The organism is Pararhizobium sp. DWP1-1-3, assembly GCF_049896125.1.
GTDB lineage: Bacteria > Pseudomonadota > Alphaproteobacteria > Rhizobiales > Rhizobiaceae > Pararhizobium.
The window spans coordinates 54,997-112,055 of the sequence record NZ_JAFCTR010000014.1; the positions used below are offsets into that span (position 1 = coordinate 54,997).

The following is a 57,059-nucleotide window of genomic DNA, read 5'->3' on the forward strand; positions in this document are numbered from 1 at the left end:
GCAGCGCGGCGATGGCACCATCCTGCGCCGAGGCGATTGCCTGGCCGATCAACTGGTTGATCTGGGTGATACCACCGGTGATGGCAGCTGGGACCGCCAGGATCAGCAGGCGCTTGACGTTGGGCGTGATGCGGGGAAACCTGAGGCCGATGCTCATGCCGGCATGAAGGACGCCGAGATAGACGACGCCAAGCTGCAGCACGCCTGCCACCATGACGCCCCAGGACAGATACCAGGCGGTCGCCAACGGATCGGCACCGGTGTAGAGCGCGTAAAACAGGGCGCCGATCATCACGACGTTGAGGAAAATCGGAGCGACGGCGGCGGCGAAGAAGTGGTGCAGCGAATTGAGCATGCCGCTCATCATCGCGGTCAGCGACATGCACATGAGATAGGGGAACATCACCATCGCCATGCGCACGGTGAGAGCTGATTTCTCGGCATCATCGGCAAAACCGGGCGCGATGACGAAGCGCACCAGAAGGGGCATCGACAGTTCCATCGCGATGGTGATCAGCAGCAGCACCGTGAACAGAACGCCGAACACTTCCTCGGAGAAACGCTTGGCGCCGTCCGTGCCGTTGGCTTCGATCTCCTTGGAAAACAGCGGCACGAAGGCGGCGTTGAAGGCGCCTTCGGCAAAGAGGCGGCGGAACAGGTTGGGGAACCGGAACGCCGCATAAAAGACATCGGCCATCGGGCCGGTCCCAAGTGCCGCCGCCATCAGCATTTCACGGGCGAAACCGAAGATGCGGCTGCCGAGCGTGGCGCCGCCGACGGTCATGAATTTCTTGACGAGGCTCATGATTCTGCCTTGGATTTTTTAGCACCGGTGACGGAGCGCGTGTGCTGCGGCGCGATCATGCCGGAGGGCATGCGGTCGCGCATCTCGTCCGCCTCGTCCGACATCACGGCCTTCAGCCGCGCGACGATATTACTCTGCCGGCTCTCATTGGTGATCTTCTGGCCGACAAGGTCGGTGACATAGAACGTGTCGATGACCTTCTCCCCAAAAGTGGTGATATGCGCCGAGGCGATATCGAGCGACAGGTCGGAGAGCACGGCGGTGACCTCCGACAACAGGCCGGTGCGATCGAGGCACTCGACCTCGATGACGGTGAACTTGTTCGACAGGCTGTTGCTGATGGTGACGGCCGGCGGCACCGTGAACGCCCTGTTGCGCTTGCGGTGTTTCGTGCGGCTGGCGATCACTTCCGGCAGGCGCTTCTTGCCCGACAGCACGTCCTCGATCATCTTGCCGATATTCCCCGCCCGGCGCATCTCGTCGTCATCGACCGGAAACTCGCGGGTGATCAGGATCGTATCCAGCGCCCGGCCGTCGGAGGTGGTGAAAATCTGCGCATCGACGATATTGGCCCCGGCGGCGGCACAGGCGCCCGCGATGACGGCAAGCAAACGCGGATGGTCCGGCGACAGGATGGTGATCTCGGTGATGGCGTGGAACTGGTGCGTGCGCACCATCGTTGCCAAAGCACGGCCGGTCTTGTCGGCCTCGCGAATGAAGCGGGCATGGCGCAGCTGGTCTTCGAGCGGCACCGACAGCAGATAAGGCTGGTAGTGCAGCTTGGTATAGGTCTCACGATCCTTCTGGCTCCAGTCGGACAGAGCCTCAAACAGCACATCGGCCGCATGCGCCGCACGCTCCTTGCGCGGCAGATCGGAAAAACCGCCGGACAAAAGCAGTTCAGTCTCGTAGTACAGCGTGCGCAGCAGCTGGCCCTTCCAGCCGTTCCACACACCGGGCCCGACGGCACGGATATCGGCGATGGTCAGGATCAAAAGCATCTTCAGGCGGTCGAGCGATTGAACCTTTTCGGTAAAATCGATGATCGTCTTGCGGTCGTTGAGGTCCCGCGTCTGTGCGACCATCGACATGGTCAAATGCTCTTCGATCAGCCACGCCACCGTTTCGGTCTGCTTGGGCGTCATGCCAAAGCGCGGGCAGAGTTTTCGGGCAACCTTGGCACCGGCAGTCGAATGATCTTCCGGACGGCCCTTGGCGACGTCGTGCAGAAGAACCGCAACGAACAAGGCGGTGCGATCCTCGACGCCCGGCATCAGCTTGACGGCCAGTGGATGCAGTTCCTCGTCACGGCCCTGATCGATCCGTGACAACACATCGACGGCGCGCAGCAGATGCTCGTCAACGGTATAGTGGTGATACATGTTGAACTGCATCAGCGAGACGATCTTGCCGAATTCAGGGATGAAGCGGCCGAGCACACCGGCTTCGTTCATCCGTCGCAGGATCAGCTCCGGATCGCGGCGCGAGGTCAGCATCGACATGAACAGCCGGTTGGCTTCTTCATTGTCGCGCACCGCGGGGGTGATCAGGCCGAGCGACCGGGTGACCTGCTTCAAGGCGGCGGGATGGAACTCCAAGCCGTTGATATCGGCCACGTGGAAGATGCGGATCAGGTTTATCGGGTCGCGCTTGAAAATATCCGGGCTTGCCAGCGCGATACGGCCGCCGTCATCGACGAATTCCAGGGTGCCGGCGATCTTGCGGATGCGGTGGGTGAAGCGGCTGAGCGCGGCGGTGAAGCCCGGAAGCTGCTTGGCCTGCTGGTCTTCCAGTGCCGCACAGAAGATACGGGTGAGATCGCCGACACTCTTGGCGACCAGGAAATAGTGCTTCATGAAGCGCTCCACGGCGGTCATGCCGGGGTGGTCGTGATAGCCGAGGCTTTCGGCAATCTCGCGCTGAATATCGAAGGACAGCCGCTCTTCCGCCTTGCCGGTCAGGAAGTGCATATGGCAGCGCACCGCCCAGAGGAAATCGTCGGCCTTCTGGAAAAGCTGATATTCCTGACGCGACAGCACGCCGAGCTTGATCAGATCGGCAGAATCCTTCACCCGGTAGAAATATTTGGCGATCCAGAACAGCGTGTGGATATCACGCAGGCCGCCCTTGCCTTCCTTGACGTTCGGCTCGACCAGATAGCGCGTGTCGCCAGCCTTGCGGTGGCGCTCGTCACGCTCGGCAAGCTTGGCGGCGATGAAGTCGGGGCCGGTATTCTTGACGATCTCGGTATCGAAGCGGGTCTCAAGCTCGTCGGCCAGCTCCTTCGAGCCGCAGATATAGCGGGTTTCGAGGATGGCGGTGCGGATGGTCATGTCGCCGCGCGACAGCCGGATGCACTCTTCGATCGTCCGCGTTGCATGCCCAACCTTGAATCCGAGATCCCACAGGATATAGAGCATGAATTCGATGGCGGGCTCGGCCCAGACGGCCTTCTTCACCGGCAGCAGGAAAAGAAGGTCTATATCCGACCCCGGCGCCAGCGTGCCGCGGCCATAACCGCCGACTGCGGTGACGGAGATGCGTGTCCACGGCTGCGCGTTGGCGGCGTTGAAAACCTCGTTGAGGACGAAATCATGCAGGACGGTGATCAGCTGGTCCTGCAGCCAGGAAATCCGCTCGGAGCATTTCAGCCCGCTGCCATCCTTGAGCAACAGTTCATGGGCCTTTTCACGGCCGGCCAGATTGGCTTGCTTGAACGCTGCCAGCAGCGCCTGACGCATCATGTCGCGGTGTTCCGCATGCGCCGAAGCGATGAAACTGCACTTGGCCCTGAGTGCCGCGACATTCAGGATATCGGGAAATGACGTCTCATGTATGGTCATCAAAGGCCGACCGTCTTCCTGTCCGGCAGGCTCGGCGAGCCGCTGCTTTTGCATGCGCTATAGACCTTTTGTCCGAGAATGGACAGGACTGTAGCGGTCAAGAATTGCCAAGTTGTTTCTTCAACGCGTAGAGCGCATCCATGGCCTCCCGTGGCGTCATATCATCGGGATTGAGGCTTTTCAAAGCTTCTTCCACCTTGGATGGACCGGCCTTGACGCGCTCCTCGCGGCGGATGGCCACCTGGAACAGCGGCAGGTCGTCGATCAGCTGGCTGGCCGGGTTCTTGCGGTCGGCATCTTCGAGTTTTGCCAGCACATCCTTGGCACGCGCAACGACGGAGGCGGGCAGGCCGGCAAGGCGCGCGACCTGGATGCCGTAGGAACGATCGGCAGCACCGGGTCCGACTTCATGCAGGAAGATGACGTCGCCATCCCATTCCTTGACGCGCATGGTGGCATTCGACAGGCGCTCGAGCTTTTCGGACAGGACCGTCAATTCGTGGAAATGCGTGGCGAACAATCCGCGGCAACGGTTGCCCTCATGCAGATGCTCGACCGAGGCCCAGGCAATCGACAGGCCGTCGAAGGTGGCGGTACCGCGGCCGATTTCGTCGAGGATGACGAGCGAACGATCGGTCGCCTGATTGAGGATCGCCGCCGTCTCGACCATTTCGACCATGAAAGTCGAGCGGCCACGGGCGAGATCATCGGACGCGCCGACGCGCGAGAACAGCCGGTCAACGATGCCTATATGAGCCGATGTGGCGGGCACGAACGCACCCATCTGCGCCATGATGGCGATCAGGGCGTTCTGGCGCAGGAACGTCGATTTACCGCCCATATTGGGACCGGTCAAAAGCCAGATAGCGCCATCGCCCTCGCCGTCATGCGGCGACAGATCGCAGGCATTGGCGACAAAGGCTGCACCCGACTGGCGGCGCAGCGCCTGTTCGACGACCGGGTGGCGGCCACCATCGATGGCAAACATTTTCGACATATCGACCAGCGGACGGCAATAGGCCTGTTCCTCGGCAAGCGTTGCCAGACCTGCCGACACGTCCACGACGGCCAGCGCAAGCGCTGCCGCCTTGATCGCTTCGGCTTGCGCCACGACCATGGCCGACAGCCTGTCGAAGGCTTCGAGCTCGATGGTCAGCGCCCGGTCGGCTGCATTGGCAATCTTGGTTTCGAGATCGGAGAGTGCCGTCGTGGTGAAGCGCATGGCATTGGCCATGGTCTGGCGATGGATGAAGCGGGCCTTGGCCTCCGGGGTATCGGTCATCGGCCCGGCATTGCCCTGGGTCACCTCGATGAAATAGCCGAGCACATTGTTGTACTTGATCTTCAGCGACTTGATGCCGGTTTCTTCTGCATAGTCGAGCTGCAGCCCGGCGATTACCCGGCGCGACTGGTCGCGCAGCGCCCGCATCTCGTCGAGTTCGGCGCTGGCGCCATCGCGCAGGAAACCGCCGTCACGTTTCAACAGCGGCAGCTCATCGCCGAGAATGGCCGCCAGTTCTACGACCATATCCTGCGGCAGCGCGCTGACCGCTTGACGGGCGGCACCCAGCTCTTGCGAAAGATCGCCGCGGCCGAGCAGGCCGGCAACTTCGATTGCAGACTGACATCCCGCAAGGATGCTGCCGAGATCACGTGGACCGCCACGGCCGAGCGACAGGCGCGACAAAGCGCGCGGCATGTCTGGCACGTGTTTCAGCGCGGCCCGCAGGTCGCTGCAGAACGACGGCTGTTCGGCAAGTGCGGAGATGGAATCGAGCCGGGCGTTGATCCGCTCGGGATCCGTCAGCGGCGACATCAGCCGTTCGGCAAGCAGGCGAGCGCCGCCGCCGGTGACGGTACGATCCAGCGCCTTCAACAGCGTACCGTTTCGATCGCCGGACTGGGTTTTCACCAGTTCGAGATTGGTGCGGGTGGCGGGATCGATGAACAGTGTCGAGGCCGCACTTTCGCGTTCCGGCGCACCCAAAGGCGGACGTTCGGCAAACTGGGTCTTTTCGACATAGGAGATTGCGGCAGACGCAGCGGCGAGTTCGGCGCGCGAAAAGCTGCCGAAGCCGTCGAGTGTCTTGACGCCATAATAGCGGGTGACGCGGTTTTCCGCCGTGGCGCTATCGAACAGCACGGCCGGTTGCGGAACCGCGATGCGGCCGAGAACATCGATGACCGGACGCATCTCCGGGTCATGAAAGACCGTATCGGCCAGGATCAGCTCGCGCGGCTCGATGCGCAGGATATCGGCGAGCAGCCGCGTCTCGGTGGTCTCGGCCAGCCGGAAGACGCCGGTGGAAATATCGATCCAGGCAAGCGCGATCGCCGGCTCCGTGCCGCGAACGCGGGCGAGCGCCATCAAGTAGTTGGATTCGAATGGCGACAGCAATTTGTCTTCGGTGATCGTGCCCGGCGTGACGAGGCGCACGACATCGCGTTTGACCACCGATTTTCCGCCGCGCTTCTTGGCTTCCGCCGGGTCTTCGACCTGTTCGCAGACGGCGACGCGAAAGCCGAGACCGATCAGCTTCTGTAGATAATCGTCGGCCGCGTGGACCGGCACGCCGCACATCGGGATATCCTGACCGAGATGCTGGCCACGCCGGGTCAACGTGATCCCGAGCGCCCGCGATGCTTCGACCGCATCCTGGAAGAACAGCTCGTAGAAATCGCCCATCCGGTAAAACAGGATCGAATCCGGATTGTTCGCCTTGATCTCGATGAACTGTTCCATCATCGGCGTGGCCGTGGCGCGGCTTTCCTCCGTCGCCAGTTGAGCGGCGGTCAGAACCTCGGGAGGGCGGGTGATTGGCTCGGCTACAAAAGTCATGCTGGTTCCAAAAAAGTGGTGCCACACTATCCATGCGCGTTTATAGAAGACAACACCAAAGCGGCTGAGGAGAGCCGTCGCCCACAAAAGGTTGGAGGACTTATGCCCGCAAACGACAAGCCCGGTCGCAGCACGACCAGCGTTACGGATCAGGAAGCGCTGGATTTCCATTCCCAGGGGCGGCCTGGGAAACTGGAGATTTCGCCGACCAAACCGATGGCGACGCAGCGCGATCTATCGCTTGCCTATTCGCCAGGGGTCGCCGTTCCGGTCAAGGCGATCGCCGCCGATCCCTCCAAGGCCTATGACTACACGACCCGCGGCAACATGGTGGCCGTCATTTCCAACGGTACGGCCATTCTGGGCCTCGGCAATCTCGGCGCACTCGCTTCCAAACCGGTGATGGAGGGCAAATCCGTGCTCTTCAAGCGGTTTGCCGATGTCGATTCGATCGACCTTGAAGTCGATACCGAAAATGTCGACGAGTTCATCAATTGCGTGCGGTTCCTCGGCCCATCCTTCGGCGGCATCAATCTGGAGGATATCAAGGCACCGGAATGTTTCATCATCGAGCAGAGGCTGCGCGAAGTGATGGATATCCCGGTCTTTCATGACGACCAGCACGGCACTGCGATCATCGCAGCCGCCGGCCTGATCAACGCGCTGACGCTGACCGGGCGCGACTTCAAGACGACCAAGCTGGTCTGCAATGGCGCCGGTGCAGCGGCAATCGCCTGTATCGAGCTGATCAAGTCGATGGGCTTCAACCCCGCCAACATCATTCTTTGCGACACCAAGGGCGTGATCTATCAGGGCCGCACCGAGGGCATGAACCAGTGGAAATCGGCGCACGCGGTGAAAACAGATCGCCGCACCCTGACGGAAGCCATGGATGGCGCCGACGTTGTTTTCGGTCTTTCACAAAAGGGCGCGCTGTCGGAGGAAATGATCCGCTCGATGGCGGACCGGCCGATCATCTTCGCGATGGCCAATCCCGATCCGGAGATCACCCCGGAAGAAGTCGCCCGCATCCGTGACGACGCGATCATGGCGACCGGACGCTCCGACTATCCCAACCAGGTCAACAATGTTCTCGGCTTTCCCTACATCTTCCGCGGCGCGCTAGACGTGCATGCCTCGACGATCAACGAGGAAATGAAGATTGCCGCGGCCCAGGCGCTGGCAAGTCTCGCCAAGGAAGACGTGCCGGACGACGTCGCCGCCGCCTACCAGGGCAACCGGCCGCGTTTCGGGCCGCAATATATCATCCCCGTGCCTTTCGATCCGCGCCTGATCTCGGCCATCCCTGTGGCCGTCGCCAAGGCTGCGATGGAGAGCGGCGTTGCCCGCAAGCAGATCCCCGATCTCGCCGCCTATGGACGGCAGCTGTCGGCCCGCCGCGACCCGATCGCCTCGACGCTGCAGCGTATCTACGAGCGCGTTCGCCGCCAGCCGAAGCGGATCGTCTTTGCCGAAGGCGAAGAGGTGCAGATGATGCGTTCGGCGCTTGCATACGCCAACCAGGAACTCGGCACCGCCATGCTGCTTGGCCGGGAAGACCGGATGCGCGAAACGGCGGAGCGCGAAGGCATCGATCTCGACCGGCCCGGCATCCAGCTCGTCAATGCCCGCATTTCCAAGCGCACCGGTGCCTATACCGATTATCTTTATGCTCGCCTGCAGCGGCAGGGTTACCTGTTTCGCGATGCACAGCGGCTGATCAACAACGACCGCAACCACTTCGCCGCCTGCATGGTGGCACTGGGCGACGCCGATGGCATGGTGACGGGCATTACCCGCAACTATTCCACGGCACTGGACGACGTTCGCCGCTGTATCGATCCAAAACCCGGCCACCGGGTGATCGGCGTGTCGCTGGCGCTCTGCCGCGGCCGGACGGTGCTGGTTGCGGATACCGCAGTTCACGACATGCCGTCTGCGGATGAACTGGCCGACATCGCAGAAGAGGCCGCAGGCCTTGCACGCCGCCTCGGCTATGTGCCGCGCGTCGCATTGCTCGCCTATTCGACCTTTGGCCATCCCTCCGGAGAGCGTTCGGAGCGGGTGCGCGAAGCGGTCAAGCTCCTCGACAAACGCCGCGTCGATTTCGAGTATGACGGCGAGATGGCGGCGGATGTGGCGCTGAACGCCAAGGTGATGGAACAGTATCCGTTCTGCCGCCTGTCCGGACCGGCCAATGTGCTGGTCATGCCGGCATTCCATTCGGCATCGATCTCGACAAAGATGCTTCAGGAACTCGGTGGAGCGACCGTTATAGGCCCGCTGCTCGTCGGCCTCGACAAATCGGTCCAGATTGTCTCGATGTCCGCCAAGGATTCCGACATCGTCAACATGGCAGCACTTGCGGCACATAACGCCAACAGTTGAGCCAAATGAAAACCCGCCTTGGAAAATACCGAGGCGGGTTTCATTTCGCGCAATATCAGACTTGATTTAAAACAGCCAAGATCAATACTCGATACACAGCATCGGAACACTTATCAAAAGCCTCCATCAACATGCGATTTGTATTAGCATTAGCTAAACTGTGTCAAGTTAACTCTCGGTAACCTTTGCGCCCGAGCATTCAGCTTGCGAAACGGCCAGCGTCGGCGCCGTAATAGTTCAGGTAGCGGCCGGAAATATTGGTGATCGGCAAAACGATCAGCACGTCGGTGGTGCGGAAAGCGTGATCGACCACGGCACCGTCGCCGACCATGGCGCCCAGACGCATGTAACCCTTGATCAGCGGCGGCAAAGCGGCAAGCGCCTTGCGCATGTTGATGGCTTCGACCGGCATCAGGTCCATGGTGCGGTAGAGTTCCGGGCGGGCAGACACGTCCCACTCACCGCGCACGACCATGTTGTGGTGCAGGAAGGACAGAGCCAATGCGTGCTCTTCAGGAATGACGCCTGGAAACGAGCCGCAGCCGAACATGGCATCGACGCCGTATTTCAGCGCATAGGCCCAGTTGCCCTGCCACAGAAGTTCGACGGTGCGCTTGGTGCGGTATTCCGGCAGGACGCAGGAACGCCCGAGTTCCATGAACTTCTTGTCCGGATGGCGCTCCAGCAGCGATCCAACCGAAAACTCCGAAGCCGAATAAAAACCACCGGTACGGGCAGCGATGTCCTGGCGAAGCAGGCGATAGGTTCCGACGATCTGGTCTTCGGGATCGCCTTCGATGGACGTATCGAGAACCAAGAGGTGATCGCAGACCAGATCCCAGGCATCTGCGTCGCGTTTGCGGCGATCGGCGTCCTGGGGAATCTGCGCCTTCATCTCCTCGACGAAGACCCGGTATCGGACAGCCTGCGCGGCATCGATCTCGGACGCGTTGCGGGCCAGCCGTGTCTCAAGGTTGCCGATACGGCCGAGTATGTCATGCGCCGGGGCATTGACGCCCCGGACACGGGTCTGCGGCTGTTCAACCGCCACAACCATATCCAGAGTTTCGATTGTCATCGTACGTCATCCTAGTCGCTTTGAACCTGTCCGGCTTAAACCATGTTTCTGCGACAGGATAGTGACATCGGCGAGCCAAGAAAACAGTGGAAATCACGGAGCGAGCAGGCGATTGATCTCTGCGGTCAGCGCCTTCGGATCGGCGGGTTTCGACAGCACGGCGTTTGCTCCGGCAGCCATGAGTTTCTGCCGCGTCTCGAGTTGCGTATCGGACGTCAGGATGATGACCGGGACGGGTCTGCTGCCGGACTGGCGCTCATGCTGGCGCAGGCGCTCCAGCATCGACAGCCCATCACCGCCCGGCATGTTCAGATCGCTGATGATCAACTCCGGCGCGATACGCACGGCAGCCGGCGCATCGAACAAGGTGACGGCAAGCGCAGCGAAATCATCGACGACCCGAACGGTGTGGCCCGCCCGCTCCAGCACGGAACGCACCATCAGGGCATTGATCGGATCATCCTCGGCGAGAAGCACGCCGCCTTGGCCCGGCATCTGGCGCAGTGCGGGGACCTCACGCAGCATCGGGCGGTTGTCGTTAATCGCATCGCGCACTTCCATTCCTTTCATGCGGCCGCGCAGCACCTCGACCAGCGACTTTTCCCGCAGCGGCCTGATCAGCCAGGCATGGTAACCGTCCATCTGGTTGATCTGCCGGCCGTTGCGCTCTTCCGGATTGATCAGATAGGTCTTGCGAAGCTTCTGGTGTTCGAGGCCGGGCATCTGCGCCAGCAGGCGGCGGAACTGCGCAGCGTGGCGATGATCGACGATGATGTCGGTCAGGGGCATCCCCGTTGACATCGCCCGCACAGCGGCGGCTTGCGCATCCTCTATCGTTCCGGCGCGTTCGCAGAAGCCGCCGAGCGTCAGGATCGTCGCAGACAGCGCTGCGGATGCCGGACCGGCCGGTGCCATGACCAGAACACGGGACATGCCCAGCACGTCTTTTCTGGCGAGGGAGGCGTTGGCGAGATCGCACCCAAGGGCGGGGAAGCGGATTTCAAACGTGCTGCCTTGGGCGGGAACGCTGGAAAGCGTCAGGGAGCCGCCAAATTCCTCCATGATCCGGCGCGAGATGGCGAGGCCGAGGCCGGCGCCGCCGGCGCGCTGGGCGCTGGCGCCCGCTTGCTCGAACTCGTCGAATATCCGCGCCTGTTCCTGGGCGGTCATGCCTGGACCGCTGTCATCGATGCTGATGACGATCATTTCGCGTTCCAGCGCGGCACTGACGAGCACACCGCCAGCATGAGTGAATTTGACAGCATTGCCGATGACGTTGAACAAAACCTGTCGCAGACGGGCCGCGTCGAAATCCATCAGGCCCGGCACATCCGCGGCAATGGTGGCGCCGATCTCGATACCCTTTTCATGGGCCCGGTGCGACAGCATCTCGACAACGCTCTCGATTGTTTCCCGCAAGGGTTCCGGCGTTGGGCGCAATTGGAACCTGCCAGCCTCAATCGACGAAAAATCGAGCAGATCGTCAACCAGTTGCACCAGCGCATGGCCCGATTCACGCATCCCGGCGAGATAGTTCTTCTGCTCGCTCGTCAGCCGCGTCTGGCTGATGAGATGGCTCATGCCGAGAATGCCCGACAGCGGCGTGCGGATTTCGTGGCTGACGGTCGCCAGCAATCTCGACTTCGCCTGGCTTGCGCGTTCGGCGCGGCGGCGCGCCTCCTCGCTTTCGCGGGCGATCCGGCTTTCCTCGGTGACGTCGCGGGCGATACTGTGCAGCATGAAGACACCGCTTGCCGGCTCGCGGGCGATCACATCATGCCAGTCGAATATTTTTGACCCCGCATCGGTCAAGATGCGGACTCGGTAGCGATCGGGGGCCGATGCCGGTTCGAATTCGATCCCGAGCGCCTCGCAGGTCCGGCCTTCCGGCTTCAGCCATCCGGTCAGCCGGCAAAACACCGAATTGGCCTGGACGATCTTGCCGCCCGGTTCGCGAATGATGGCGATATCGCCGAGCGCGTCGTGGATGGTGGACAGAAGCTGCGACGTCTCGCTGCGCTCCCAGCGGCTATCGCTGGCTTTTTCTTCCCGGACACGTCCCTTGGCGGCGGCGGGCCTGACGCTGGATCCGTACCAATCCTTGAGCAACAGGGCGGCGCCGGTGACGCCGGCAACGGCAAGACCGGCCGAAAGCAGATAGAACCCGGCGTCGATGCCGGTGCCGAGAATGGCGGCAGAACCCAGAAGACCGGTGCCGGCCAAGGCCGGTTTCAGCGCCGGATAACGCTCCTTGGAAGCATTGAAGCCATCCTCCGGATCCAGCGAATGCGGATCATCGGCAAGGGGCGCCTTGGATACACGCCTGTTGTTCAGCGTACGCTTCGGCGCGCTGAATTCGGTGGCAATCCGTTTTCTCAGGTTTGGCAGGTCGCTCATGACGCTTGCCCTAGCACGGCAAGCGTTTTGATTGGCTTCAGCCGGTCTCTAAGATTTTAGCGATCCTGCTTTTTCATGTGCAGGAGTTCGTCGAGAATGATCAAACCGGCACCGATCGTGATGAAGCTGTCGGCAAGGTTGAAGACGGCAAAGGACCATGTCGGCAGGTGAAACAGCACGTAGTCGATGACATAGCCAAAGACCAGGCCATCGATCACATTGCCGATGGCGCCGGCGATGATCAAAGCGTAGCCGAGATGCGTCAGGAAACGATCCGCCGGCGTCTTGCGCCAGAGCCAGATGACGAATGCCACGACGACAATCCTCAAGCCGATGATGGCCCAGCGCTCGACGCCCGAAAAAAGCGAAAAGGCGACGCCGTAATTGTAGACACGGTGCAGAGCGAGGAACGGCAGGACAGCAACGCTTTCGCCGTAGGGCAACCAAAACTCGACGGCTGCCTTGATCGCCTGGTCGAGCAGGACGGCAACAACGATGAGAATGGCGATGGGGATGGGGCGCGAAAAAAGGGCAGTCTTTTGCATCAGGTTCTATCGTCCAGCGTCAGCAGATGGCGGCGAGCCTCAAACAGCATGATGCCGGTGGCGATGGCCAAATTAAGGGAATCGGCCCGGCCCTGCTGGGGAATGCGGGCAAGCGCCGTCGCTTCCCTGGCAAGTTCTTCGGGTAGACCGGCTTGTTCATTGCCCATCAGCAGAACCACCGGCTTCTTGCGATAGTCGATGGTGCGATAGTCGACGGCACCGGCCAGGTGGGTGGCGGCAAGCTGCACACCGGCGGCCTTCTGCCATTTGACGAACTCGGCGACAGTGGCGCGCATGAGCGGCATGGCGAAGACCGAGCCCATGGTAGCGCGCACCGTTTCCAGCGAAAACGGATCGGTGGTCTCGCCGATAAGGATGACGCCGGATGCACCAGCCGCATCGGCCGTGCGGATGATGGTGCCTAAATTGCCGGGATCGCGGACACGGTCGAGCGCAACATAGGTTTCACCCAGCGCCGGCTTCACGTCGCGCAGATGGGCATAGCGCTGTTCGAAGACGCCGACGACCATCTGCGGATTGTCGCGGCGGGTGATCGCGGACAGCACCTTCTCGCTGACTTCAAGCACGAGCCCGCCGGTGGCGACCGTCTTCAGCGCCACCTGTTCGACCTGTGTCTTGCCCTTGGCAGCCTTGGCATAGACCAGCGTCTTGATGGTCCAGCCGAGGTCCAGCGCATCGATGACCAGCTTCAGGCCTTCGGCGATGAAGGAACGGGTTTCGTCGCGCTCCTTCTTGTTGGCCAGTGCCTTGATATCCTTGATGATCGGGTTGGCAAGACTGGTGACTTCCTTGACCTGGCCAACGCGCCGGGGTCCCTGATTGTAGTCGTTCATTTCGGCACCCAACGGGAAAAGAGAGAGGTGGACAGCGCGCGGCCCGGCTCGTTGCCGTCAAGGCCGCCTTCGCGCAGGATCAGTTCGCCCGATTCCACCGCGCCGCCGCGTCCCCGCATCGTCTCGCGCATCAGCTCGTGGATGGAATAGAAGCTCGCGCGGATCGAATAGGCCGTAAGCACCAGACCCCTGGCATCCGGCGACAGGATTTCGCGGCAGATGTCCAGCATCAAGGCGAGGTGATCGAAGAGCTGCCAGACCTCCCCATTGGGTCCACGGCCGAATTTCGGCGGATCGGTGAGGATGATGTCGTAGCGGCTGCCACGGCGTTCCTCGCGTTGGATGAATTTCATCGCGTCTTCGCAGATCCAGCGGATCGGCAGATGGTCGGCGCGTCCCAGCGCCTGGTTTTCGCGTGCCCAACCGATCGCCTTCTTGGAGGCATCGACATGGGTGACCTCAGCGCCCGCCTTTGCCGCGATCAGCGAGGCGACACCGGTATAACCGAACAGGTTGAGCACTTTCAGCGGCCGGCCGGCGGTTTCGATCTGATCCTTCATCCAGCTCCAGTGCGCCAGCTGTTCCGGAAAGACGCCGACATGGCGAAACGCAGTGAAGCGGCCGTAGAATTCGGCATCGAGAATCTGCATCGGCCAGGTCTCGCCAAGCGCCTGCCTCGGGAAGCGCCAGCGCCCCATGCCGTCTTCATCGGTATCGCCGGTGAAAATCGAATCGGCGTTCTCCCAGACATGCGCGGGCAGCGTCTTCGGCCAGAGCGCCTGCGCTTCGGGGCGGACGATCCGGTAAGGGCCATATTGTTCAAGCTTGAGGCCGTCACCGCTGTCGATCAGGTGATAGTCGCGCGCACCCTTGGTCTCCAGAATGATCGGAATGCGTTCGTCCGGCCTGTCGCCGGTGCGGATGCGCACCTCGGCGCGCGGCGCGGGCTCGGATGCAGCCGGCTTCGGCGCCATCTTTTCCGGTGCAGCCTTGGCCGCTGGCCGGCCGTCGGCGCTTCGCGGAGCATGGGGCTTGGAGTGGTGCGGCCGGCTAACCGGTGCCTGCACGGCACGGCCCTGCACGCCGCGCGACGACGTTGCCGGTGCGGCTTTGCCCTTTGGCCGTTTATCTTTATCTTTCACGCCGTTTCGTCCGTCAGCTGCTGGGGTTCAAAAGCTGCAAATAGCACCGCTCTTTCTCTTGGCAAAGCTGTTTCCTATCTGAGATACAATCGTGCCGCAGCGGTAAGGAGAGAATGCCAATGGAAATGAAGGGCGAAGAACGCATCGCGGCACCCCGCGACCTCGTCTGGGCGGCGCTCAACGATCCTGATGTCCTTAAAGGTTGCATCCCCGGCTGCACGGCCATCGACCGCCAATCGGCGACAGACTTCACCGCGACGCTCAAGGTCAGGATCGGACCGATCCCGATGACCTTTTCCGGCAATATGACGCTGTCGAATATCGATGCGCCGCACAGTTACACGCTGAGCGGAGAAAGTGCCGGCGGCATCGCCGGGCTGGCAAAAGGCCGCGCCGATGTGACGCTCACGGCTGATGGCGAAGAGACTATTCTTGCGTACGATGCCACAGCCGAGATCGGCGGCAAGCTGGCGCATCTGGGATCGCGGCTTGTCGGCTCGAGCGCCAGCAAGCATGCGGCGAGGTTTTTTTCGGATTTCAGCGATGCGGCGCGTGCAAAGGCGATGCGGGAAGCCTGAACGGCGACCGCATGCCAGCCATTATTTCGACGAAGCCGGAAGCAGCGTCTGCGAGGCGATGGTTTCGGCGCGGGTGCGGTGCTTTTCGGCTTCCGCGTGCCATTTGACCGCTTCATGCGCCTCGTTGCGGGCCCGCTTGCGGTATTTTCCCTGCGTGAACCAGGTGGTCAGCGATCCGACGACCATGCCGAAGATCACCGCGAGAAACAGGAAGACGAAGAAGGGGGCCGAGGCCGACAGGACGCTGTCGGTGGGATTGAACGGGTTGAGCGCCAACGTCACCGTCTGCCGGTTGGCGACCGAAAGCACGATCAGGATGATCGCGACCGGAACCAGCACCACGATATTCAACAGCTTCTTCATCATCATTCCGTGTCTCCGTCATGCCGCCTGCCCGGCGCTATCAGTACCGGGCGGACGTCTCATTCATCATCTTCGTCATCGGCGCCAGGATTAAGGCGCTCGCGCAATTCCTTGCCGGTCTTGAAGAAGGGAACCCATTTTTCCTCGACGAATACACTGTCGCCGGTCCGCGGGTTGCGGCCGGACCGCGAGGGCCGGTTTTTCACCGAAAACGCGCCAAAACCGCGCAATTCGACCCGGTTTCCGCCCGCCAGGGCATCTGTGATCTCATCGAGAACCGCATTGACGATATTTTCGACGTCACGGTGATAGAGATGCGGGTTGCGCGCCGCAACAATCTGCACCAGTTCTGACTTGATCACTGTCGCCCCCCTGTTGTGAATTTCCGTGTGATCTTAAAGCGTTAAGCCCATCCGACGGCCTTGTCCACCTCTTGTGCAGGCTTGCATGCAATTTTCAATCTTTCTAAAACAGCATACAAAAGACCGTCGCGTCTTTTCAGTCGCCGCCAACCTGCCAAACGGAAACCAGACCGTCAAGAAACAACTTGTCCCGGCCCAAACTTTCGAGCGCGCCAAAACCCGGAAAAGCGTCATATCCCAAGGATTTGACCAGAGCGACGGCAGCAGATCCCAGCCCGAACGGCAAGGACGAACTCGGCGCCTTCCAATCGATAACCTCCAGTCCCATGCCAACCTTGCGGCTATCGAGGTAGGCGCGGATCTCGTCATCGCCGCCAAGTTCGTCGATCAGTTTGAGCTTCAGCGCCTGGCGGCCGGTAAAGATGCGTCCATCAGCAAGCTTGAGCGCCTCGTCGCGCGGCAATTTCCGCCGGTCGGCGACCAGATCGACGAACCAGTTGAAGCTGTCATCGATCATCGCCTGGATCACCGCCTTGGCGTCGTCGCTCGGTGGATGGAACGGCGACGGCTCTGCCTTGAGAGGCGCGGATTTGATTTCCTCAAGCGAGACGCCGATCTTGTCCATCAAGGTCTTGAACTGCGGATACTGGAAGATCACGCCGATGGAGCCGGTGATCGAGCTGTCCCCCGCCACGATACGGTCGCCGGCAAGCGCAATCATATAGCCCGCAGAGGCGGCCAGGGTCCGCACGTCGGAAACAACCGGTTTCTTCGCCGCGACCTTGCGGATGGCCTTGAACAGCACTTCGCCGCCATAGGTGGTGCCGCCCGGCGAGGAAATGGTGACGACAAGCGCCTTGATCGCGTCGGTCTCGGCGATCGTGTCCAGCCGCTCCAGCAGTTCGCGGTCGTCCTGGATGATGCCGGAAATATCGACACGGGCGATATGCGGCTGGCCGAGGCCGCTTATCGGGCCCGCGCCGGAATAGAAATAGGCAGCCATGCCAGCGCAGAGCACAAGAGCAATGGATACAAGCCGCCAGAAACCGAGCTTTCGCCGAAGTTGGCGCCGGTCGGCGATGGCAAGCTGATCCATGATCTTTCCTCCTGTTCAGGGGTATTGGGGGAACGTCGCCCCTTCAACGAAACGCATAATTCAATAGCGTCAGCGCGGCCGCGTTGTAACCCGGTTTGAACAAAATTCGCGCCTCCATTGTCGTGGAACAAAAAAATCTCCATATTCGCGCTCACTCACATCACCTGGAACGCACGGCGCACGCGCCTTTGCGCCGGGATGTATTTTAAATAACGGATTTATTTCATGCTGAATGAAGTGCAGTTTTCCGGCGCCCTGCCGCATTCGGGGCCGACCTTGGCCGACGCCTATTCGGTCGCGGCGCGCCATTCTCGCCGGGTCAAGCGGCTGAAGATCATCCTCCCACTCGTTGCCGTTTTGATCGGCGCCGTTTTCGTGGCCGTGTCGGTAGTCCGCGCTTTCCTGCCGGAGAACCTGACGATCGAGAACGCGACGATCGAGAACGGCAAGATCGTCATGCAAAATCCAGCGATTTCCGGACGCAACAAGCAGGACATCAGCTATTCGATGAAGGCGAAACGGGCGCTGCAGGATATCGCCAATCCCGACATCATCACCCTTGAGACGATCCATGCGGAAATGCCCGTCAATGACACGCTGATGGCCACAGTCGAGGCGATCAGCGGCATCTATGACCGCGGACGCAATACGCTGGATATGAACGCGCCCTTCAGCATTACCATGAACAATGGCCTGATCGCCGATTTCGAAGCGGCCTATCTCGATATCAATGCCGGCGAAATGGAAACAAAGAAGCCGATTGCAATCAGCATGAAGGGCGGTTCCATTGTTGCACAGTCGCTGAGAATGACGGATAAGGGACGCATTGTTACATTTGAAGGCATGGTGAAGGTCATCGTCGATCCCAAAACCATCCGTAAAACCGCCAACTAGAAAACCGGGGCACATATGTCGGCCACTTCAGCCTTTTCCTTTCGGCTTGCCGGAACAGTTATTCTCTTGAGCCTTTTTGCCAGCGCTTCCCTTTCTCCTGCCGCCGCCCAGGCGACGACGAGCAAGATGAAGGGCATGCAGCTTTCCAACGATGAACCGATCCAGATCGAAAGCGACAAGCTGGAAATCAAGGACGCGGAAAGCAAGGCCATGTTCACCGGCAATGTGAAGGTCGTTCAGGGAACGACGACGCTGCAGGCCGGCAAAATGGTGGTGTTCTACAAAAAGGGCGGCGGCTCGATTTCCGGCGGCAATGCCGAGATCGATCGTATCGAAGTCGATCAGAAGGTATTCCTGCAATCGGGAACGCAGCAGGCGACCGCAGACACCGGCGAATTCAACATGACGGCGCAGACGCTGGTGCTGAAGGGCAAACAGGTCGTTCTGTCGGAAGGCAAGAACGTCTTTAGCGGCTGCCAGTTGAACGTCCAGATGGATACCGGCGAGGCACAGCTCGAAGCCTGCGGCGGCCGCGTCCAGATTCAGCTCGACCCGAAGTCCCAGAAAACGAATTGATGCAGACGCCCACGTGAACATTCCCTTTCTTCACAAACGCAAACGGGGCGCCAAACCTGAAGCCGCCGCGCCTGCCCGCGCCGTCGACAAGGCGCGCTATGAGGGCACGCTGATCGCGCGCGGCTTGACGAAGGCCTATCGTGGGCGCCGGGTCGTGGACGGTGTGTCGCTTGTGGTCCGCCGCGGCGAAGCCGTCGGCCTGCTTGGGCCCAACGGCGCCGGCAAGACGACCTGTTTTTACATGATCACCGGCCTTGTACCGGTTGATGAGGGCTCTATCGAGATCAACGGCAATGATGTCACGTCGATGCCGATGTATCGCCGCGCCCGCCTCGGCGTCGGCTATCTGCCGCAGGAAGCTTCGATCTTTCGCGGCCTGACCGTCGAAGACAACATTCGCGCAGTCCTTGAGGTGCACGACAAGAATCGCGAGCGGCGCGAAAGCAAGCTCAACGAACTCCTCAACGAGTTCAACATTTCGCACTTACGCAAATCGCCGGCCGTAGCACTTTCCGGCGGCGAGCGGCGGCGCCTGGAAATTGCCCGCGCGCTGGCAACCGACCCCACCTTCATGCTTCTCGACGAACCCTTTGCGGGCGTCGATCCGATTTCGGTTGCCGATATCCAGGCCCTGGTGCGGCATCTGACCTCGCGCGGCATCGGCGTCCTGATCACCGACCACAATGTCCGGGAAACACTCGGCCTGATCGACCGTGCCTATATCATCCATGCCGGCGAAGTGCTGACACATGGACGGGCCAACGATATCGTCACCAACCCGGACGTCCGCCGCCTCTATCTCGGCGACAATTTCAGCCTTTAAAGCCCGCGTTCCAGCGGTTAGGGAACGAGACCGGCGGCGGCGGGCAAAATCCTGCCGCTTTCGTGACCGCTTCCTCTTGACCGGCAACAGGAATTACGCGAATTTTCGGAGCCCTGAAATGTTGCAACGCGGTATTATTTCCATGCTGGGCGATGGGCCTTAACATTCCGCAGTGACGATTGCTGTTCAGCCTCGATTTGCACGGCGCCGATCACATTAGACGACCCTTGCACACAAAATGCGCGGCGTTCACCTTATTTCCCGCCGCCGCTTGACCAAACCACATTAATAAGCAATTTTTGGGCCAGTTGACGAACTGGCATTTTTACCCCTCAAAAAATGGGTGCCGGCTCCGATCATCAAGGGGAGTTTTGCGTCAGAATGGCACTTTCAGCCAGCCTCTTCCTGCGTCAAAGCCAGACACTGGCCATGACGCCGCAACTGATGCAGTCGATCCAGCTGCTGCAGATGACGCATTTCGAATTGAACCAGTTCATCGAGCTGGAAGTCGAGAAAAACCCCCTGCTGGAATTCGCGGCCAATGACGACGGGCCTACTGGAGGCGACCGGCACGGCAAGGACGATCTGCATATCACCCAGGACGAACGTAGCGACCGGGACAACGCAGAGGCCACGACATTCGATCCGCTGGGCGACGTTTACGACAGCGCGACGTCTGCGACCGGCGAACGGATGAGCGAACAGCTCGATGCCAATTTCGAAAATGTCTTTCCAGACGACACGGCACCGCAGCGCGCCGATGCGCCGGAACTGCTGAGCCAGTGGAAATCAATGCCCGGCGGCGGCGGGGAGAACAGCGACGGTTACGACCTCGACGACTTCGTCGCCAACCGCGTGACGCTGCGCGATTTCCTCAACGAGCAGGTTCCTTTCAGTGTGCATGGCGCCGCTGACCTGCTGATCGCCCAACACCTGATCGATCAGCTTGACGAAGCCGGCTACCTGCATGCCGACATCGTGGAAATGGCCGAACGTCTTGGCTGTGCAACAGCGGACGTAGCGCGGGTGCTGGACAGCCTGCAGCAGTTGGACCCACCGGGCGTCTTTGCCCGCACCCTCAGCGAATGCCTGGCCATTCAGCTGAGAGCGCGCGACCGGCTTGACCCAGCCATGGCGGCATTGCTCGACAATCTGGAACTGCTGGCGCGGCGTGACTTTACCAGCCTGAAGCGGATCTGCGGCGTCGATGAGGAAGATCTCCTCGATATGCTTGCCGAAATCCGCAAGCTCGACCCCAAGCCCGGCACCGGTTTCGAGGCAAGCCCTTCGGAGGCGATCATGCCGGATATCGTCGTGCGTCCGGCGCAGGACGGCAGCTGGGCGGTGGAACTCAATCCCGACGCGCTGCCGCGCGTTCTCGTCAATCAGACCTATTACGCCACGGTCTCCCGTCACGCGCCGAAGAACAGCGCTGACCATGCCTTCCTGACCGACTGCCTGCAGACTGCCAACTGGCTGACCCGCAGCCTCGACCAGCGCGCCAAGACGATCATGAAAGTGGCGACCGAGATCGTGCGCCAGCAGGATGCCTTCCTGATCAACGGCGTCGATCATCTGCGGCCGCTAAACCTCAAGACCGTCGCCGATGCCATCAAGATGCACGAATCGACCGTCAGCCGCGTGACCTCGAACAAATACATGCTGACGCCGCGCGGGCTGTTCGAGCTGAAATATTTCTTCACCGTCTCGATCGGATCGGCAGAAGGCGGCGACAGCCACTCGGCGGAATCCGTGCGTCATCGCATCCGCAACATGATCGTGCTGGAAAGCCCCGAGGCTGTCCTTTCGGATGACGATATCGTCGATCTCCTGAAAAAAGGAGGCGTCGATATTGCCCGCAGGACTGTGGCGAAATACCGCGAAGCGATGAACATCGCCTCCTCCGTTCAGCGCCGAAGAGAGAAAAAGGCGATGGCCAAGGTTTCCGCCTGACCGTTTGCATCGCTTGAACACAACCCGTCAATTGCCCATATTTATCCCCGATATCCCGGCAATCAACGGCCTTTCGACCTCGAATTCTTATTTTCTTAACTGTTTCGTTGACTCAACCAACAACCGGTAGTATGAGGCGGCCGCAATGAGTACGGGCATAGAGCCTGCTTAAGCATATCCCTCCAAATCCAGGCCGTTCTGACGCAAATTTGTTTTGCGTGCGTGAAGTGCTTGGATGACGGATGCGGTTGGAATAGACTGGCTACGCAAATCACGAAAAGAGAGGAAACTCCATGAGTGTGCGTGTATCCGGTAAACATATGGAAATCGGCGAAACGTTTCGTCTGCGGATCGAAGATCAGATAGAACAAGCCGTAACCAAATATTTTGACGGAGGATATTCAAGCCAAGTCACTGTGGAAAAGTCTGGATCCCGCTTCAGCGCCGATTGCAAGATACACCTCGATTCTGGTGCTGCCTTGCAGGCGAGCGGCGAAGCGAACGACCCGCAAGCTGCATTTGATGCGGCGTCGGAACGGATTGCCAAGCGCATCCGCCGTTACAAGCGGAAGCTTAAGGACCACCACAATGGCAATGGCCATGCTGGATTTGCTGAAGTAGCCTACACCGTGATGGATTCAGTGCCCGACGAAGACGATGAGCTTCCGGACAATTATGCACCGACGATCGTGGCGGAAAGTTCAAAACAACTGAAGACGATGTCTGTCGCAAACGCCGTCATGGCGCTCGACATGACGGACGATCCCGTTCTGATGTTCCGTAGTCCTGGCAATGAACAGTTGAATATCGTCTATCGACGCAACGATGGAAACATTGGCTGGATCGACGCAGCCAATATAAAGAGCTAAGTGGATGATGTCCCGGGCCGGTCAGCCGGCGCGGGACGGTCTACTTTTTTCTGGTGGTTTACGCATGGAAGACCGTTGACGGTCCGCCGGTAAAGCGCCGAGAGAAAGATGGATGGGGACCGCCGTCCGGCATTTTGCCGGGCGATGCGGTTTCTACCTGCGAACGAGGACAAAAGAATGGCATTGGCAGGCTTGCTGCAGCAGAATGCGATACTTCCGGCCATGAAGGCCAATTCGAAGAAGCAGTTGCTTCAGGAATTGGCGGCAAAAGCATCCAAGATCACTGATCTACCCGAACGTGAAATTTTCGACGTCATCCTTCAGCGCGAACGACTGGGCTCCACCGGTGTCGGCAATGGCATTGCCATACCGCATGGCAAGCTTGGCCATCTGTCGTCGATCGTCGGCATTTTTGCGCGTCTGGAATCGCCGGTCGATTTCGAAGCGCTGGACGACCAGCCGGTTGATCTGGTCTTCCTGCTGCTCGCGCCGGAAGGCGCCGGTGCCGATCATCTGAAGGCGTTGTCGCGGATTGCACGCGTGCTGCGCGACCCGGACATGGTCGCCCGGCTGCGCGCAACGGATTCCGCATCCGCCATCTACGCCTTCCTCAGCGACGATCAGGCTTCCAACGCGGCCTGATATGTCGCCTCAGTACAGGTTATGCTGATTGAGGTGATCGATGAAGATGCGAAACAGCTCTGCCTGGCTGGAAATGGCCAGGCGCTTGTAGATGTTCTTCCGGTGGATGCGCACCGTGCCTTCCGAAATACCCATGCTCTGCCCGATCGAGCCATTGCTGTGCCCGCGCAGGATAAGCCGAACGATATTGCGCTGCTGCAGCGTCAGCCGCTCGGCGCAGAGTTTTTCGAACGCCTCCTCCATCAGGTCATCCCGCCCAGCCTGTGCATGCACCGGCCTTTTTGCCACCTGCCGCCAGCTCGCACGGATCGCCGCCTGGACGATCGGCTCGTAGGCGCGCAAGTTGTCCAGTTCCCTATCGCTGAAACCCAGATGGCCCTTCACACGCATCAGCGAATAGGTGGCGGTGACGCCGCCCTCCAGCGGCACCAGAAATCCGACCTCCTCGACCAGCGACCCCGATTGCGTCGAAACACACGGATGGACCTCACGTGACGTGCTGAACTGCGTGTCGAAGAAATCATCCGGCGCCAGATCGCGCATCCGCCATAGCCCGGCCGGATGGCGGTTGTTGCAGGCGACATAGAAGGGGTCGAGCAGATACGCGCCGCCGAGATAGGCGGCCCAGGCCTGCGGCGCCACATGCCGGGTGTAGCCGTCATGCAGAAGCAGCGGCCGTGCATCATAGGGAAAGACGAAGACACCGGACAGATCGAACGCCGCCGCCCGGCGCAGCATCGCATCGAGCGCCGCGCCGAACCCCGGCGTCGAGAGACCATCTATCAGCACAGCGATCTGGCGGGATTCCTCTGGCAGCAAAAGGCGGCACCTCATTCTTCGGGCGATCTATCCCTTATGGGATATCGACAGCCCCCATTGCGTCAACAATAATCCTTGGAAAGCAAAATCACGAGGAGAACGGCGATGGCAGGCAGACTATCCGGAAAGACCGCGTTGATCAGTGGAGGTGCCGGCGGATGTGGCCTTGCCGCTTCCCAGCTGTTTGCCCGCGAAGGCGCCCGCGTTGGGATCGTTGATCTTCCCCGCAGCAAGGGTGAAGAGGTCGCTGCCCAGATCCGCGCCGAGGGCGGACAGGCTTTCTTTACACCGGCGGACGTGTCGGTTTCTTCCGAGGTCAAAGCGGCCGTCAAGGCCGTGGAAGATGCGTTCGGCGCGATCACCGTTCTCTTCAATCATGCCGGCATCCTGGCCGTTGGACCGTTTCTGGAAACGGAAGAAGACGAGTGGGACCGGCTGATGGCCGTCAACGTGCGCTCGATGTTCCTGATGACCAAAGCCGTGCTGCCCGGCATGCTGGCCGCCGGCGGCGGCAGTATTGTCTCGACCTCGTCGATCTCCGCCGTCGCCGCGACCCCGATGGAAGTGCTCTACGATACGACCAAGGGTGCCTGCCACATGTTTGCCCGGGCGATTGCGGTGGAGTTCCGCGACCGTGGCATCCGCTCCAACGCCGTCTGCCCCGGCTTCATTGCCACCGACCACGGCAAGCGTGAACTGGTCGGCCTTGCCAAATATGGCGTCGATGTTTCCGACGCAGCAATCGCCGCCCAGCAGGGGCGGATGTGCGATCCGATGGAGGTGGCGCAGGCTGCCCTGTTCCTGGCGAGCGATGAATCCAGCTTCGTCAACGGCACACATCTGTTCGTCGATAATTGTTTTACGGCGATGTGAAGAACAAAGGGGAGAACGAACCATGATGGAATCAGGCGGCCACTGGCGCAACTGGGTGGGGAATCAATCGTGCATCGTCCGGCACCGGGGGGCGCCGGACAGCGAGGCGGCTCTGGCGGATATGGTGCGCGAGGCAACCTCGAACGGGCTGAACGTGCGCTGCGCCGGCTCAGGGCATTCGTTCACGCCGGTGGCGCTGACCAGCGGACTGCACCTGACGCTGTCCGGCCTGCAGGGCATCAGCCATATCGACACGGCGCGCAAGCGCGTTTCCGTCCATGCCGGCACGACGATCAATACGCTCGGCAAGGCCTTGAAGCGCAGCGGGCTTTCGATGATCAACCAGGGCGATATCGACAGCCAGGCGCTGGCAGGCGCGCTGACAACCGGCACGCACGGCACCGGCCTTACACTTGGCAACATGGCTTCGCAGATCGTCGGCATGCGGCTGGTGCAGCCGGACGGCAGCATTCTCGCCATCGATGATAGCGAGCCGGACATGCTGAACGCCGCCCGCGTTTCCATCGGCATGCTCGGCGTCATCTCCGAAATCACACTACAGGTGATGGACAGCTACAATCTGCATGAGAAGCTGTGGCGCTGCACCTTCGACGAATGCATGGAGCAACACGACGATCTGGCTGCCAACCACCGCCATTTCGGCTTCTTCTGGTGCCCCGTGCCAGAGAGCCGCCACTGCTACTGCCTGCCGGATACATCCTCGGTCTCGACCACCACAAGCCTGTCTGACGTCTGCGAGATGAAGACGATAGACATCACCGATGCGCCGCCGATGGAAAGCGCGTTCGAAAAGATCGCCTATTCCTCGGAAATCTATCCGATCGAATACGTTCCGAACTTCCACGAGCTGGAATATGCCGTGCCGGTCAAATACGGCAAGCAGGCCTGCACCGAGGTGCGCAAGCTGATGCTGGAGAAACACCGACCTGCATCTATCCGATCGAATACCGCTTCACCGCCGGCGATGGCGGTTGGATCAGCCCGTTCTTCGAACAGGATTCGATCACGCTGTCGGTCTCGGGCCAGCCGGGCACGGACTACTGGAACTATCTGAAGGATGTCGACGATATCCTGCGCCAGTTCGGCTCACGCCCGCACTGGGGCAAGCTGCATTTCTTGAGCAGCGAGGATGTGACGGCACTCTATCCGCGCGCCGGGGATTTCCGGGCGCTGAGGAACAAGCTCGATCCGGAGGGGCGGTTTTTGAACGATCATTTGAGGCAGCTATTTGGGTGAGACCAATCCTGCACTGAGAAAAATCTTAGGAAATGCATACGTTAATATGAGATTGGAGCAGGAAATGAAGTCCATTTTTGTATCGATTGTTTTATCAGCATTTATGCTACTTCCCGCAGCGGCAGCGGGCGATGTTTTTGTTACCGGATGTACGTCGGAGAATACGCCTGTACGGATCAAGCTCCTTGCTTCGGTCAAGGATCAGCCGGCAATTCAGGCAGCTTTTCGAAGCTTCAGCAAAAGCAAGGCGGCGAGTTGGTTCCTCGAGCAGAAAAAACATCCGAAGGGCAAAGACTGGCAATCAGCCCTGGTCTCGCTCCAAGGGCAAAGCGGTGGAAGACTTTCGGAACAAAATCCTCTTCGCGTCGCAAAAACCATTTCTTTTTCGAAAAAAGCATCGACCAAAAGGGTCTATTGCGGCGGTTAGGAAAGCGGCCACCAGCAAGAAGTGATGTACCGCCTCTTCCCAGGCACGGAAGCAACAATCAAGCTTCCGGGTTTTCTTCCGCCGCAACCACCTTCGGGCCGCCCTTGGCGACGCCGACCATGGCGGGGCGCAGGACGCGTTCGCCGATGGTGTAGCCGGCCTGAACGACCTGGACGACGGTGTTGTTCGGAACTTCTGCATTCGGCACTTCGAACATCGCCTGATGGAAGTTCGGGTCGAATTTCTGGCCGACCGGCTCCAGTTTCTGGACGCCATGACGCTCCAGCGCCGACAGCATGGCGCGTTCGGTCATCTCGACACCTTCGATCAGTGCGTTGAAGCCGACATCGCCGGCCTCGCGGGCTTCTGCCGGAATGGCGTCGAGCGCGCGGCGCAGATTGTCGGACACGGCCAGCATGTCACGGGCAAAGCCGGCGACGGAATAGGATTTTGCATCCTTGACGTCGCGCGCGGTGCGGCGGCGCAGGTTGTCCATTTCAGCGGCAAGACGCAGGTAGCGGTCGCGCATGTCGGCCGCTTCAGCCTTGGCAAGCTCCAACGGATCCGGCTCGGAAACGGCGGTATCGACCTGATCATCGGCGGCTTCTGCATAGGCGGCAGCTGCTTCGTCCGCGTTCACTTCAGCACCGTGTTTGTTTATATCGTCGGTCATGACGGTCTCCGGAATGTCAATATGTCTAGGATTTGGTGTCGATATCGAGCTTTGAAGCCGAAAAATCAAGGGTACAATCGAAAGCTGCCGTAAAAACCGGCTTCTTCCCGGCCGATTACCGCGACAAACGCGACATCAGCTGCGCCGTATAGTCCACCATCGGCACAATGCGCGAGTAATTCAGCCGCGTCGGACCGATGACCCCGACAGCGCCGACGATCTTGTCGTCACTGTCCCTGTAGGGCGCCACGATCAGCGACGAGCCGGACAGCGAAAACAGCTTGTTTTCCGACCCGATGAAGATCCGCACCCCCGGCCCGCTTTCGGCCAGATTGAGGATTTCGATCAGGCTGTCCTTCTTTTCCAGATCATCAAACAGCATACGCAGCCGGTCGACATCCTCGGCGCCAGCCAGCCCTTCCAGAAGATTGGCACGGCCACGCACGATCAGCTGCGTCGGCTTGTCATCGGCCTCGCTGCCAGACCAGATGGCAAGGCCGCGCTCGACCAGGTCCTGGCTCAGCGTATCGAGTTCGCGCCGGACGGTTTCCTTGACCTTCTCCAGCTGGCCGCGCACTTCTGGCAGCGTCTGTCCGGCGAGATGGGCATTCAGGAAATTGGCGGCTTCCGTCAGTTGCCAACTGGTGACGCCGGCCGGCAGCTCAATGATACGGTTTTCCACCTGGTCATGCTCGCCGACGAGCACCGCCAGCGCCTTGGTCGGCGTCAGCCGGACGAATTCGACATGCCGTAGCACCGGATCATTCTTGGCGGTGATGACCAAGCCTGCCCCGCGCGACATGCCCGACAGCATCTGGCTGGCATCGTTGAGCAGCGTTTCCACAGGCTGGTCGCGGTCGACGCGGCGCACATGCCGGTCAATCGAGGCGCGGTCCTCGGGCGACAGATCGCCCACCTGCATGAAGGCATCGACGAAAAACCGCAGACCATTCTGTGTCGGCAAACGCCCGGCGCTGATATGCGGGGAATAAATGAGGCCGAGGTCTTCGAGATCGCTCATGACGTTGCGGACGGAGGCCGGCGACAGCGACATCGGCAGGATGCGCGACAGGCTGCGCGAACCCAGCGGCTCACCGCTTTCCAGATAGCTTTCCACGATGCGACGGAAGATTTCGCCCGACCGCTCGTCGAGCGCCGAAAGCCTTTCCCGCATTGCAGATTTATCCAGGACCATTCGAACGCAAAAACCCATGTTGTTGAAGTCAATTGGAATATAGTGATCCCCGCCCGGATAGCAAAAGGGAAATTGGCTGGAAAACCCGCCGTACAACGCCTTTTGCCCCTCCTTCACTCTTTTAGAGCAAATGATTTCCCTTCCTCCCAAGTTAGGTTAGAAGGCTGACAAACATCACAGGAGTTCATGATGCGGCCTTCCGGCAGAAAAACCGACCAGATGCGCAAGGTTTCCTTCGAGCGCAATGTTTCCAAACATGCAGAAGGATCCTGCCTGGTGAAGTTCGGCGATACGCATGTGCTGGTCACGGCGAGCCTGGAAGAAAAGACGCCACCGTGGCTGCGCAACAGTGGCAAGGGCTGGGTTACCGCCGAATACGGCATGCTGCCGCGCGCCACCGGCGAGCGCATGAAGCGCGAGGCAGCCTCTGGCAAGCAGAGCGGCCGCACCCAGGAAATCCAACGGCTGATCGGCCGTTCGCTGCGCGCGGTGGTCGACTTGAAGGAGCTCGGCGAGCGCCAGATCTCGATCGACTGCGACGTCATCCAGGCCGATGGCGGCACCAGAACCGCCTCCATTACCGGCGCCTGGATTGCGCTGCGCGATTGCCTCGCCTGGATGGAAGCCCGCAACATGATCAAGGTGGAAAAGGTCCTGAAGGACCATATCGCCGCGATCTCCTGTGGTATCTTCGCCAATCAGCCGGTGATCGATCTCGATTATCTGGAAGACTCGGCCGCTGAAACCGATGCCAATTTCGTCATGACCGGCTCCGGCGGCATCGTCGAGATCCAGGGCACGGCCGAAGGCAAGCCTTTTTCCGAAGAGGAATTCGGCACGCTGCTCGGCCTCGCCAAGAACGGTATCGCCGAACTGGTGGGCATGCAGAAGCAGGCAATCGGGGGCTGAGCCATGGCCGCACCGTTCGAAGGCATTCTGGAGACGGCGCTCTATGTTGACGATCTCGATGCGGCGGAGGCGTTTTACGGCTCCGTTCTCGGCCTCGAGAAAATCAGCCGCGCCGGCAACCGGCATGTTTTCTTTCGCTGCGGTCCCGGTGTTCTGCTGATCTTCAATCCGGTGGAAACGCTGACACCGCCGCTGCCGCATGGCACGCAAGGTCCCGGGCATATGTGTTTTCGGGTAGCAGCCGGTGATCTCGATGCCTGGAAGAAGAAGCTGTCGGAAGCCGGGATTGCGATTGAATCCGAAGTGATTTGGCCATCGGGCGCCCGTTCCTTCTATTTCCGCGATCCGGCCGGAAACAGCCTGGAATGCGCCGAAGCCCGCCTTTGGAATATCGACTGACACGAATGGGCGGAATGCCCGCCGGATGAGAAAGACGTAGATGCGCAAGCTTGAAGACAAGACCCTGATCGTTGCCAGCCACAATGCCGGCAAGATCCGCGAAATCCGTGACCTGATCGGCCCGATGGGCTTTGAAGCCAAATCGGCGGCGGATCTCAATTTTGTCGAACCGGACGAGACCGGCACGACCTTCGAGGAAAACGCCACGATCAAGGCACTGGCCTCGGCGAAAGCCTCCGGCCTGCCTGCGCTTTCGGACGATTCCGGCCTTGTCGTCGATGCGCTGAACGGCGATCCGGGCGTCTACACCGCCAATTGGGCAGAGACCGCTGATGGCACGCGCGATTTCGCCCTGGCAATGCAAAAGGTCGAAACCGCCATCCAGGAAGCCGGCGCTACCGCCTTCGACCGGCGCACGGGCCGCTTCGTCTCGGTGCTGTGCCTCGCCTGGCCAGATGGCCATGTCGAGCTGTTTCGCGGCGAAGTGGAAGGCCACATCGTCTGGCCGCCGCGCGGGGACCAAGGATTTGGTTACGACCCGGTCTTTCAACCGCTCGGCTACGACACCACGTTCGGCGAAATGAGCGCTGCGGAAAAGCACGGCTGGAAACCGGGCGATGCCGAGGCGCTGTCGCATAGGGCGCGGGCGTTCAAGCTTTTTGCCGAGACATGCCTGAGTGCGTGAAGTGACGGCTCTTTGCCCGGTCTCCGGTGACCACCTCGATCTCCAAGGTGGTAATTGACGGATCAACCATCCTCCGTCATCCCTGTGCTTGTCACAGGGATCCAGCAGCGCCGCGTCTGCGGCGCAAAGGGCTCTTCCACGCGACAGACGTCGCGTGACTGGATTCCTGTGACGAGCACAGGAATGACGGTGTGGTGAATTTCCGCGCCAAGTAACAAGTATCGCCTAACCTAACGACATCGCGCCCGAGCGCCTGAAAGACCCAAACCAGAATGGCCACTTTTTCTTCCATCGGTGACAGCAAGGAGCCCGGATTCGGGGTCTATGTGCATTGGCCCTTCTGTGCTGCCAAATGTCCGTATTGCGATTTCAATAGCCATGTCCGGCATCAGCCGGTCGACCAGCCGCGTTTCGTCACCGCATTTCTCACCGAAATGGCGGCGATGCGGCATATGTCGGGTCCGCGCACCGTCACCAGCATCTTCATGGGCGGCGGCACGCCGTCGCTGATGAACCCTTCGACGGTCGAGGCCATTCTCGACGGCATCGCCAACCTCTGGCATGTGCCCGACGGCATCGAGATCACCATGGAGGCCAACCCTTCCAGCGTCGAGGCGACCCGTTTTCGCGGTTATCGTGCCGCCGGGGTCAACCGGGTTTCGCTTGGCGTGCAGGCGCTGAACGACCGGGACCTGAAGTTTCTCGGCCGGCTGCACAATGTCGAGGACGCCCTGAAGGCGATCGGCCTGGCGCGCGATATCTTTCCGCGCATGTCGTTCGACCTGATCTATGCGCGCCCGAACCAGACCGTCGAGGCCTGGGAACAGGAGCTGAAGCAGGCCGTCTCCTATGCCGTCGATCACCTGTCGCTCTACCAGCTGACGATCGAAGAAGGCACGCCGTTCTATGGACTGCACAAGGCGGGCAAGCTGATCGTGCCGGATGGCGAGCATTCCGCCGTGCTCTACGAGGCGACGCAGGAGATCACCGAAGGTTTCGGCATGCCGGCCTATGAGGTTTCCAACCATGCAGCACCCGGCGCCGAGAGCCGCCACAACCTGACCTACTGGCGCTATGGCGACTATGCCGGCATCGGCCCGGGCGCCCATGGCCGCCTGACGCGCGGCCGCAACAAGATCGCCACCGCGACGGAGCGCAAACCTGAAGACTGGCTGCAACTGGTCGAGGAGCACGGCCACGGCATGGTCGAGCAGGAAGTGCTTGGCTATGACGAACAGGCCGACGAGCTGTTGCTGATGGGCCTGCGGCTGAAGGAAGGCATCGACCTCGTGCGCTGGCAGGACCTGTCCGGCCGCGAGCCCGATCCCGACCGCGAACAGTTCCTGATCGAGCACGGCTTCATCGAGCGGCTGGGCAATTCCCGCCTGCGCTGCACGCCGGCCGGCATGCTGATCCTCGACGCCGTGGTTGCCGATCTCGCCTGCTAGAGCAATTCCAGTAAAAGTGCGTAGCGCGTCCGCAATTGCGCAAAGATAAAAAGCTGGAGCGTTTTCGCGCTTCGAAGAAGAGCGGACATGCTCCGAGTTATTCGAACGCTGCGAGATATTTTTTGGCGATCGCATCCAGCGCCGCCCGCTCGTCCGGCTCCAGCAGTGCCGTCAACCGGTGCTGGTTGGCGACATGGGCGGTCACAGTGCGTTCGACCAGATCAAGCCCTTCCGGCTTCAGCGCGATCAGCACGCTGCGGCGATCCTCCGGATTGGTCAGCCGCTCGACGAGACCGGCCTTTTCCAGCTGGTCGATCCGGTTGGTCATCGTGCCCGACGTGATCATCGTCGTTGCCAAGAGGTCGCCCGGCGACAGCCGGTAAGGCGGGCCGGAGCGGCGCAGGGCCGCCAGCACGTCAAAGCTCGCCGACGACAGTCCGAACTCCGAAAAGGTCTTCTCGACCTCGCGGCTGAGATAGGTCGATAGCCGCGCCAGCCGGCCGAGCAGCCCCATCGGCTCGACATCGAGATCCGGGCGCTCCTTGCGCCACTGAGCCAGAATTCTATCGACGTGATCTTCATCCATGGGTTTTCTGGTATGCAGAATTCATCTTGACGTCAAGATAATCGCGAGTATCCTGATTTTATCTTGAAATCGAGATACTTCAAATGAAGATAAAATCCGCATCCCTCACCGATATAGGCCTGACCGCCATCGCACCCGCCATCTGGGGCAGCACCTATCTGGTCACCACCGAATTCCTGCCGCATGGCTATCCCCTCACCGTCGCCATGCTGCGCGCTCTGCCCGCGGGTCTCATCCTGCTGTTGATCGTCCGGCAATTGCCGCAGGGCATCTGGTGGGCGCGCAGCTTCATTCTGGGTGCGCTCAATTTCTCGTTCTTCTGGGCGATGCTGTTCGTCTCGGCCTATCGCCTGCCCGGCGGTGTTGCTGCGACCGTCGGCGCCATCCAGCCGCTGATCGTCGTAACGCTGGCGCGGATGCTGATCGGCACGCCGGTCAAGACGATGGCGATCATTGCCGGTATTGTCGGCATGGCCGGCGTCGCCCTGCTGGTGCTGACGCCTGGAGCGGCGCTCGACCCGATCGGCATCATCGCCGGGCTGGCCGGCGCGGTCTCCATGGCGTTCGGCACGGTGCTGACACGCCACTGGGCGCCGCCTGTGTCGAGCCTGACCTTTACTGCTTGGCAACTCGCGGCGGGCGGCCTGCTGCTGTTGCCGGTGGCCATGTTGTTCGAACCGGCGCTACCAATGCCGACCACGACCAATGTGCTTGGTATGGCATGGCTGGGTCTGATCGGCGCCGCCTTCACCTATCTCTTGTGGTTTCGCGGCCTGTCCAAGCTGGAACCAGCAGCCGTCGCTCGCTCGGCTTTCTCAGCCCGCTGGTGGCCACACTGCTCGGCTGGGGCGTGCTGAACCAGAACCTGACGCCGCTGCAGATTATCGGCATGGCCGCCGTGCTGGTCAGCGTATGGCTCGGGCAACGGGCACAGATGGCGCCCCGTGCTGCAGTACCGGTCACGCCGAAAACCGTCAGCCCTTAGCGGCCTTGTCCCTTGCGGCCGCCAGCCCCTTGGAGATCGGCCCGGCGATATCGGCCGACAGCATCGCCGTCAGGCCGGCCGCAGTCGTCCCGCCGTACTCGGTAAAGACCCGAACAGTATCGGCCGTTGTTTCCGAAGCATCGGCCATCCACGCGCCGGAGCCGAGAAAGAGCTGACGGACGGCGGTATCGGCAACATCCGGAGCCACGCCATTTGCGATGGCATCACGGATCATCACATCGGCAAAGGCGGCAATGAATGCCGGGCCGGACCCTGTCAGGGCGGTGAAATAATCCAGCTCGCTTTCCGCGGACAGTTTTGTCGTCTTTCCGGAGCAGGCAAAGAAGCCGTCGGCAAAAGCAGCGTCCGCAGCAGTCACCCCCGGTGTCGAAAGCCAGGGGGTAAAAGAAAGCCCCTGCTCGGCGCAGGCATTCGGCATGGCGCGAATGACGCGTTCGCTTTTGAAGCGCGCAAGCAGCGCTTCTGCAGGCACGCGGGCCATGACCGAGATGACCAGCTTGCCGGACAGATCAAGCTCCAGCGTATCAATATCTTCCGGCCGCACCGACAGAATGACGATGTCGGATTGTGCCGCCAGTGCCTGGTTATCGGTGACAAACCGGATATCCGGCCAGCCCTCAAAACCTGCCGTCTTGCCGCTGCGCGACGACAGGATGAGATCGGCGGCAGCGACGAAACCCTTGGCGAGTGCTGGGCGAAGCAGAGCCCCACCGAGCCAGCCGGTTCCGCCGATGACGCCGAGCGTGGTCAAGCCCATTCGCCCTTGCGCATGACTGGAACCTTGGCGCCATCGGCGCGAACGCCGTCGATATCGACTTCCCCTGAACCGATCATCCAATCGATATGGATCAGGCTGGAATTGCCGCCCTGCGCCGCGATCTGTTCCTGGCTGAGCGAGGCGCCGTCAAGGAAGCATTTCGAATAGCACTGGCCGAGCGCGATGTGGCAGGAGGCGTTTTCATCAAACAGCGTGTTGTAGAACAGCACGCCGCTGGCCGAGATCGGCGAGGAATGCGGCACCAGCGCCACTTCGCCGAGGCGCCGCGCGCCTTCGTCGGTATCCAGCACCTTGTTCAGCACCTCTTCGCCCTTCGACGCCTTGGCCTCGACGATGCGGCCACCTTCGAAACGAACCTGGATATTGTCGATCAGCGTGCCCTGATGCGACAGCGGCTTGGTGCTCGACACATGGCCTTCGACGCGCAGCGCATGCGGCGTGGTGAAGACCTCTTCCGTCGGAATGTTGGGATTGCAGGTGATGCCGTTCTTCGCGGTCGAGGCGCCGCCATGCCATTCATGACCGTCGGCGAGCCCGACCGTCAGATCGGTGCCGGGGCCGGTGAAATGCAGCGCGGAAAAACGCTCGCCGTTCAGCCATGCGGAGCGCTTGGCGAGGTTGGCATTGTGCTGACCCCAAGCCGCGATCGGATCGGCGACATCGACGCGCGAGGCGGCAAAGATCGCATTGGCGAGTTTTTCGACGGCAACAGCTTCGGCATCGTCCGGGAACATCTGCCTCGCCCAGGCGGGGTTGGGATAGGAGACGACGTTCCAGTTGATGTCGAAATTGGAGATTTTCTCCAGCGCCGGCTTGTAGGCCATCGACATCGCCTTGTTGGCGCGCGCCACTTTGGCAGGGTCCTGGGCGGCCAGCATCATCGGGTTATCGCCGGATATGGCAAGACGGGCGGTGTTGCCGGCAAAGGCTTTGGCCATGCCGTCGTAAAGCCAGCCACTGGCCTTGTCGAAGCTCTCGTCGGGGGCATGGGCATAGCGGGCGAGCGTCGTTTCCTCGTCGGAATAAAACGTCGTCACCAGCCCGGCGCCGGCGATATAGGCATGCTTGGTGATCAGCCGCACCAGCGGTAGCGCGGCGATCGGCGCCGTGATCAGGAGATCCTGGCCACGCTCAAGCCTCAGCCCCACCTTGATGGCGACTTCGGCGAGCTTGTCCAGTTTGACGGGATCGACGGCTTGGTGAACGGGAGAGGTCATGGGAGTACCTGTCTGCTGAATTGGCGTCACACGAAAGACTTAGTGTGCTTTGTGGCTAAATTGAAGGCGCATTTGCGCAACTGAGCCCATCATTGCATGGCAGCGGTCATGGCCGCGATATTGCTTTGGTGGACCGCTTCATAGGGCGGAAAATAAAGGATGGCACCCGACGCGATATCGGCGGCGGCGAAGTCCTTCAGTAGCGGGATCACGGTTTCGCCTTGCGCAATCGCGGCCGCCAGGCGCTCGAGATAGCTTCGATTCGCATCGATCAGTGCCGGTGCATATCCGCCTTCGGTGATGCGGACCCTGTCACCGTGGCTCGGCAGGATCTTGTCGATCGGCCATTCCCGCAGACGCCGCAGTTCGCCGATATGCGTAGCAATCCGCTTGGGTTCGGCAATGTAGGTGACGGTATCCTCCAGGGTATCGCCGGCCAGCAGCAGCTTTTCGTCCGGAAGCCAGATGACATTGCCGTCCGCACTGTGAATCGCGAAATGATGCAGTTCGACACGGCGCTGGCCGACCGTGAGCTCCAGTTTTTCATCAAACAGCCGTGTCGGCATGATCAGCGGCGCAATCGGTGGGTTGGCCACTTCGATCCGGTCGCGGTTCTCCTCTAGCTTCTGCGCCGTCAACGTGAGGGCGATGATCTCGCAACCGGCAAACACGGCGGTACCAGCAATATGATCCTTGTGCCAGTGGCTGAGCACGACGCGGATCGTGCGGACGCCGCGGCTTTCGAGATGTGCCCGGATTGCTCTCGCGTGTGCCAGCGAGATATGGGTGTCATAGACCAGCGCTTCGTCACCATCGACGATGGCATAGGAGGCAACGCCCAGGGAATAGGCGCCATCGTCCAGCCAGTTCGGGCCTTCGGCATGCAACCGCTTGCCGGCAATCCGCCCGTCATAATAGGCGAAGATGCCGGGATAGGGTTCAAGGATCGAAAGCGTCTCGGTCATCTCGGACATAGTGTTTCTCTCAGGCAATCAGCGGGGCGGCAACCGCGTTCAGGGCCTTGCGGGCATCATCGGGTTTAAGCCGTACCTGCAGGCCGCGCTGGCCGCCATTGATATAGACCAGCGGCTCGGTAAGGGCTGCCTCCTCGATCGCCGTCGGCACCTGTTTCTTCTGCCCGAACGGGCTGATGCCGCCGACATGATAGCCGGTCAGCCGCTCGGCCTCGGCCGGTTTCATCATATTGGCCGATTTGCCCTGAAACGCCGCCGCCAGCTTCTTCATGCTGACTTCCCGATCGGATGGCACGACCACGCAGACCGGTTTGCCATCGACCTCGGCCATCAGCGTCTTCAACACGCGGTGCGGCGCCTCGCCCAACGCCTCGGCCGCCGCCATGCCGATCCGGTCGGCCGACGGGTCGTAGTCATAGGTGTGGACGGTGAAGGGGGCTGCGGCCTTTGTCAGCGCAAGCGTCGCGCGGGTGCTCTTCGACATGGTCTATCCCTGGAAAAGGCCGCCATAGATTTCCGGCTTGAAGCCGGCAGTCAGCGTGCCGTCATGGTCGAGCACCGGGCGTTTGATCATCGACGGCTGGGCGAGCATCAGGGCGATCGCCTTGTCTTCGGTGAGCTCCTGCTTGTCGGCATCCGGCAACGCGCGAAATGTGGTTCCGGCGCGGTTCAATACCGTTTCCCAGCCAAGCGCCGCCGTCCAGCGCTGCAGCGTCTCGCGCGACACGCCGGAGGCCTTGTAGTCGTGGAAATCATAGGCGATCCCCTGGCCTTCCAGCCAGGTCCGCGCCTTCTTCATCGTGTCGCAATTCTTGATGCCGTAAATGGTCACGCTCATGCTCAATCCCTTTTTACCGGTATGCGGGATAGCATGAAGATATCCGGCTGAGAATGCCGGACGGCGTCTATCAGCGCTCCAGCATGTCGATCAGCTGCGGCAGGCCGGCGACGGTTTCGATGACGTGATCGGCACCGGCGGCCTTGAGCTTGGCACCGATCTTTTCATGAAGGGCAGCGCGTTCGTTCGGCGAAAGAGCGGCAAGCTCCGGCAGTGTCAGGCCTGCCTCGTTGCCCGAGAGCGTCAGTCCGACCGTGACGCAGCCGGCGGCCACGCCCTCAGCAATCCCAGGCTCGGTATCGTCGACCTTGATCACCGCGCCGGCCGGATAGACCATCAGGTCGAGGAAGCACTTGTACATGCCGATCGGCGTCGGGCGGCCAAGCGGCAGGTCATCGGCGCAGATCAGGTTTTCGGGCGCAAAGCCCTGTTCGGCCGCAAGCGGCAGCACCTGCTCCATGATCGAGCGCGTATAGCCGGTAGTCGATCCGATCTTCATGCCCTTGGCGCGCAGGTAGGCAACCGTTTCGAGCGTGCCTGGAACAAGCGTGCAATAGTCGCCGACCACCTCTTCGTTCAACGGCACGAACAGGTCATAGACCCTGTCGATGGCGCTTTCATCGGGTGCTGCCCCTTGCGCGGATGTCCAGCCCGCCGCGATATGCGGCTCGGACAGCATGGCGCTGATATGGGCGCGCTTCGGCAGCCCCATCGGTTTGCGGGCATCGGCGATGGTCACATGGACGCCGAATTTGGCAAAGGTTTCGACAAAGGCGCCCATCGGTGCGAAGGACCCGAAATCGATGACGGTGCCGGCCCAATCGAATATAACGGCCTTGAACTTGCTCATGCGGCACTCCCATAGAGTTCATTGATGGTTTCCTCGCCGATGCCGAACGCCGTCGAGGCACCGCATCCGGCGGTGACGACGACAATGCGGGTGCTATCGGAAGGCTTGTCGGTAAAACGCCAGCGGTCCGGCGCCGAGGCATAGGTTCCGATCCAGCGCTCGGAAATCACGCGTCCCGGCAGATCGAGCACCCGGTCGAATTCGCCAAGGATCATGGCATCAACGGCGTCGGAGGCATAGGGATCGGGCGTCGCGGCGTAATGGTGACTGTCGCCGACGACCAGCGAGCCATCGGCCGACTGGGTGACGATCAGGTGGATGCCGTTGTCGCGCTCCGCCCTCAGGTCGGCATCGAGGCGCTTCTTCAGCAGCTCGGCCTCGGGCAGGTCGGCATAGCCGAGATAGCGGCCAAGTCCGAGATCGGACATCACGGCCGTCTTGAAACGGACCGGCTGGCGCGGCCGCACGCGCAGCATCTGCAGCTTGCAGCGGGTGACATTGTAGGCAGCAATGCGCTCGGCAAAAAGGCCGGTGAAATCGTCGCCTGGGCAGATGACCACCGTTTCGGCCTCGATCACGCCATCCGCCGTTTCCACGCGCGGCGGTTCGACCGCAGTAACGGTGGTGCTGCGCAGGAAGATGATGCCAAGCTGCTCTTCGAGAAACCGCGCTAGCAGCGGGATCGCCGTGCGGGATTCGACGCGGATTTCGTGTGGGCTGTAGAGCGAGACGCGAGCAGCGTCGGTGCGCAGGCAGGCAATATGCTCCTGCGCCCGGCGCGCCGTCAGCCTTGCGCAGCCCTCTGCCATGTCTGTGCGCAGGAAAGCATCGATCACCGCTTCGGATTCATCGAACCGGGAGGCCAGCACCATGCCGCGCTGAACGACGGCGATGCCGGCCTTGTCGACGGTCTCTGCCCAGATATCCCGCGCCCGCCGCGCCATGGTCCAGCAATCGCCGGCCCCTTGGCCTGTGACGGTGATGAAACCGAAGTTGCGCACCGAAGCGCCATTGGCCTGCGCATCGCGGTCGATGACGATAACCCTCTTGCCGCGTTTCGCCGCCGCATAGGCATGGGCGAGGCCGACGATACCGGCACCGACAACGGCGAGATCATAGATGGGCATGCGTTCTCTCCTGCGTGCCCGCAACGGGTCAGGTCGGGTTGGCTCGCGGCTAAAGAACGCAATTCCATAAAAGGATTATGACAACCGCCGGCAGGGCGGCGATTATCCACTTCATTCACGCCTCAAACGCTCAGGATTTTCCGAAGCGCGGCCCGAGGACAAAGACGGTGGCTCAGGCTTCCAACGCACCGGGCTTGCGCACCGCCTGGGTGGGCTCGTCGCAGGCGATCTTCATCAGGTTGTCGCGGCGACGGGCGAAACGCTGCGAGGTGCGGGTCGCGATCAGGCCGGCCTGGGGGGCGTGGATATCGATCGTACCGCCTTCCATGCCCGGTACGGTAATGATCGTCGCCAGAAGATCGCCGGCAGCGACGGTGTCGCCGATGGTGCGATGGAACAGCACGGTACCGGCCTGCGGCGCACGGATCATCTCGATATTGTCGAGCGGCGTGACCTTGCCCTTGTAAGGCTGAAGGACGGCGACGGTGCCGCGGACAGCACCGCGGGCGGCAAGGAAGCGCCAGAGCCCTTCGGCATCCTTGCGGGCCATGTCCGGATAGACGTCGCGCGTGCCGCGAAGCTCGACCGTCACGGCGAGGCGGCCGGGTAGCCGCTTTGCCTTTTCGGCGGTTTCATGCTTCCAGGCATAGCCGACAGCTTCCTCGAAGGCGCTGCTTTCGCCGTCAGCCAGAAACACGGCCTCCATATCGAGCGCCGATGCCAGATCGGCGGCCTCCGGCCAGAAGGCTTCGTCGACATAGGTATATTGTACCGATTCGTCGTCGCAATGCAGATCGAGCATCAGATCGGCCCCCAGCGCCATATGCAGCAGCTGCCGCTTCAGCTGTTCGACCACCGGATAGTGCTCCAGATCCTCGACCAGCGTCTGGCGTTCGGAAAGCGGGATCAGCGGGAACTCGCGGTTGAAATTGGTGCGCGAGCCGAGGTCGAAACGGCCCTGCAGATCGCCGAAATGCGATTGCGCCGTGCCGATCGGATTGGCCTGCGGAACGATGGTGATATCGCTGAGGATCGTACCGTCGGCATCGGCCTGACGCAGCTTTTCGCACAGGAAATGCAGCAGCGCCGTGCCCGGAAGTTCATTGGCATGCAATGCCGCCTGGATATAGATTTTCGGCGCCTTGGCGTCGCTGCCGTTGAACCGGATGATCGGAAGCCGCCATTCGACACCCGGTGTGTCTCCCTTGATGACGATTTCAGAAATTTCCATGACCATCTTCCCTTTTGCAATTTCAGGGGCTTATGCGGGTTCCGACCGATGGGCGCAAGATGCCAAAACTTGCAGCTTGCTCAGGATCGCGCATTGCCGAGACAGCGATGGTAGGCGTCAATCGGCGCGTGGATGACCACGCGCCGATTGACTTCAAGAAGGTTCGCGGTGACAGAAAATCACTTCTTGTCGAGGAAGGACCGGATTGCAGCAACCGTCGCCTCCGGTTGTTCTTCCATCAGCCAGTGACCGGATGCCGGGATCACCACTCCGGTGACATTGTCGGCCGCAGCACTGGCAACCACAGCCATGGTCTGCCCGAAAGACTTTTCGCCGCCGATCGCAAGGACCGGCATCGTCAGCTTGCCCTTGGCGAGAAATGCCTTGTTGTCGATCGCATCCTGATCGAAGGCCGCGAATTGCGCAAAACCGGCGTGCATCGCACCGGGCTGGGCGTAGAGAGCGGCGTAATGCTGCCGTGAAGCCTCATCCCATTTCTTCGGATCGGCGGAAAACTCATTCCAGAAGCGATCGAGATAGATGCGCTCACGGCCAGCCACCAAGCGTTCCATATCTGGCCCGCCGAAGCGGAAATGCCAGAGCAGCGGATGCTTGAGGATTTCCTCCCATGGCCCGACGCCTGGGATCGGCGCGTCCAAAAGCACGAATTTGCTGACGTCCTGCGGATATTGAGCAACGAAGGCGTATCCCACCATATTGCCGATATCGTGGGCGACCACATCGGTCCTTTCCACATTCAGCACCTTCAGAACACCGGCGATATCCTGACCTTGCGTCTTCTTGTCGTAACCTTCAGCTGGTTTGGCCGAAAGACCCATGCCGCGCAGATCGGGCACGATGACCGTGTGATCCCGGGCGAGATCGACAGCCAGCGGCACCCACATGTCGCCGGTTTCGCCATAGCCATGCAACAGGACCACAGCCGGCCCCTTGCCGCCCACCCGGACATGCAGCACCGTGCCGTTGGTGGTGATTTCCTGCGTGGTGAACTCTGCAGGATAGTGCGGAACGCCCTCGGCAAAAGCGGGAGCGGAAAAAGCGATGACGGCAGATGCGATCAGAGAGCGGAACATGACGATCTTCCAGTTTTGCGACAGCCGAAATGGCCGTCTGATGGCGGCAAGATCGCATTCGTTTCCGGTTCGCACTAGACACCCAATTCCGGAACTCACGTTCGGAAATGGCGAACAATCTGCCCGGGCCTTGTGCCTGCCACTGCAAGCTCAAGGCCCGATACAGGTCAATCCACCAAAGGCCAGCGATCGAGATATTCGTATTCGCTCTTGCCAATGAGACTGCGGATCAGCACGAATTCGCGCGCAATCCAGCGGACGGGTTCGGCCAGCATATGTTCCGGCACCGGCGTCTCATCGTAGAACACCGTCATATGCGGCATGAAGCGCGGATTGTAGGTAAAGTTCAGACCCACCGCCCACATTTCCTTGGCGAGTTGGACGTGCAGGTCCATCATCTCCTCGCTGCGGATCGCATTGGCCAGAACGACAGCCTTGGCGCCGGCGAAGGACATGGCACGATCGAAGTTCACCTCGAACGGTGCCGCCTTGACGGTCGCCATCGCCGCCGATATGGCGAAGACGATATCGTCCGGGAAATCCTGATATTTGCCGATGCCATTGAGCGAGACATGCATCAGCTCATGCGGCCGCGGACTTTTCGACAGCCCATAGCGCCGCGCGATGTCCCTTCCCGTCTCGACGGCCTGCAACGCCACCTCCCGCTTCGGCACGAGGGCAAGGAACAGATTGCTCTTTCCATGATCATCGGCATATTTCTGGTGGGACCGGAGCGGCACGGCTGCGCCGGCCTGACCGAGTGAAAATGACTTCTGTTCAATGCGCACGACCCCGGCTTTTCCAAGCATGGCAGACCTCATCTCTTTTTGGATGTCGCCACTATAGCCGAGTCGAGCTTGAGATCAAGAACAAAACAAGAACAATATGAATTTATTCCCACGCCGACGTGACGTACTGCGGCGCGCCCTTGCACCAATTTGACCCTCCTTGGAACGGAGCGAAATCACCTTGGACCCGTCATCCCAGTGCAAGAAACGGGTGGCGGGATGCGAAAAACTGAGCGAAACTGTGCCTATGACCTACATTCACAAAATCATCCCCTCGCCCGTCGGCAGACTTGAGCTTGTTGCCCGGGGCGACGGTTTGGCTGCCATTCTCTGGGAGAAGGATGACCCGAAGCGTGTCAGGCTCGGGGAACGGATAGAGGGACCAAATCACCCTGTTCTGCTTGAAACAGAACGGCAACTGGAAGAGTATTTCGCTGGCGTCAGGACGAACTTTACCGTTCCGCTTGATCTGGCCGGCACCGCGTTCCAGAAAGCGGTCTGGCAGGCGCTGTTGACAATCCCCTACGGCCAAACCCGAACCTATGCGGGCCTTGCCCGGCAGATCGGCCACCCCACGGCATACCGTGCGATGGGAGCCGCCATGGCAGAAACCCGGTGTCGATCATCGTGCCCTGCCACCGCGCCATCGGATCGGACGGCCAGTTGCATGGATTTGCCGGAGGGCTGGAGGGCTGGAGGGCTGGAGGCCAAGCGATATCTGCTGGCACTGGAAAGCAACCGGCTGAAGGCGGCGGCCTGACGGACGCCAGAGTATTTGACCCGCTGCCTTGCGCGGGGAACGGAAGGAATGGAGCGATGGCAGAGAAAGCACAGACCTATCACGTTTTCGAAACGGCCGGCGGCTATTGCGGCATTGTCTGGAACGATATCGGCATCACCCGCTTCCAGTTGCCAACGAAAAGCGTAGAAGCCACCAAACGCAACGTGCTGCGCCGCGTGCCAGGCGCCGAACCCGGTGCGCCGACGCCCGCTATCAGCGACGTCATCACTGCCATCCGGCGGTATTTTGATGGCGAGACCATGGATTTCTCAGGTGTAGCCCTCGATCTCGACGGCCAGGACGAATTTTTCCGGCAGATCTACCAGGCTCTTCGCCGCGTCGGCTGGGGCCATACGACCACCTATGGCAGCCTCGCCAAGGAACTCGGCGCCGGACCACAGGCCGCCCGCGATGTCGGTCAGGCCATGGCCAGGAACCCCGTGCCCTTGATCATTCCGTGCCACCGCGTGCTTGCCGCCGGCGGCAAGGTCGGCGGCTTTTCCGCACCCGGCGGCGCGACCTCCAAGGTCCGCATGCTGGAACTCGAAGGCGTGCATGTCGGCGCGCCGGAAGCAGCGCAGCAGTCGCTACTGCTGTGACCGATCCGTTGACGGATGGACTGACCTCGTCCTCAACCGTGCCGGGTCACAGCGCATCCGCCTGAGCGCTGCGGCGGCTGGGCCTTATTCAGAAAAGACCGCGTCGGCCAAAATCATTCCCACTCCATTATTTCCTAGCATCATAAGATACTGTTTTAAAACACGAAAATATTTTCCGCGAAATGCTATACCGTCCGATACACCGTCGAAAATACCGGCTACTGAAAACATTGGCTTTTTCGGCTGCTTTCGCAAAACGACCTTCCGCCATCTATCGCCACGCACGGTCGATTGACGATCATGTCAATCCCACCGCGTGTCGTATTGGTAGGCGGTTTCATAGCCGGACGCGGTGTAACCGAAAGAGCTTTTCGAAGAAATCGGTGATCCTCTGTTCAGCGCTATCGCCGACTAACTCGTTCGCGCCAAACCGGTAGACTTCATATCCGGCAAGGCGCAATTCCCGGTCAGCTGAGACCATGTCTGCATAGACCTTCAAGGACGGATGGTCATTTTCCGAGAAGTGGTGCTTCCCATCTACTTCCAGCACAATGCGCTGCCGCCCCGGAAGCAGCAGCAGAAAATCCATACGTTGACGCGGAAGAGGTAGGCGATGGCGTAGGCTTTTCACGATGGCAGGATCATAGTGAAGATAGACCTGCGGAAGGAGCGCGGGCAGCACCTCACCGAGGACGGATTGATAGGCCTTGAAGTAAGTGGCGAAGAGCTTTCGCTCGGCGTCTGAGGCTAGGGATTCTTGGAGACGCGCTCCGAGATTTGCCGCATCGGCACCCGGTGTGACATCGCTCCACCAAGACACGAGCTGGGACCAGAGAAGACCATCTGAGCCGATCGACCGGTCGAAGATCAGGCAGCTTTCTTCGCCGGATAGATGACGATGTCGTTGTTGATGGCGTCGGCAAAACCGATCTCCGGCTTCCGCCCCCGCGAGGCGAAGATCAAGTTCTTGGGTCGACCGCCCACCCCACGCACGAGCGGGCGGAAGCTGAAGATCGGGTGGCCGGAGAGTTCGCTTTCGTGCGCTAGCTCGTATCCATCGCGCGCAAGAATTTTGTTGAGGGCGGCGACCGTCCGCAACTGCTCCTCTCCCGACCGACTGAGGGGATGAACAGCCTCCTCAAGCAACGCGCCGAACCTGGCTCTGGAGCAGTCAAATGCGCCGATTTCACCGAACAGATATTCCACCGACCAATCGCCGGGATATTGATCCATGTGCCGAGTGATTTGGTCGCGCAGGCTCCGACCGCTGCTCCCGAGGAAGTCCTCTATGGGCGTAGAAAGAGGGAAATAGCGTCCAACCATCTCCATCGTGCTACGCTCGCCGGCGAGATCATCTCCGAAGACCCGCGCGAGGTCTCGTCGTGTGATGTGGCTCAGAGGCGGGTCGTCGCCTTCAAGCACCTTGCGGGCCGCTTCATCGAGCGCGATGTCACCACGAGAGCCGGCGAACTTAAGCGCCAAGTTTTGCCAGCGCCAGCTCGATACGCTGCCGCTTCGAGAAGCCATCCGCGGTAGGTACGACCAGTCCTGTGATCCGCTGCGGCGCCTCGCTCAATTCGGCATGGGTCATCGCCTGTAAAACAGCTGCGATAAGCCCATAAAGATCACCAGCCACGACCTATTCCCTTCTTACGCGTCGGCTGTCGGCCAGCGCAGTTTTCCGCGACCGACGCGCAAGGCTTCCACAAGCCTGGTGTTACCCGGCAATCGACCCGAGAAGAGGCTGGGCTTGGGATCGACCGCCGACTTCTTGAACGCGGCGACTCTTCGGTAGTCGGGCGTCGTCAGCCAGGTGCGCCCATCGCCCTCGTCGGTGACAACCCGATAAAGGCCGGCAGGCGGTGCGGTGGCGATGTCGAGCAGACGTTTGTAGTGTTCGACCGACCACTTCTGGATGCCGCCGCTGAGGGCCTCGGTACGGAAGCGTGCCCATAGCGCAGCGGTGTCGGGCGTCGGCCAATCGCCGGCGTCTGTATAGGCCGTGATCTCGTCGGATTCGAGCCAGGCCCGCATCTCGGCGGGCGTGACGAAGATCGGTTTGGCATCTTCGATCGCGGCCATAGCCGCACGCCGTGAGGGAAGGCCAGCGCGGATCAGCATCGCCATCATGAACTGCGGAACGCCAGTTTCGACCGATCCTGCCGCACCGCCCGCCACAGTGTCCGGCGACCAGCCGAGCGACATTCGGCGAGTGCGGACGGCTTCCAGAGCCCAGACCAGGCGATAAGTGAAGGCCTCCTCGACCGCGCGCATGTTCTGCGGCCCAATCTTGGCGACATCCTCGCCAGAAACCCAACTTCGCAGGATGACTTTCCAGTTCGCCGGCAGCGCGTTCGCCTTATCGGGGATGAACGGCCGCATGAACAGCAGGCGCTCCCCGAGGCCACCGAGCGCATCGACAAGCTCATCGATGTCACCGCTCAGCGATGCCGCGTCAGCACGGTCAAGCAGTGCAGCCAACTCGTCGGCCATTGCGTCGATCGAGAGGCCTGCCTCAAGTCCGACGCCCATGGCAAAATGCCCGCGCCGCGCCGGCGCAGTGGTGGTTTTCCAAATAAGATCGGCACGCGCTTCAAACACCTTCTTGTGCAGTGGGGCGACGTCCTCGTCTTCGCGGGCGATCTGACGTGCCCAAAGCGATCCTTTAAGCGCCTCGTCCAAGAGCTTCGGCAGGTCAGCGCGATCGGCATCCAGCGCTTCAATCAAGCCGAACACGGTCGCGTCGAGGCGCTCGACGATTTGCGAAAGCGGCTCCTCATCGACGCTTTCTTCCTCGTCACCGCCACCGCCCTCATCCTCATCGCCGCCATCGACATCGGCATCGTATTCCGCGCCTGCGGCGAGGCGCTCGGCGACCGCGGCTTCTTCCTCGGGCGATGTCCATGCTTCACGGGCATTGGCGAGGTATTCCCAAGCATCGTCGCGATCCAGGACGCCTTCGCGTGACAAGCGATCAAGGATCTCGGCGACGATCTGGATAAGGCCGCTTTTCAGCGTGCGGGCCTTGGCGGAGGCGACCAGCTTTCGCCACTCCTTCTTTCGCCAATCGATCTTGTCAAACATGACGTGCACAATGAGGCCTTCGACGTCCACGAAGGCGCGCCCGGCGCGGCCAGCGACGTTCGCGAACTCCTCGCCTTTGATCTTCTCGGACGCCCGATACAACGCTGGCACCAACAAGACGGCGGCGTTGAGGTTCAGGCCTTGCGACAAGGTCGGCGACGCGACGATGACTTTCAGGACCCCCTCGGACAGGAGGGCTTCCAACTCACGCAGGAACGGGCTCGGCAGCCGGCCATGGTGGATGGCTACGCCTGCTTTCAAGCAGGCGACGGCGGGATGGTCCTCGCCCAACCATTCCTTGCCCACCTCCAATGCACGCGCGATCGACGCTTCGTCTTCCAGCAGCGAATCCGGATAGCCACGCTTGCAAAGGTCCACGACTTGTTTGCCGTAGCTCTCGACCCAATTGGCCTGGGTAGAGAAGATCAGGGTCCGCTTGCCCTGACTTGCGAACTCCCACGCCGCGAACAAGGCGAGGTGCGAGTTCTTGCGCGGATAGGGCTTCTTCTCTTTCCCGAGCGCCGCTTTCTCGACAACGAACTTGTCGAGAAAGGGACCATCGTCGTCGAGGTCGAGCCGGAGCAGCCCGTCTTTACCCCGCCAGGTGAGTGCGCCGAACCGCTGTCGCGTGGGGCGCCAGTCGGACCGCACCGGCTCGCCCGGTTCGTCCGAGCGAATCCATGCGGTGAGATCGTCCAACTCGTCGCCGCTGGGCAGGATTGCGGAGAGACAGACAATCCTGCGTTCGTCCGCATCCGCGCGCCGAAGCAGACGTTGCACCAACGTCTCGTAGCGAATTTCGCGTTCGCTCGGGCCGATCATGTGGCCTTCGTCGAGGACGATCAGGCCGACATCATCAATCACCGACGAGTCGCTTCTCAACGCGAAGTCGAGCTTCTCGGGCGTCGCGATGATGATCTCGCGGGTGCGCAAAGCGTCTTCATCGCCAGCCGAAAGGCCGCTGGCGCCATAAAGAGAGGAGACGCTGAAACCGAGCGGCGCGAAGGTCTTTCTGAAAGATCGCTCGGTCTGGGCGGACAAGGCGCGCAATGGCGTAACGATCAACACCCGGCGCGCCGATGACAGGGTCATCAATGCGGCGATCTCAGCCACCCGCGTCTTACCGGCGCTGGTAGGCAATGCAACGACCAGATCGTCGGTGACATCGGTTGAACGCCGGGCCGCTTCGCGTTGCGATGGCCATAGCTCCACCTCGGACGTCTTGCGGGCAAAAAGCGACGCGATGAACAGGCGCCGCAGATCGGGGTATTTCTCTTCTGTCCCCTCAGGCGGCTCGGTCGGCAGGGTCTGATGCAGCGAATGCTGCCAGAGGTCGTCGATCAGGTGGCGGCAGAGGTTCGAAATCCACCACAGCGGCACATTCTCCGCGTTGTCCGCCAGTCTGACCGCAGTGGCGAGCAATGCCCGTGCGGTCTCGATCGGCTCGGGCTCGCCGGTCTCGAGAGCGAAGTCAAAATGCGCCAAAGCTCGGCAGATCGTTGTGTTGAGGATGGTCGCCAGCACTTCGTCGACGTCTGGTTCTTCCCCTCGTAGCGCCTCGGCGATCTGCTCATCGCCATTAACGTCGTCGTCCAGCCATTCGCGAACGAAGCCACGCAGTTGCCCGAGATCGCGCAGGATGAGGTGTCGGATCGCTGTTTCACCCGGCGAGGCGTTGAGATCGTCTGCCGTCTCGTTGAAGAGCGAATAGGCAACCGCCGAAAAGCCGGCCAGATGATAGGCGGCAGCGGCAATCATGCGACGGAAGCCGCGGTCGGCTGCCTCCGGGTCGCCGTTGCGCACCAAGGCTTCGAACGCATTGGCCGCGCGCTCGAACGCCTTGCTGGTCAGCTCCGAAGCGCCAGCCTGGGCACGCAGGGCCATCGCGCCCCGAAGCAGGGCAAAGCCGTGTTCGGCAAGATCGGTTTCGATTGTCGCACCGAGGGGCGGCGCATTCGGCGGCAGCACGCCCTCCTCGCGCATCAGCGACCAGGCCGCACCGCGATAGAGGAGGCGCCCAAGGATACCGTCGGCGGTAGCGGTCGCCAAGAATACCGTCAGTTCGTCAATCGTCTCCAAGGTCTTCCGCCTCTTGATACACGGCCGCGATGAAGTCCTGGTGATCTTCGACGTGGATGTTCACGACGTAGTGGTCCCGGTTGGTCCCCGTGCCGTCGAGATCACCCTTCAGCGAGGCGTGGGGGCCGTTGCCCGACACCGTGAAGAGCATGTGGTCGATGCGATCGGCGCGAAGGGACTTCAGGCCCACCTCGTCACGGAGGCTGCGGCCCAGCGCGTTGTCGTCCGTGTCGTTGCTCTCCAGCAGGCGGTTGGCGACAAACAACAGGGAATCTGGCGTGCAGCGACCGTTGTCGCGGTTGAGCACCTTACGCGCGCTCGTCACCGTGGCCTTGCCGAGCACCTTATTGCTTTTAGCTTCGCCTTTCAGGAGCCAGAGTTTCTCGCCAGCCCCATCGTATCCGGCGCCGATGAAGTCGTCGCCACGCATGGCCATGTTGCGACCGTCCTTGTGGCGGAGGCGGCGTACCGGGACGCGCAAGCCGATCTCTTCTTCGACCAGCTCGGTCGCGAGAATTTCGCCGAGATCGCCGGAGCGGCCTTTCGGAGTTTGGGGCATCGCCTCGCTGAGGATACTGGCGGCGACTTTGTATCCGAGCCGCTCGACGTCTTCGGCGATGCGTTCAAGTCGATCGTAGTGCGAGCGGACGGTCTCGGCGAGGTCATCGCGGATCTCATCTCGGCCCGCGTCCTTCTCGACATAGGTCCAGTAATGCCTCCGCTTGTCCTTTTCTTTGGTGGCATCGCACCACCTCTCGTACAGTCCCACGCAATCCCCCTTGCCATCGCGCTGCGCAGTTTGACCCCTCGGTGATCTCTGCGCCTTCGCTCAATTCCAAAAACACGACCCCTAAGTCATTTCTTATGCAGATGCGTTGTTCGCACGCGTGCTGATGTCCGCGCACCGCGCCATCAGCGTGTCGAAAGGCTCGGCGTCTTCCAGGAGAAGCCCATCGTCGACCATTCGGGCGTAGTCCTCTTCCAGCGCTTTCAGACCATCGCCAGCGGGCACGAGCCGTAGAGCGCCGTTGACAGCCGCCGCGTAATCGATGGGCGTGCGATCGGATGCTTTCTCGGCGAAGAGCATCGCCTTGTGGCGCGCTACTGCGTTCGCCAGCTCCCGATCGGCGAAGGCGGACGCCGCGAAACCGGCTTCGTCCAATCGCGCAACATCATGCCAGCGACGAGCAAAGCGATCCCCGCGCAGCCGCTCCTGTAAGCAGAAAACATGGATAGCGGTCGCCTTCTCCCAAAGGGTTCGCTCCGCGTGCATGACGCGGGGGCGCGCAGTGGGAAAGGTAACGCCCTCGATCAGGCCAGACGCATCGCAGTCAATATCGCGCAGGCTTGCGGGCTCGCCCGTCGATCGTGCGCCGAATTCGAGCATCACGCTCGGCGCCACATAGCCCGAGCCGGCCGCGGCGGCCTCATAGTCAATGAACAGCTTCTCTTCTTCGACGCGGATCGTGGCTGTCAAAGCTTCGGCCGTGAGCGCCGCCGCTACGATTGGCAATCCGTGCAGGGGACCGTCGTTCCGTGGGTGGTGCAGGTCGACAATCTCGGCCAGGCGCAAACCCTCGCTCCGGCCGTTGCCGACTATCGCCCGACTGATCCGCAGATCGCATGGCATCTTGGCCGTTTCATCGAACAGGTCCGTTCGATTCCGGCCGATCCGATCATCGTCCGGCAGAACTGGCTTCGCGCCTATGATTGGACCACCGATCGCGGCGCGGGCGCGCTCAACGACTATGCGCGCACAAATGATCCCTTCACCAAGGTCGGCAAGCAGCAAATCGCCGTGGACGTTTCCAGCGTCATACGCGCGTCACCCGACAGTTTCCGCGTCGCCTGGACGGAGCGGCATTTCGAGAACGGCTCGCTCGCCTCGACCCAGCGCTGGACCGCGATCCTGACCGTTGTCCTCCAGCCGCCGCGCGACGCCGAACGGCTCAAAGTCAATCCGCTCGGCATCTACGTCAACGCTGTCAACTGGTCGCGGGAGATGAGCCAATGAACCCGGCTTTGCGAAAATCCACAATTCCGGCCTTGCTGCTGTCTGCGTCCATGCTTGCCGGCTGCGCCTCCACCAAGCCACCGCAGATCAGCTACAACGCCAGCGTGCCGCCGCTCCCGGCTATTCCCGTGAGCCTGACGGACGATCGTCTGAAACCACTCCATATCCCGCCAGCCTGGACCGTTGCTCGCGGAGGCACAGTGGCTGGCACGCCTGCTGGCCGCGTCGACAACGCCAACGCGGCGGCCCGGGTGCAGCCACGCCGTGAAGGCTACTTCAACGCCATTCAGGTCTATCCTTGGTCAGAAGGCGCGCTCTATCAGGTCTATGCCGCGCCCGGCCAGATCACCAGCATCGCACTCGAGCCCGGCGAGACCCTGACCGGCGCCGGGCCGATCGCGGCGGGCGACACCGCCCGGTGGATCATCGGTGACACCGAATCTGGTTCCGGCGTCACCCGCCGCGTGCATATCCTGGTGAAACCGTCGCGCGTCAATATCACCACCAATCTCGTCATCACGACCGACCGCCGTACCTATATGATCGAGCTGCGCTCTGGCGAGAAGCCCTATATGCCCGCTGTCGCCTGGGCCTATCCGCAACCGGCAGGCGGCGGACAGCAGGCAGTGCCGGCGACGCCGATCATCCCGGCGGTCGCGGCGCGCAACTATCGCTATGGCCTCACGGGCGGCAATCCGCCGTGTAAGCCAGTCGCCGTCTATGACGACGGCCGCCGCGTCTATGTCGAATTCCCGCGCGGCATCGTGCAGGGCGAAATGCCGCCGATCTTCGTCATCGGCCCCGAGGGCGAAGCGCAGATCGCCAACAGCCGCATCTATCAACACATCCTGATCGTCGATCGCCTGTTCGGCGCGGCCGAACTGCGCCTCGGCGCCGGCGACCGCCAGCAGACCGTCAGGATCGTCCGCACCGACGGGAGGCCGCAATCATGACCGAAGCCGAAACCAATGCCGCCCCCATGCGCCTGCGCGCGGAAACGCCCCGCGTCACCCGCTTGTCGCGCAAGATGCTCGCCAGCGTCGCCGCAGTCGCCCTGGTCGGGATCGGCGGGGCGCTGATCTACTTACTTCAGACCCGCGGCCCCGGCGATGCCGGCGAAGAACTTTACTCGACCGCCAACCGGCAGACCGCCGATGGTCTCGCCGGCCTGCCGCGCGACTATACCGGCCCAGTCCTTGGCCCGGCGCTGCCCGGCGATCTCGGCGGACCGATCCTGTCCGCGCAGAATGCTGGCCAACCTGTCGTGCCGCCCGTAGTGCCGACGCCCGGCGTCGACGAAGCCTAACAGCGCCGTCGCGCCGAGGAAGAAGCCGCGCGTCTCAGCACCGTGTTCTTCCAGTCACGGCAGGGATCGACGGCAAGCGCGACGCCCGGTGCGATGCCGGGCCTTGCCGGGTTCGATGCCAGCGGCGCGACCGGACAGCCTTCAACCGCGCAAGACCGGCAGCTTGCTTTCCTCAATGCGGCGGCCGACCGGCGTACCATCACGCCTGATCGCGTGACGCCGCCGGCGTCGCCGTTCGTGCTTCAGGCCGGAGCGGTCATCTCAGCCGCGCTCATCACCGGCATCCGCTCCGATCTTCCGGGCCAGATCACCGCACAGGTCACGGAAAACATCTATGACAGCCCCACGGGGCGCGTCCTGCTCGTGCCGCAGGGAACGCGGCTCATCGGCCAGTATGACAACAGCGTCCAGTTCGGGCAGCGCCGTGTGTTGCTCGTCTGGAACCGCCTCATCATGCCGAATGGCCGCTCCATCGTGTTGGAGCGTCAGCCCGGCGCGGACACGCAGGGCTATGCCGGACTGGAAGACGGCGTCGATTATCACTGGTGGGATCTCGCCAAGGCCGCCGCGCTCTCGACCTTGCTCGGCGTCGGCACGGAACTCGCCACCGACGACAACGATCGCCCGATCGCTGCTATTCGCGGCGGCGCGCAGGACACCGTCAATCAGGCCGGCCAGCAGATCATCCAGCGCCAGTTGCAGGTCGCGCCGACCCTGACGATCCGGCCTGGCTTCCCGGTCCGCGTCATCGTCACCAAGGATTTGGTGCTCGAACCCTACAGGAGCTGACCATGACCAAGCTGAAACTCGGCCCGATCGCCGACGACAAACCCGTCAGGATCACGGTGGAGCTGCCGGCGGCGCTCCATCGTGACCTCACCGAATACGGCCGCCTCCTCGCCGAAGGCGCAAGCCCGGTAGAGCCCGCGAAACTCATCGCGCCGATGCTGGAGCGTTTCATCGCCACGGATCGCGGATTTGCCAAGGCGCGGCGCACCCTCCCCAACGCGCCGTCGGCGTAGTCAGAATCAACGAGATCAGATGATGAGCCATTCGCCAGCCGCACTCAGCAAACGCACCATTCGCAGGCACCAGCTTCGGGAAATCGTCCCCCTTGCCGACACCACGATCTACGACATGGAGCAACGCGGCGAATTTCCACAGCGGTTCTATCTGACGGCCCGATGCGTGGTCTGGGACCTCGGCGAAGTGGAGGCTTGGCTTGCGCAACGTCGCCAAGCCTCCAGAGAGAAAGCAGTAAGACGAGCGCCATCTCCCGACGTGAACCTGAGGAAGTTCCGGCCCGTCAAAGGCTAGGCTCCGGAACCAGAAGGTCCATGGACGCTGGATACAGCGTCGGCACGTATTTCTGCCCCGCGACCCAGGCGTCGATAAGATTGGCCCATTCCTGGATCATATGACGGCGCTGGTGCTCATATTCCGCCTTGTTGCAGATGCCGCGCGACGAGCGCCCATCCTCATGCGCCAAGCATTTCTCGATCCAGTCGCTATTGAAGCCCAACTCGTTGAGCAGCGTCGAACCCGTGCGGCGTAGGTCATGGACAGTAAACGGCTCTAGCGGCAGTCCCTCCTTTTTGGCCTGCTCGACGACCGCATAGGTTACGCGATTGAACGTTGCGCGCGACATCGGCGCGTCCGCATCGTAGCGCGACGGCAGCAGATATCTGGAATTGCCGGCACAGGTCTTAAGCGCGACGAGGATGTCGATCGCCTGCTGCGCCAGATAGACGTTGTGCGCTTTGGATCGTTTCATCCGCTCCTTCGGAATCGACCAAACTGCATTCTCGAAATCGACTTCATCCCAAGTCGCATCCTGCAACTCGCTCTTTCGGACCATCGTGATCAGGAATAGCTTCATTCCGAGCCGGATGGTCGGCAACGTGGCCACATGCTCAAGCTGGCCCAGCATGACCCGGATTTCAGCGGGCGATAGCGAGCGGTCCTTGGGAACGAAGGTTGCGATCGAGGCAGGCCCGACCTCATCGGCCGGGTTCGACACCTTTTCCCCGTGCAGGATCGCAAATGCGTAAACCAGCTTCACGATATCGCGGACGTGGACCGCCGTGGCCGGGGCACCCCGTCCCTTCACCTTCGCGCACATCGCCCTCAGATCCTCGGGGCTGATTTCAGTCAGCAACCGATTCCGAAATGTCGGAAGAATGTCCCGCTCATAGATCGTGCGGCGCATTGCACGGGTGCTTTCCGCCATCCGGTGCTCTTGCAACCAGCGCTCGCCAAACTCGCCGAAGCTCTTTGCTTCCTTAATGCGGCGCTTTTCGCGCTGCTTCTCCTGGGCGGGCGACCGCCCTTCCTGAATGGCGCGCTGCGCGTCGATCAACTGCTCCCGCGCACGCGCCAAAGACAGGTGGGCAGCCCCATATCGGCCGAGGGTCAAGGTCTCACGCCGCCCATTCATGCGGTAGTCGTAACGGAACACGATCGCTCCCGATGGCTGCACTACGACGTACATACCGTCACGGTCAGCGACCTTTTACAATTTATCTTTTGGTTTCAGGGCCTTGATACCCGCGTCAGTCAGCATTGAACCCTCCGAAATCGTTCAAAAAACGCGAGAGAGCCATCAAATATACCGTCAGCCCAAATCGGGCCTATCTGAACGGGAAATTTCCTTTTATTCCCAATGGAATAAGGTCAAAAAAAATACCGTCACAAGCTCTCTAGCCGTGACGGTATATTCGTTTTGCCGATGCGACAAGAGTCGCCATACCGTCAGCTATACCGTCAATCCCGAGGCTTGCCCCGCGATAGACGGCGATAGACGGCGGAAGATTTATTGTGTTATTTCAGTTAGTTGTGGAGGGTTCTGGCGTGTTATCGGCGGCGTTCGGATAGGCCAAAATCATTCCCACTCAATCGTGCCGGGCGGCTTCGACGTCACGTCGTAGACGACGCGGTTGATGCCGCGGACTTCGTTGATGATGCGGGTGGCGGCGCGGCCGAGGAAGTCCATGTCGTAGTGGTAGAAATCGGCGGTCATGCCATCCACCGAAGTGACGGCGCGCAGGGCGCAGACGAATTCGTAGGTGCGGCCATCGCCCATGACGCCGACGGTCTGGACCGGCAGCAGCACGGCAAACGCCTGCCAGATGGCGTCGTAAAGGCCGGCCTTGCGGATTTCGTCGAGATAGACGGCATCGGCTTCGCGCAGGATTTCGAGCTTTTCGCGGGTGATGCCGCCCGGGCAGCGGATGGCGAGACCTGGCCCCGGGAACGGGTGACGGCCGATGAACGAGTCAGGCAGGCCGAGCTCCTTGCCGAGGACGCGGACTTCATCCTTGAACAGTTCGCGCAACGGCTCGACCAGCTGCATGTTCATGCGATCAGGCAGGCCGCCGACATTATGGTGCGACTTGATGGTGACCGATGGGCCGCCGGTGAAGGAAACGCTTTCGATGACATCCGGATAGAGCGTGCCCTGGGCGAGGAAATCGGCGCCGCCGAGCTTCTTGGCTTCCGCTTCGAACACGTCGATAAACAGCCGGCCGATGGTCTTGCGCTTGGTCTCCGGATCGCTCTCGCCTTCGAGCGCATTGATGAACATGTCCGACGCATCGACATGGACCAGATGCAGATTGTAGTGCTCCTTGAACATGGCAACGACATCGGCCGCCTCGTTCTTGCGCATCAGGCCGTGGTCGACGAGGATGCAGGTCAGCTGGTCGCCGACCGCCTCATGGATCAGAAGAGCCGCAACGGAGGAATCGACGCCACCCGACAGGCCGCAGATGACGCGCTTGTCGCCGACCTGGGCACGGATATTGGCAACGGCCTTGTCGCGATAGGCGGCCATCGACCAGTCACCCTTGAGGCCGGCGATCTTGTGGACGAAATTGGCCAAGAGCTTGGCGCCATCCGGCGTGTGCACGACCTCCGGGTGGAACTGCACGGCATAGAATTTCTTCGCCTCGTTGGCGATGAAGGCAAACGGCGCGTTCGGCGAGGTGGCAACGACTTCGAAACCATCCGGGATCGCGGTGACGCGGTCGCCATGGCTCATCCAGACCTGATGACGGGAACCGACAGTCCAGATGCCGTCGAAAAGCGTGCATTCCTTGTCGATCTCGATGAAGGCGCGGCCGAATTCGCGGTGATGACCGGCCTCCACCTTGCCGCCGAGCTGTTCGCACATGGTCTGCTGACCGTAGCAGATGCCGAGCACCGGCAGGCCGCTGTCGAACACCACTTGCGGTGCACGCGGCGAGCCGATGTCGAGCGTCGAAGCCGGGCTGCCGGACAGGATGATGGCCTTCGGGTTGAGGCGCTTGAAGCCTTCATCGGCCGACTGGAAGGGTACGATCTCGCAATAGACGCCGGTCTCGCGCACACGTCGCGCGATCAGCTGGGTGACCTGGCTGCCGAAATCGACGATGAGAACGGTATCGGGATGGACTGTCGCTGTCATGACGCGCTTCCGTTGGCTTGGCTTATTTGATGGGGAACTGTGGGCAGCCTTTAATTAAAGGCAGCCCCAAGCGCAACGATTACATTGCACCCGGACAATTTTGCGGCTTCAGACGGCGATTTCGCCGGTTTTGACGGCCTTTTCGAGTGCATCGATCGCCCTTGCCAGCTTCTCGTCGATCACGTGCAGATATTCCGTCCAGTCGCCGATATGCTTGAGTTCCGCCTTGCCGTCGGAAATGCCACGCAGGCCGATCAGCGGAATACCGAAGGACTGGCACGCGCGAAGGACCGCGAAGGTTTCCATTTCCACCATGTCGGCGGCAATTGCCTGATACGCAGCACCGGAAACGATGTTGGCGCCGGTCGAAAGGCTGGCTGTCTCGACGCCGGGTACGCGCAACGGCAGATCGACCGTGACAGGCAGATCGAGAAACGGCGTCGCGCCCTTTACAAAGCCGAGCGGTGAAGCGTCCATATCGCGATAGGCAACCGAGGTGGCCTGATAGACTTCGGCCTGTTCCAGCCGGGC

At 61.2% G+C, this 57,059-nt stretch carries 50 protein-coding genes and 7 pseudogenes (2 of these 57 only partly in view); 23 read left to right on the forward strand and 34 right to left on the reverse strand.

Features of this window, described 5'->3' with window-relative positions; all coding sequences use genetic code 11:
- From murJ to mutS, 3 genes are all read right to left on the reverse strand, one after another.
- Positions 1 to 805, reverse strand: the 5' portion of a protein-coding gene (gene murJ / locus ACP7BS_RS23315; RefSeq protein ID WP_426240001.1) for a murein biosynthesis integral membrane protein MurJ. The gene continues 788 nt to the left of window position 1, outside the view; only the first 805 of its 1,593 coding nucleotides appear in the window; it begins with the start codon at positions 803 to 805; the stop codon falls past the left edge of the window.
- The gene (locus ACP7BS_RS23320; protein ID WP_426240002.1) at positions 802 to 3,648 is read right to left on the reverse strand and encodes a [protein-PII] uridylyltransferase; all 2,847 of its coding nucleotides are present in this window, start codon (positions 3,646 to 3,648) and stop codon (positions 802 to 804) included. Before ACP7BS_RS23320 ends, murJ begins: the two co-directional genes overlap by 4 nt.
- 97 nt (positions 3,649 to 3,745) lie before the next feature.
- On the reverse strand, positions 3,746 to 6,487 hold the full coding sequence (gene mutS, locus ACP7BS_RS23325; protein WP_426240003.1) for a DNA mismatch repair protein MutS: 2,742 nt from the start codon (positions 6,485 to 6,487) through the stop codon (positions 3,746 to 3,748).
- Positions 6,488 to 6,589: 102 nt separating this feature from the next.
- Here mutS and ACP7BS_RS23330 point away from each other — a divergent pair, with 102 nt between their 5' ends.
- A complete protein-coding gene (locus ACP7BS_RS23330) occupies positions 6,590 to 8,875 on the forward strand; it encodes an NADP-dependent malic enzyme (protein ID WP_426231144.1) in 2,286 nt (761 codons plus the stop codon).
- A 199-nt stretch (positions 8,876 to 9,074) separates the two neighbouring features.
- Here the strand turns inward: ACP7BS_RS23330 and ACP7BS_RS23335 are convergent, their stop codons facing one another.
- From ACP7BS_RS23335 to ACP7BS_RS23355, 5 genes are all read right to left on the reverse strand, one after another.
- Entirely contained in the window at positions 9,075 to 9,953 is an 879-nt protein-coding gene (locus ACP7BS_RS23335) for a GNAT family N-acetyltransferase (protein WP_426240004.1), read from the reverse strand.
- 93 nt (positions 9,954 to 10,046) lie between these two features.
- The gene (locus ACP7BS_RS23340) at positions 10,047 to 12,350 is read right to left on the reverse strand and encodes an ATP-binding protein (protein WP_426240005.1); all 2,304 of its coding nucleotides are present in this window, start codon (positions 12,348 to 12,350) and stop codon (positions 10,047 to 10,049) included.
- Between the two features lie 56 nt (positions 12,351 to 12,406).
- Positions 12,407 to 12,895, reverse strand: coding sequence for a signal peptidase II (lspA, locus tag ACP7BS_RS23345; protein ID WP_426240006.1), 489 nt, complete (start codon positions 12,893 to 12,895; stop codon positions 12,407 to 12,409).
- Entirely contained in the window at positions 12,895 to 13,749 is an 855-nt protein-coding gene (locus ACP7BS_RS23350) for a TrmH family RNA methyltransferase (RefSeq protein ID WP_426240007.1), read from the reverse strand. The genes lspA and ACP7BS_RS23350 overlap by 1 nt, the downstream gene beginning before the upstream one ends.
- Positions 13,746 to 14,723, reverse strand: a complete 978-nt coding sequence (locus ACP7BS_RS23355; RefSeq protein ID WP_426240071.1) for a class I SAM-dependent methyltransferase — start codon at positions 14,721 to 14,723, stop codon at positions 13,746 to 13,748. The genes ACP7BS_RS23350 and ACP7BS_RS23355 overlap by 4 nt, the downstream gene beginning before the upstream one ends.
- Positions 14,724 to 15,010: 287 nt before the next feature.
- Here ACP7BS_RS23355 and ACP7BS_RS23360 point away from each other — a divergent pair, with 287 nt between their 5' ends.
- On the forward strand, positions 15,011 to 15,469 hold the full coding sequence (locus ACP7BS_RS23360; RefSeq protein ID WP_426240008.1) for a CoxG family protein: 459 nt from the start codon (positions 15,011 to 15,013) through the stop codon (positions 15,467 to 15,469).
- 21 nt (positions 15,470 to 15,490) lie between these two features.
- Here the strand turns inward: ACP7BS_RS23360 and ACP7BS_RS23365 are convergent, their stop codons facing one another.
- From ACP7BS_RS23365 to sppA, 3 genes are all read right to left on the reverse strand, one after another.
- Positions 15,491 to 15,835, reverse strand: a complete 345-nt coding sequence (locus tag ACP7BS_RS23365; RefSeq protein ID WP_426231188.1) for a DUF1049 domain-containing protein — start codon at positions 15,833 to 15,835, stop codon at positions 15,491 to 15,493.
- Between the two features lie 56 nt (positions 15,836 to 15,891).
- Positions 15,892 to 16,194 (reverse strand): integration host factor subunit beta, encoded by a 303-nt coding sequence (locus tag ACP7BS_RS23370; protein ID WP_037104485.1) that lies wholly within the window; start codon positions 16,192 to 16,194, stop codon positions 15,892 to 15,894.
- Between the two features lie 136 nt (positions 16,195 to 16,330).
- The gene (gene sppA, locus ACP7BS_RS23375) at positions 16,331 to 17,290 is read right to left on the reverse strand and encodes a signal peptide peptidase SppA (RefSeq protein ID WP_426240009.1); all 960 of its coding nucleotides are present in this window, start codon (positions 17,288 to 17,290) and stop codon (positions 16,331 to 16,333) included.
- 225 nt (positions 17,291 to 17,515) lie between these two features.
- Between sppA and lptC the strand changes: the two genes are divergently transcribed.
- The 6 genes from lptC (at position 17,516) to ptsN (ending at position 23,047) form a co-directional block, all read left to right on the forward strand.
- A complete protein-coding gene (lptC, locus tag ACP7BS_RS23380) occupies positions 17,516 to 18,184 on the forward strand; it encodes an LPS export ABC transporter periplasmic protein LptC (RefSeq protein ID WP_426231137.1) in 669 nt (222 codons plus the stop codon).
- 15 nt (positions 18,185 to 18,199) lie between these two features.
- The gene (locus ACP7BS_RS23385; protein WP_113313959.1) at positions 18,200 to 18,760 is read left to right on the forward strand and encodes an LptA/OstA family protein; all 561 of its coding nucleotides are present in this window, start codon (positions 18,200 to 18,202) and stop codon (positions 18,758 to 18,760) included.
- Between the two features lie 13 nt (positions 18,761 to 18,773).
- The gene (gene lptB, locus ACP7BS_RS23390; RefSeq protein WP_426124627.1) at positions 18,774 to 19,583 is read left to right on the forward strand and encodes an LPS export ABC transporter ATP-binding protein; all 810 of its coding nucleotides are present in this window, start codon (positions 18,774 to 18,776) and stop codon (positions 19,581 to 19,583) included.
- Positions 19,584 to 19,964: 381 nt separating this feature from the next.
- Positions 19,965 to 21,536, forward strand: coding sequence for an RNA polymerase factor sigma-54 (rpoN, locus tag ACP7BS_RS23395; RefSeq protein ID WP_426240010.1), 1,572 nt, complete (start codon positions 19,965 to 19,967; stop codon positions 21,534 to 21,536).
- Between the two features lie 293 nt (positions 21,537 to 21,829).
- The gene (gene hpf / locus ACP7BS_RS23400) at positions 21,830 to 22,405 is read left to right on the forward strand and encodes a ribosome hibernation-promoting factor, HPF/YfiA family (protein ID WP_060500852.1); all 576 of its coding nucleotides are present in this window, start codon (positions 21,830 to 21,832) and stop codon (positions 22,403 to 22,405) included.
- A gap of 177 nt (positions 22,406 to 22,582) precedes the next feature.
- The gene (gene ptsN / locus ACP7BS_RS23405; protein WP_426231135.1) at positions 22,583 to 23,047 is read left to right on the forward strand and encodes a PTS IIA-like nitrogen regulatory protein PtsN; all 465 of its coding nucleotides are present in this window, start codon (positions 22,583 to 22,585) and stop codon (positions 23,045 to 23,047) included.
- A gap of 9 nt (positions 23,048 to 23,056) precedes the next feature.
- Here ptsN and ACP7BS_RS23410 read toward each other — a convergent pair whose 3' ends face one another.
- A complete protein-coding gene (locus ACP7BS_RS23410; RefSeq protein ID WP_426240011.1) occupies positions 23,057 to 23,866 on the reverse strand; it encodes a helix-turn-helix domain-containing protein in 810 nt (269 codons plus the stop codon).
- Positions 23,867 to 23,971: 105 nt separating this feature from the next.
- Here ACP7BS_RS23410 and ACP7BS_RS23415 point away from each other — a divergent pair, with 105 nt between their 5' ends.
- The 3 genes and pseudogenes from ACP7BS_RS23415 to ACP7BS_RS23425 all read left to right on the forward strand — a co-directional run bounded on the left by ACP7BS_RS23415 (position 23,972) and on the right by ACP7BS_RS23425 (position 26,423).
- Positions 23,972 to 24,739, forward strand: coding sequence for an SDR family NAD(P)-dependent oxidoreductase (locus ACP7BS_RS23415; protein WP_426240012.1), 768 nt, complete (start codon positions 23,972 to 23,974; stop codon positions 24,737 to 24,739).
- Between the two features lie 22 nt (positions 24,740 to 24,761).
- Positions 24,762 to 25,996: pseudogene (locus tag ACP7BS_RS23420) on the forward strand (D-arabinono-1,4-lactone oxidase).
- Between the two features lie 64 nt (positions 25,997 to 26,060).
- Positions 26,061 to 26,423: a hypothetical protein gene (locus tag ACP7BS_RS23425; protein WP_426231131.1), complete on the forward strand. Its 363-nt coding sequence runs from the start codon at positions 26,061 to 26,063 to the stop codon at positions 26,421 to 26,423.
- A 58-nt stretch (positions 26,424 to 26,481) separates the two neighbouring features.
- Here ACP7BS_RS23425 and grpE read toward each other — a convergent pair whose 3' ends face one another.
- A complete protein-coding gene (gene grpE / locus ACP7BS_RS23430) occupies positions 26,482 to 27,096 on the reverse strand; it encodes a nucleotide exchange factor GrpE (RefSeq protein WP_426231130.1) in 615 nt (204 codons plus the stop codon).
- 115 nt (positions 27,097 to 27,211) lie between these two features.
- Entirely contained in the window at positions 27,212 to 28,270 is a 1,059-nt protein-coding gene (gene hrcA, locus ACP7BS_RS23435; RefSeq protein ID WP_426240013.1) for a heat-inducible transcriptional repressor HrcA, read from the reverse strand.
- Positions 28,271 to 28,480: 210 nt separating this feature from the next.
- Here hrcA and rph point away from each other — a divergent pair, with 210 nt between their 5' ends.
- From rph to hemW, 4 genes are all read left to right on the forward strand, one after another.
- The gene (gene rph, locus ACP7BS_RS23440; RefSeq protein ID WP_426124937.1) at positions 28,481 to 29,200 is read left to right on the forward strand and encodes a ribonuclease PH; all 720 of its coding nucleotides are present in this window, start codon (positions 28,481 to 28,483) and stop codon (positions 29,198 to 29,200) included.
- Positions 29,201 to 29,203: 3 nt separating this feature from the next.
- Positions 29,204 to 29,599: a VOC family protein gene (locus ACP7BS_RS23445; RefSeq protein ID WP_426240014.1), complete on the forward strand. Its 396-nt coding sequence runs from the start codon at positions 29,204 to 29,206 to the stop codon at positions 29,597 to 29,599.
- A gap of 40 nt (positions 29,600 to 29,639) precedes the next feature.
- Positions 29,640 to 30,284 (forward strand): RdgB/HAM1 family non-canonical purine NTP pyrophosphatase, encoded by a 645-nt coding sequence (rdgB, locus tag ACP7BS_RS23450; protein WP_426240015.1) that lies wholly within the window; start codon positions 29,640 to 29,642, stop codon positions 30,282 to 30,284.
- Between the two features lie 272 nt (positions 30,285 to 30,556).
- Positions 30,557 to 31,732 (forward strand): radical SAM family heme chaperone HemW, encoded by a 1,176-nt coding sequence (hemW, locus tag ACP7BS_RS23455; protein ID WP_426240016.1) that lies wholly within the window; start codon positions 30,557 to 30,559, stop codon positions 31,730 to 31,732.
- A 97-nt stretch (positions 31,733 to 31,829) separates the two neighbouring features.
- Here the strand turns inward: hemW and ACP7BS_RS23460 are convergent, their stop codons facing one another.
- Positions 31,830 to 32,318 carry a MarR family winged helix-turn-helix transcriptional regulator gene (locus ACP7BS_RS23460; protein WP_426240017.1) on the reverse strand — a complete coding sequence of 163 codons (489 nt, stop codon included), beginning with the start codon at positions 32,316 to 32,318 and terminating at the stop codon, positions 31,830 to 31,832.
- A gap of 83 nt (positions 32,319 to 32,401) precedes the next feature.
- On the opposite strand from ACP7BS_RS23460, the pseudogene ACP7BS_RS23465 reads away from it, so the two are divergent.
- Positions 32,402 to 33,303: pseudogene (locus tag ACP7BS_RS23465) on the forward strand (EamA family transporter).
- On the opposite strand, the gene ACP7BS_RS23470 reads toward ACP7BS_RS23465, so the two are convergent.
- The 10 genes from ACP7BS_RS23470 to ACP7BS_RS23515 form a co-directional block, all read right to left on the reverse strand.
- Positions 33,293 to 34,075 carry a pyrroline-5-carboxylate reductase family protein gene (locus ACP7BS_RS23470; RefSeq protein WP_426240018.1) on the reverse strand — a complete coding sequence of 261 codons (783 nt, stop codon included), beginning with the start codon at positions 34,073 to 34,075 and terminating at the stop codon, positions 33,293 to 33,295. The pseudogene ACP7BS_RS23465 and the gene ACP7BS_RS23470 overlap by 11 nt on opposite strands.
- A complete protein-coding gene (locus ACP7BS_RS23475) occupies positions 34,072 to 35,319 on the reverse strand; it encodes an aminopeptidase (RefSeq protein ID WP_426240019.1) in 1,248 nt (415 codons plus the stop codon). Before ACP7BS_RS23475 ends, ACP7BS_RS23470 begins: the two co-directional genes overlap by 4 nt.
- A gap of 89 nt (positions 35,320 to 35,408) precedes the next feature.
- Positions 35,409 to 36,293, reverse strand: coding sequence for an MBL fold metallo-hydrolase (locus tag ACP7BS_RS23480; protein WP_426240020.1), 885 nt, complete (start codon positions 36,291 to 36,293; stop codon positions 35,409 to 35,411).
- A gap of 10 nt (positions 36,294 to 36,303) precedes the next feature.
- A complete protein-coding gene (gene ybaK, locus ACP7BS_RS23485; protein WP_426240021.1) occupies positions 36,304 to 36,777 on the reverse strand; it encodes a Cys-tRNA(Pro) deacylase in 474 nt (157 codons plus the stop codon).
- Between the two features lie 3 nt (positions 36,778 to 36,780).
- Positions 36,781 to 37,131, reverse strand: coding sequence for an ArsC family reductase (locus tag ACP7BS_RS23490; RefSeq protein WP_426240022.1), 351 nt, complete (start codon positions 37,129 to 37,131; stop codon positions 36,781 to 36,783).
- A 70-nt stretch (positions 37,132 to 37,201) separates the two neighbouring features.
- Positions 37,202 to 37,981: a phosphonoacetaldehyde hydrolase gene (gene phnX, locus ACP7BS_RS23495; protein ID WP_426240023.1), complete on the reverse strand. Its 780-nt coding sequence runs from the start codon at positions 37,979 to 37,981 to the stop codon at positions 37,202 to 37,204.
- A complete protein-coding gene (locus ACP7BS_RS23500) occupies positions 37,978 to 39,108 on the reverse strand; it encodes a TIGR03364 family FAD-dependent oxidoreductase (protein WP_426240024.1) in 1,131 nt (376 codons plus the stop codon). The genes phnX and ACP7BS_RS23500 overlap by 4 nt, the downstream gene beginning before the upstream one ends.
- 172 nt (positions 39,109 to 39,280) lie before the next feature.
- The gene (locus ACP7BS_RS23505) at positions 39,281 to 40,339 is read right to left on the reverse strand and encodes a M14 family zinc carboxypeptidase (RefSeq protein ID WP_426240025.1); all 1,059 of its coding nucleotides are present in this window, start codon (positions 40,337 to 40,339) and stop codon (positions 39,281 to 39,283) included.
- A 179-nt stretch (positions 40,340 to 40,518) separates the two neighbouring features.
- Positions 40,519 to 41,433, reverse strand: a complete 915-nt coding sequence (locus ACP7BS_RS23510; RefSeq protein WP_426240026.1) for an alpha/beta fold hydrolase — start codon at positions 41,431 to 41,433, stop codon at positions 40,519 to 40,521.
- A 167-nt stretch (positions 41,434 to 41,600) separates the two neighbouring features.
- Positions 41,601 to 42,242, reverse strand: coding sequence for a 2'-5' RNA ligase family protein (locus tag ACP7BS_RS23515; protein ID WP_426240027.1), 642 nt, complete (start codon positions 42,240 to 42,242; stop codon positions 41,601 to 41,603).
- A 226-nt stretch (positions 42,243 to 42,468) separates the two neighbouring features.
- Between ACP7BS_RS23515 and ACP7BS_RS23520 the strand changes: the two are divergent.
- Together ACP7BS_RS23520 and ACP7BS_RS23525 are read left to right on the forward strand one after the other, a co-directional pair.
- A pseudogene (locus tag ACP7BS_RS23520) lies at positions 42,469 to 42,897 on the forward strand (methylated-DNA--[protein]-cysteine S-methyltransferase); the annotation flags it as partial.
- Positions 42,849 to 43,601 carry a methylated-DNA--[protein]-cysteine S-methyltransferase gene (locus tag ACP7BS_RS23525; protein WP_426240072.1) on the forward strand — a complete coding sequence of 251 codons (753 nt, stop codon included), beginning with the start codon at positions 42,849 to 42,851 and terminating at the stop codon, positions 43,599 to 43,601. The pseudogene ACP7BS_RS23520 and the gene ACP7BS_RS23525, both read left to right, overlap by 49 nt.
- 337 nt (positions 43,602 to 43,938) lie before the next feature.
- Here ACP7BS_RS23525 and ACP7BS_RS23530 read toward each other — a convergent pair whose 3' ends face one another.
- The 6 genes and pseudogenes from ACP7BS_RS23530 to ACP7BS_RS23555 form a co-directional block, all read right to left on the reverse strand.
- On the reverse strand, positions 43,939 to 44,421 hold the full coding sequence (locus tag ACP7BS_RS23530; protein WP_426240028.1) for a hypothetical protein: 483 nt from the start codon (positions 44,419 to 44,421) through the stop codon (positions 43,939 to 43,941).
- 47 nt (positions 44,422 to 44,468) lie between these two features.
- Positions 44,469 to 45,083, reverse strand: a complete 615-nt coding sequence (locus ACP7BS_RS23535) for a hypothetical protein (protein ID WP_426240029.1) — start codon at positions 45,081 to 45,083, stop codon at positions 44,469 to 44,471.
- Positions 45,073 to 45,237 (reverse strand): hypothetical protein, encoded by a 165-nt coding sequence (locus ACP7BS_RS23540; protein ID WP_426240030.1) that lies wholly within the window; start codon positions 45,235 to 45,237, stop codon positions 45,073 to 45,075. Before ACP7BS_RS23540 ends, ACP7BS_RS23535 begins: the two co-directional genes overlap by 11 nt.
- Positions 45,238 to 45,251: 14 nt before the next feature.
- A complete protein-coding gene (locus ACP7BS_RS23545) occupies positions 45,252 to 48,764 on the reverse strand; it encodes a DEAD/DEAH box helicase (protein ID WP_426240031.1) in 3,513 nt (1,170 codons plus the stop codon).
- A complete protein-coding gene (locus ACP7BS_RS23550; protein ID WP_426240032.1) occupies positions 48,751 to 49,533 on the reverse strand; it encodes a HamA C-terminal domain-containing protein in 783 nt (260 codons plus the stop codon). Before ACP7BS_RS23550 ends, ACP7BS_RS23545 begins: the two co-directional genes overlap by 14 nt.
- A 93-nt stretch (positions 49,534 to 49,626) precedes the next feature.
- Positions 49,627 to 50,274: pseudogene (locus tag ACP7BS_RS23555) on the reverse strand (nucleotidyl transferase AbiEii/AbiGii toxin family protein); the annotation flags it as partial.
- Between ACP7BS_RS23555 and trbF the strand changes: the two are divergent.
- The 5 genes and pseudogenes from trbF to ACP7BS_RS23580 form a co-directional block, all read left to right on the forward strand.
- Positions 50,272 to 50,778: pseudogene (trbF, locus tag ACP7BS_RS23560) on the forward strand (conjugal transfer protein TrbF); the annotation flags it as partial. The pseudogenes ACP7BS_RS23555 and trbF overlap by 3 nt on opposite strands.
- Positions 50,775 to 51,731: a P-type conjugative transfer protein TrbG gene (gene trbG / locus ACP7BS_RS23565; RefSeq protein WP_426240034.1), complete on the forward strand. Its 957-nt coding sequence runs from the start codon at positions 50,775 to 50,777 to the stop codon at positions 51,729 to 51,731. The pseudogene trbF and the gene trbG, both read left to right, overlap by 4 nt.
- Positions 51,728 to 52,873 (forward strand): annotated as a pseudogene (locus ACP7BS_RS23570) (TrbI/VirB10 family protein). The gene trbG and the pseudogene ACP7BS_RS23570 overlap by 4 nt, the downstream one beginning before the upstream one ends.
- A 2-nt stretch (positions 52,874 to 52,875) precedes the next feature.
- Entirely contained in the window at positions 52,876 to 53,106 is a 231-nt protein-coding gene (locus tag ACP7BS_RS23575) for a DUF2274 domain-containing protein (protein ID WP_426240035.1), read from the forward strand.
- Between the two features lie 22 nt (positions 53,107 to 53,128).
- Entirely contained in the window at positions 53,129 to 53,401 is a 273-nt protein-coding gene (locus ACP7BS_RS23580; protein WP_426240073.1) for a helix-turn-helix transcriptional regulator, read from the forward strand.
- On the opposite strand, the pseudogene ACP7BS_RS23585 reads toward ACP7BS_RS23580, so the two are convergent.
- The 3 genes and pseudogenes from ACP7BS_RS23585 to ACP7BS_RS23595 form a co-directional block, all read right to left on the reverse strand.
- Positions 53,391 to 54,647 (reverse strand): annotated as a pseudogene (locus ACP7BS_RS23585) (tyrosine-type recombinase/integrase). The gene ACP7BS_RS23580 and the pseudogene ACP7BS_RS23585 overlap by 11 nt on opposite strands.
- 318 nt (positions 54,648 to 54,965) lie before the next feature.
- Complete coding sequence (gene guaA, locus ACP7BS_RS23590; protein WP_426240036.1) at positions 54,966 to 56,528, reverse strand: glutamine-hydrolyzing GMP synthase; 1,563 nt, start codon at positions 56,526 to 56,528, stop codon at positions 54,966 to 54,968.
- Between the two features lie 108 nt (positions 56,529 to 56,636).
- A protein-coding gene (locus ACP7BS_RS23595) for a 5'-methylthioadenosine/S-adenosylhomocysteine nucleosidase (RefSeq protein ID WP_426240037.1) crosses the window boundary here: on the reverse strand, positions 56,637 to 57,059 show its 3' portion. The gene runs 216 nt beyond the window's last position; 423 of the gene's 639 nt are visible here — the last part of the coding sequence; its start codon lies beyond the right edge, outside the window; its stop codon occupies positions 56,637 to 56,639.

Excerpts from the sequence above, each read along its gene's own strand:
- mutS (WP_426240003.1), bottom strand. The coding sequence starts at position 6,487 with ATGACTTTTGTAGCCGAGCCAATCACCCGCCCTCCCGAGGTTCTGACC.
- rph (WP_426124937.1), top strand. The coding sequence starts at position 28,481 with ATGCGGCCTTCCGGCAGAAAAACCGACCAGATGCGCAAGGTTTCCTTC.
- hrcA (WP_426240013.1), bottom strand. The coding sequence starts at position 28,270 with ATGCGGGAAAGGCTTTCGGCGCTCGACGAGCGGTCGGGCGAAATCTTC.
- ACP7BS_RS23575 (WP_426240035.1), top strand. The coding sequence starts at position 52,876 with ATGACCAAGCTGAAACTCGGCCCGATCGCCGACGACAAACCCGTCAGG.
- ACP7BS_RS23515 (WP_426240027.1), bottom strand. The coding sequence starts at position 42,242 with ATGCTTGGAAAAGCCGGGGTCGTGCGCATTGAACAGAAGTCATTTTCA.
- sppA (WP_426240009.1), bottom strand. The coding sequence starts at position 17,290 with ATGGATCAGCTTGCCATCGCCGACCGGCGCCAACTTCGGCGAAAGCTC.
- lptC (WP_426231137.1), top strand. The coding sequence starts at position 17,516 with ATGCTGAATGAAGTGCAGTTTTCCGGCGCCCTGCCGCATTCGGGGCCG.
- ACP7BS_RS23365 (WP_426231188.1), bottom strand. The coding sequence starts at position 15,835 with ATGATGAAGAAGCTGTTGAATATCGTGGTGCTGGTTCCGGTCGCGATC.
- ACP7BS_RS23445 (WP_426240014.1), top strand. The coding sequence starts at position 29,204 with ATGGCCGCACCGTTCGAAGGCATTCTGGAGACGGCGCTCTATGTTGAC.
- ybaK (WP_426240021.1), bottom strand. The coding sequence starts at position 36,777 with ATGTCGAAGAGCACCCGCGCGACGCTTGCGCTGACAAAGGCCGCAGCC.
- hemW (WP_426240016.1), top strand. The coding sequence starts at position 30,557 with ATGGCCACTTTTTCTTCCATCGGTGACAGCAAGGAGCCCGGATTCGGG.
- ACP7BS_RS23330 (WP_426231144.1), top strand. The coding sequence starts at position 6,590 with ATGCCCGCAAACGACAAGCCCGGTCGCAGCACGACCAGCGTTACGGAT.
- ACP7BS_RS23460 (WP_426240017.1), bottom strand. The coding sequence starts at position 32,318 with ATGGATGAAGATCACGTCGATAGAATTCTGGCTCAGTGGCGCAAGGAG.
- rpoN (WP_426240010.1), top strand. The coding sequence starts at position 19,965 with ATGGCACTTTCAGCCAGCCTCTTCCTGCGTCAAAGCCAGACACTGGCC.
- guaA (WP_426240036.1), bottom strand. The coding sequence starts at position 56,528 with ATGACAGCGACAGTCCATCCCGATACCGTTCTCATCGTCGATTTCGGC.
- ACP7BS_RS23335 (WP_426240004.1), bottom strand. The coding sequence starts at position 9,953 with ATGACAATCGAAACTCTGGATATGGTTGTGGCGGTTGAACAGCCGCAG.
- ACP7BS_RS23505 (WP_426240025.1), bottom strand. The coding sequence starts at position 40,339 with ATGGAAATTTCTGAAATCGTCATCAAGGGAGACACACCGGGTGTCGAA.
- ptsN (WP_426231135.1), top strand. The coding sequence starts at position 22,583 with ATGGCATTGGCAGGCTTGCTGCAGCAGAATGCGATACTTCCGGCCATG.
- ACP7BS_RS23360 (WP_426240008.1), top strand. The coding sequence starts at position 15,011 with ATGGAAATGAAGGGCGAAGAACGCATCGCGGCACCCCGCGACCTCGTC.
- phnX (WP_426240023.1), bottom strand. The coding sequence starts at position 37,981 with ATGAGCAAGTTCAAGGCCGTTATATTCGATTGGGCCGGCACCGTCATC.
- ACP7BS_RS23350 (WP_426240007.1), bottom strand. The coding sequence starts at position 13,749 with ATGAACGACTACAATCAGGGACCCCGGCGCGTTGGCCAGGTCAAGGAA.
- hpf (WP_060500852.1), top strand. The coding sequence starts at position 21,830 with ATGAGTGTGCGTGTATCCGGTAAACATATGGAAATCGGCGAAACGTTT.
- rdgB (WP_426240015.1), top strand. The coding sequence starts at position 29,640 with ATGCGCAAGCTTGAAGACAAGACCCTGATCGTTGCCAGCCACAATGCC.
- ACP7BS_RS23355 (WP_426240071.1), bottom strand. The coding sequence starts at position 14,723 with ATGGCGCCGAAGCCGGCTGCATCCGAGCCCGCGCCGCGCGCCGAGGTG.
- ACP7BS_RS23500 (WP_426240024.1), bottom strand. The coding sequence starts at position 39,108 with ATGCCCATCTATGATCTCGCCGTTGTCGGTGCCGGTATCGTCGGCCTC.
- lspA (WP_426240006.1), bottom strand. The coding sequence starts at position 12,895 with ATGCAAAAGACTGCCCTTTTTTCGCGCCCCATCCCCATCGCCATTCTC.
- trbG (WP_426240034.1), top strand. The coding sequence starts at position 50,775 with ATGAACCCGGCTTTGCGAAAATCCACAATTCCGGCCTTGCTGCTGTCT.
- ACP7BS_RS23490 (WP_426240022.1), bottom strand. The coding sequence starts at position 37,131 with ATGAGCGTGACCATTTACGGCATCAAGAATTGCGACACGATGAAGAAG.
- ACP7BS_RS23385 (WP_113313959.1), top strand. The coding sequence starts at position 18,200 with ATGTCGGCCACTTCAGCCTTTTCCTTTCGGCTTGCCGGAACAGTTATT.
- ACP7BS_RS23580 (WP_426240073.1), top strand. The coding sequence starts at position 53,129 with ATGAGCCATTCGCCAGCCGCACTCAGCAAACGCACCATTCGCAGGCAC.
- ACP7BS_RS23320 (WP_426240002.1), bottom strand. The coding sequence starts at position 3,648 with ATGACCATACATGAGACGTCATTTCCCGATATCCTGAATGTCGCGGCA.
- ACP7BS_RS23340 (WP_426240005.1), bottom strand. The coding sequence starts at position 12,350 with ATGAGCGACCTGCCAAACCTGAGAAAACGGATTGCCACCGAATTCAGC.
- ACP7BS_RS23510 (WP_426240026.1), bottom strand. The coding sequence starts at position 41,433 with ATGTTCCGCTCTCTGATCGCATCTGCCGTCATCGCTTTTTCCGCTCCC.
- ACP7BS_RS23480 (WP_426240020.1), bottom strand. The coding sequence starts at position 36,293 with ATGTCCGAGATGACCGAGACGCTTTCGATCCTTGAACCCTATCCCGGC.
- grpE (WP_426231130.1), bottom strand. The coding sequence starts at position 27,096 with ATGACCGACGATATAAACAAACACGGTGCTGAAGTGAACGCGGACGAA.
- ACP7BS_RS23415 (WP_426240012.1), top strand. The coding sequence starts at position 23,972 with ATGGCAGGCAGACTATCCGGAAAGACCGCGTTGATCAGTGGAGGTGCC.
- ACP7BS_RS23425 (WP_426231131.1), top strand. The coding sequence starts at position 26,061 with ATGAAGTCCATTTTTGTATCGATTGTTTTATCAGCATTTATGCTACTT.
- ACP7BS_RS23475 (WP_426240019.1), bottom strand. The coding sequence starts at position 35,319 with ATGACCTCTCCCGTTCACCAAGCCGTCGATCCCGTCAAACTGGACAAG.